At 74.9% G+C, this 57,671-nt stretch carries 19 protein-coding genes (1 of these 19 running past the window's edge); 14 read left to right on the forward strand and 5 right to left on the reverse strand.

The window, feature by feature from the left end; translation table 11 throughout:
- The 3 genes from ABGB06_RS18030 to ABGB06_RS18040 form a co-directional block, all read right to left on the reverse strand.
- A partial coding sequence (locus ABGB06_RS18030; RefSeq protein ID WP_347590510.1) for a hypothetical protein occupies positions 1–795 on the reverse strand: 795 nt, incomplete at its 3' end.
- A 440-nt stretch (positions 796–1,235) separates the two neighbouring features.
- Positions 1,236–1,949, reverse strand: a complete 714-nt coding sequence (locus ABGB06_RS18035) for a C39 family peptidase (protein ID WP_347590512.1) — start codon at positions 1,947–1,949, stop codon at positions 1,236–1,238.
- A 207-nt stretch (positions 1,950–2,156) separates the two neighbouring features.
- Positions 2,157–3,104 (reverse strand): aldo/keto reductase, encoded by a 948-nt coding sequence (locus ABGB06_RS18040; protein ID WP_347590514.1) that lies wholly within the window; start codon positions 3,102–3,104, stop codon positions 2,157–2,159.
- 114 nt (positions 3,105–3,218) lie between these two features.
- Here ABGB06_RS18040 and ABGB06_RS18045 point away from each other — a divergent pair, with 114 nt between their 5' ends.
- From ABGB06_RS18045 to ABGB06_RS18090, 10 genes are all read left to right on the forward strand, one after another.
- Positions 3,219–4,526 carry a four-carbon acid sugar kinase family protein gene (locus ABGB06_RS18045; RefSeq protein WP_347590516.1) on the forward strand — a complete coding sequence of 436 codons (1,308 nt, stop codon included), beginning with the start codon at positions 3,219–3,221 and terminating at the stop codon, positions 4,524–4,526.
- The gene (pdxA, locus tag ABGB06_RS18050; RefSeq protein ID WP_347590518.1) at positions 4,523–5,596 is read left to right on the forward strand and encodes a 4-hydroxythreonine-4-phosphate dehydrogenase PdxA; all 1,074 of its coding nucleotides are present in this window, start codon (positions 4,523–4,525) and stop codon (positions 5,594–5,596) included. The genes ABGB06_RS18045 and pdxA overlap by 4 nt, the downstream gene beginning before the upstream one ends.
- 10 nt (positions 5,597–5,606) lie before the next feature.
- A complete protein-coding gene (locus tag ABGB06_RS18055; RefSeq protein WP_347590519.1) occupies positions 5,607–6,407 on the forward strand; it encodes a DeoR/GlpR family DNA-binding transcription regulator in 801 nt (266 codons plus the stop codon).
- A gap of 353 nt (positions 6,408–6,760) precedes the next feature.
- Positions 6,761–21,733, forward strand: a complete 14,973-nt coding sequence (locus tag ABGB06_RS18060) for an amino acid adenylation domain-containing protein (RefSeq protein ID WP_347590520.1) — start codon at positions 6,761–6,763, stop codon at positions 21,731–21,733.
- A 154-nt stretch (positions 21,734–21,887) separates the two neighbouring features.
- A complete protein-coding gene (locus tag ABGB06_RS18065; RefSeq protein WP_347590522.1) occupies positions 21,888–39,062 on the forward strand; it encodes a non-ribosomal peptide synthase/polyketide synthase in 17,175 nt (5,724 codons plus the stop codon).
- Positions 39,062–44,401: a beta-ketoacyl synthase N-terminal-like domain-containing protein gene (locus tag ABGB06_RS18070; protein WP_347590524.1), complete on the forward strand. Its 5,340-nt coding sequence runs from the start codon at positions 39,062–39,064 to the stop codon at positions 44,399–44,401. The genes ABGB06_RS18065 and ABGB06_RS18070 overlap by 1 nt, the downstream gene beginning before the upstream one ends.
- Positions 44,402–44,474: 73 nt before the next feature.
- A complete protein-coding gene (gene ccrA / locus ABGB06_RS18075) occupies positions 44,475–45,866 on the forward strand; it encodes a crotonyl-CoA carboxylase/reductase (RefSeq protein ID WP_347590526.1) in 1,392 nt (463 codons plus the stop codon).
- A gap of 172 nt (positions 45,867–46,038) precedes the next feature.
- Entirely contained in the window at positions 46,039–47,103 is a 1,065-nt protein-coding gene (locus tag ABGB06_RS18080) for a ketoacyl-ACP synthase III (RefSeq protein WP_347590528.1), read from the forward strand.
- On the forward strand, positions 47,100–47,972 hold the full coding sequence (locus ABGB06_RS18085; RefSeq protein WP_347590530.1) for a 3-hydroxybutyryl-CoA dehydrogenase: 873 nt from the start codon (positions 47,100–47,102) through the stop codon (positions 47,970–47,972). Before ABGB06_RS18080 ends, ABGB06_RS18085 begins: the two co-directional genes overlap by 4 nt.
- A 157-nt stretch (positions 47,973–48,129) precedes the next feature.
- Positions 48,130–48,912: an SDR family oxidoreductase gene (locus ABGB06_RS18090; RefSeq protein WP_347590532.1), complete on the forward strand. Its 783-nt coding sequence runs from the start codon at positions 48,130–48,132 to the stop codon at positions 48,910–48,912.
- 94 nt (positions 48,913–49,006) lie between these two features.
- Here ABGB06_RS18090 and ABGB06_RS18095 read toward each other — a convergent pair whose 3' ends face one another.
- Entirely contained in the window at positions 49,007–52,444 is a 3,438-nt protein-coding gene (locus ABGB06_RS18095; protein WP_347590534.1) for a S8 family serine peptidase, read from the reverse strand.
- A 162-nt stretch (positions 52,445–52,606) separates the two neighbouring features.
- Between ABGB06_RS18095 and ABGB06_RS18100 the strand changes: the two genes are divergently transcribed.
- From ABGB06_RS18100 to ABGB06_RS18115, 4 genes are all read left to right on the forward strand, one after another.
- Entirely contained in the window at positions 52,607–54,412 is a 1,806-nt protein-coding gene (locus ABGB06_RS18100; protein ID WP_347590536.1) for a cholesterol oxidase substrate-binding domain-containing protein, read from the forward strand.
- 260 nt (positions 54,413–54,672) lie between these two features.
- Positions 54,673–55,266: a sigma-70 family RNA polymerase sigma factor gene (locus tag ABGB06_RS18105; protein WP_347590538.1), complete on the forward strand. Its 594-nt coding sequence runs from the start codon at positions 54,673–54,675 to the stop codon at positions 55,264–55,266.
- Positions 55,235–56,083 (forward strand): hypothetical protein, encoded by an 849-nt coding sequence (locus tag ABGB06_RS18110; RefSeq protein WP_347590540.1) that lies wholly within the window; start codon positions 55,235–55,237, stop codon positions 56,081–56,083. Before ABGB06_RS18105 ends, ABGB06_RS18110 begins: the two co-directional genes overlap by 32 nt.
- A gap of 686 nt (positions 56,084–56,769) precedes the next feature.
- Entirely contained in the window at positions 56,770–57,396 is a 627-nt protein-coding gene (locus tag ABGB06_RS18115) for a SigE family RNA polymerase sigma factor (protein ID WP_347590542.1), read from the forward strand.
- A 179-nt stretch (positions 57,397–57,575) separates the two neighbouring features.
- Here the strand turns inward: ABGB06_RS18115 and ABGB06_RS18120 are convergent, their stop codons facing one another.
- Positions 57,576–57,671, reverse strand: partial view of a PAS domain-containing protein gene (locus ABGB06_RS18120; RefSeq protein WP_347590544.1) — the end only. The gene runs 3,495 nt beyond the window's last position; 96 of the gene's 3,591 nt are visible here — the last part of the coding sequence; its start codon lies beyond the right edge, outside the window — the gene reads right to left on this strand; it ends in the stop codon at positions 57,576–57,578.

Here is a 57,671-nt window from a genome sequence, read left to right on the forward strand (position 1 = left end):
GGGGAAGGCGGTGGGGGTGGGCCAGTGGCGGCGGGTGATGGTGAGCCACCAGTCGTCGAAGGAGCCGGCGAGGCGGTCCGTGGCGGTCTCGTCGGCCACGCGGCGGCGGGCGGCGGACTCCCAGACGATCGTGGTGACCCGCAGGTGCCCGTGCAGGAAGAGGAGCAGGTCCTCCAGGTCGGCCGCGGTCAGTCGCTCCCGGGAGTGGCGGGTGACGTTGGCCGGGGGCCGGTCGGTGGGCGGGACGTCGTGGCGGTAGACGAAGGCGGCGGTGCCGCCGGTGGTGGGGGACAGCAGGCAGCCCCAGACGGGCTGCGCCGCCACGGCCTGGTAGCGGCGCCGCAGCTCCCGCTCGTGGCGCTGCGCGCGGCGTAGCGACCGGACCTGTTCGCGGCGCAGTGCCTCCAGGTGGCGGCGCTGTTCCGCCTCCTGGGCGGCGAGCCGGCGGGTGATCTCCTCGTGGATCGGGCGATAGGCGGCGGTGGCCGCGGCGGTGAGCGCGTGATGGCGCAGCCGGGCCTGGTCCAGGCGCGGCCGCCCGCCGGGCAGGCGGCGGTGCCAGCCGGCGGTGACGCGGGCCAGCTCCGCCTCCGCGGCGTGGACGGCGGCCTGGTACCAGCGCGACGCCGCCGTCCACTCCCGGTGTTCGTCCTGGGTGGCCGGCACCGCGTCGTGCCAGTGCCAGAGGCGGGGCGGCGGATCCCCGGCGCCCGCGTAGCCGCGGAAGAGAACGTCCGCCGGTGCCATCGTGGGCGCGCTGAGTTCGCGCAACAGGATGCGTCCCTGCAGGGTCATGAGCGGTCACCTCCCTGCCCGGAATTCTCGGGGCGGGCCGCCGGGACCCCTCTCGGGTGCGAGATTCCTGCCCGGGAACGACGCGGGCTCCATGCCCGGGGCGGGCATGGAGCCGGGAGCGTCAGGTCGACGCCAGGTGCCAGGTGCCAGGCGTCAGGTGCCAGGCGCGAGGCGCGAGGCGCGAGGCGCGAGGCGTCAGGTGCGAGGCGTCAGGTGCGAGGCGCGAGGCGCGAGGCGCGAGGCGCGAGGTGCCAGGCGCGAGGCGCGAGGCGCGAGGCGCGAGGCGTCAGGTGCCAGGCGCGAGGCGCGAGGCGCGAGGCGTCAGGTGCCAGGCACGAGGCGCGAGGTGCCAGGCGCGAGGCGCGAGGCGCGAGGCGTCAGGCGCGAGGCGTCAGGTGCCAGGTGCCAGGCGCCAGCGGTCAGGCACGAGGCGCCAGCCGTCAGGCGGAGTAGCCCTTCGGCGGGATGAGGGTGGCGAGCTGGTCGAAGGACAGCCAGTAGATCTGGTTGCCGCCGAAGGAGGCGGGGTCGGCGATGAGGACGGTGCGGTTCGCGTCGTCGTAGCCGATGACCGTGAAGTAGTGGTAGATCGTCTGGTCCGGCGGGTAGCCGGGCGGCTGGTTGCCGGGCGGGGCGACGATGTTGGCCACCAGCGGGTAGTTGTTGTCGATGTCCAGGACGATGTCGTTCCACAGCAGGTCCCGCTGGGCCTGGGTGGGCGGGTCGTTCGGCATCTCCTTGGTCTCGTACCAGCCCGTGCCGAGGTTCGCGTTGAGCACGCCGGTGACCTGGCTGATGTGGTCGGTGCCGTTCTCGGTGGTGCCGAGCTGCCAGGCCAGGTCGGACTGGCTCGGCGGGGCGATGCGCGCGGAGAGCGCGATCCGGGTGGCGGCCGGGCCGCACCAGTAACCGGTCTCCTGGACCTGGTAGTCGACGTCCAGGGTGTGCGCGCTCGCGGTGCGCTCGCCGGCGACCGTGATCCGGCTGCCCGGCTCGTTGTGCCCGCTGACGACGGCCGTTCCGGCCTGGGAGCCGCGGGCGAGCGCCGACACGGACGGGTTGTGCGATGTGGGGGACGCCTGGGCGACGCCTGACAGGACCAGGGATCCGGCGGCGGCGACGGCGATCGCGGTGGATAGGAGTCTCGTGCGCAATGAAGCCTCCTGGGGCGGGTGGGGGCCGCTGAGGAAGAAACGACTTCGGCTCGCACACGGCCGTGTGCGACCGCGGACCAGCGTGAGCCTTGCCCGCCGTCGGCACAAGGGATGAAACCCCTGGCTTACGAGGCTTACGAGTGACTTATGAGCGGACCTGACGGGCGTCGGGGCCGTGCGGGTGGCCTCGGCCGGGCCTGGCGCGGCTCAGCGGTGGTAGGCCGGCATCGGACCGCGCAGGTCGTGGCCCACCTCGGCGCACCGGAGCACCACGTCGTCGGGCAGCGGGCCGCGCGCCAACGCGTCGAGATTGGCGCGCAGATGGTCCACCCGGGACGCGCCGACGAGCACGGCGTCGGTGATCGGCCGGGACACCAGCCAGCGCAGCGCCAGGTCCGGGAGCGTCAGGCCGGCCTCGGCGGCGACCGCGGAGAGGGCGGCGACGGCGTCGAACAGCCGCGGCTGCCAGTACCGTTCGCGGTACATCGGGGAGAGCCGCGAGGTGCCGAAGCGGCCCTCGCCCGGGTCGGCGTCGAAGTGGTACCGGCCGGACAGCAGGCCCCCGCCGAGCGGGTTGTAGACGATGGTCTCGACGCCGGCCGCCGCGGCGAACGCGGCGTACTCCTCCTCGACGCGGCGGGCCAGCAGGTTGTACATCTGCTGCGCGACGTCGGGACCCGGCAGGCCGGCCTCGGCGAACAGGTGCCGCAGCTCGGCGATCTGCCAGGCGGCGAAGTTGGAGACACCGATCCGGCCGACGAGGCCCTCCCCGACGAGCGCCGCCAGCGCCTCGACCGTCTCGGACAACGGCGTGGCGGGGTCGGGCTGGTGCAGGTAGAACAGGTCGACCCGGTCGAGTCCGAGCCGCCGCAGGCTGCCGGTCAGGCAGGCGCGGAGCGCGGGCGCCGAAAGCGGCGGCGCGTCGCCCGCGTCGGGGTGCGGCATGCCGGCCTTGGTGGCCACGGCGAACGCGTCGCGCCGGGTGCGCAGCAGCTCGCCCAGCATCGTCTCGGTCGCGCCGCCGGCGTAGCCGTTGGCCGTGTCCAGCTCGGTGACGCCCGCCTCCCGGACCAGGTCGAGCATGGTGGCCGCGGTCTCCCGGTCCACCGTGTCGCCGAACGTCATGGTGCCGAGTACGGGTCGGGGTCGGGGCACGGCGGGGACCTCCGTTCGCGGCGTCGTGCCTCACCCTCGCATCTCTGCGCGAAACGCGCAAGAATCGGGGTCGTTCGGAACGAGGCAAGTCAACGGTGGAAAGGAGGCGGCTCGATGGGCTCGACGGCTGATCAGGTGCTGGTCGTCGCGGACGACCTGACCGGCGCGGCGGAGAGCGGCGCGGCGTTCCTGCCGCGTGCTGTGCGCATCGAGACGCTCGCGGGTGTGCGCGATTCGCGCGAGGTTCGCGAACTTCGCGAGGTCGTCGTGGTGGACACCGACTCCCGGTACCTGTCCGTCCGGGAGGCCGCCCGCCGCTGCCGGGCCGCGCTGTCGCGCGGCGCCGACGGCGCGACCGTGGTCAAGAAGATCGACTCCACGCTGCGGGGGCCGCTCGCCGCCGAGGTGGCGGAACTCGCCGCGGGCGGGGCGCCGGTGCTGGTGGCCACGGCGTCGCCCGCCCTCGGCCGCACGGTGCTGGGCGGTGTGGTGCACGTCCACGGGGTGCCGCTGGCGCGTTCCGGGATCTGGGCCGCCGAGTCCCGACCGGCGCCGGAGAGCGTCGCGGCGGCCCTCGCCCCGGTCCGCTGCGCGCCGGTCGAACTGCCCGCCGTGCGCGGCGCTGCCGACGCCCTGACGGAACGGCTGCGCGCGGTCCTGGCCGACGGCGCGGTGCCGGTGTGCGACGCCGAGTCGGCGGACGACCTGGACCGGATCGTCCACGCGGGTCGGGCGACCGGCCGCCCGGTCCGCTGGGTGGGCTCGGCGGGTCTCGCGTACGCGCTGGCCAGGGCGCTTCCTCCGGCCGGCGCCAGCGCCGGCGCCGGCTCCTCGGCCGTCCCGGAGCAGGGCGCGGACGGCCCCGTGCTGTTCGTGGTGGGGTCGGCCGCGGCGGTGGCCAGGGAACAGGTGGCGCGGCTGGGCGACGTCGTCGACGCCGTCGTGGACCTGGACCTGGGCCCGGATCTGGACCTGGGCCTGGACCCGGATCTGGACCCGAGCGCCGAGCCGGGGAAGGCGGCGGCGCGGCTCGCGGGGCGTCCCGGTGTACTGCGGCTGCCGGAGCTCGCGCGTGGCCGGGAAGGCGGCGGCACCCGGTCGCCCGCCGCGGCGGCGGCGTTGGCCAGGACCGCCGCCGCGGTCGCCGCGACGCACGGCGCCCTGGTGCTGACCGGTGGCGAGACGGCGCGCGCCGTGTTGACCGAACTCGGCGTCGCCGAACTCCGCGTGGTCGCCGCCTGGCAGGACGGCGCCGTGGTGAGCCGCACGCCGGACGGCCGGACGGTCGTCACCAAACCGGGCGCGTTCGGCGGCCCGGACGCCCTGCTGCGGATCGCCCGCCGGCTCGGCGTCGACCCGCAGCACCCCCAGCACCCCCAGCAACCTCAACACCCCCAGCAGCAGCCCCAGGAGGAGAGATGAACACACCGCTGGTCGCCGTCACCATGGGCGACGGCGCCGGGGTCGGCCCCGAGGTGGTGGTGCGGGCGCTGGCCGAACCGGAGACGCGCGCGCTCTGCCGGCCGCTCGTGGTGGGCGACCTGGTCCGGCTTCGCGACGCCGCCCGGATCTGCGGCGTCGACGTCGAACTGCGGGCCGTCGCGGGCCCGGAGGACGCGACGTTCGCGCCCGGCACCATCGAGGTGCTCGACCTCGACCTGCTGCCCGAGGGGCTGCCCTACGGCGAACTGTCGGCGGTGGCCGGCGACGCCGCGTACCAGTACGTCAGGGTGGCGTGCGAGCTGGCCGTCGCCGGCCGCGTCCAGGCCATCTGCACCGCTCCCCTCAACAAGCGGGCGCTGCATGCCGGCGGGCACCCGTTCCCGGGGCACACCGAGCTGCTCGCCGAACTGTGCGGCATCGAGGAGGTGTCGATGATGTTGGCCACGCCCACCGTGCGGGTCATCCACGTCACCACCCACATCGGCCTGATCGACGCCATCGAGCGGATCGACGAGGGACTGGTGGAGCGCACCGTGCGGCGCGGGCACGCCACGCTGCGGGACTCCGGCATCGAGGCCCCGCGGATCGGCGTGTGCGGCATCAACCCGCACGCCGGCGAGGACGGGCTGTTCGGCCGCGGCGAGGAGGAGGAGAAGATCGTCCCCGCGGTCCGGCGCTGCCAGGACGACGGAATCGACGCCCGCGGCCCGCTGCCGGCCGACACGGCGTTCTTCCTGGCCGGACGCGGCGACTACGACCTCATCGTGGCCATGTACCACGACCAGGGGCACGCGCCGGTGAAGGTGCTCGGCCTGGAGGCGGGCGTCAACATCACGGTCGGGCTGCCCGTCATCCGGACCTCGGTCGACCACGGCACGGCGTTCGACATCGCCGGGACCGGCACGGCCGACGCCGGCAGCATGATCGAGGCGCTACGTCAGGCCGCGACGCTCGCCCCCAGTCCCGCGCCCGATCGCGCCTCCGATCGCGCCTCCGATCCCGCCTCCAGTCCCGCTCCCGATCCCGGTGCGAGCCCGAGTCGTGGGTGAGCATGCGGGGATGAGCGAACGACTGACGGCGCACGAGCGGCGCGGGGCCATCGTCGCCCTGGCCACCTCCGACGGGCGGGCCGGCGTCGAGGAGTTGGCCGAGCACTTCGGCGTCACCGCGTCCACGATCCGTCGCGACCTGGCCCTGCTGACCGCGCAGGGCCACCTGGCCCGCACCTACGGCGGCGCGATGCCGAGTGCGCCGGCCGTGGAGACCTCGTTCGGTCAACGCTCCCACGAGGCGTTCCGGCAGAAGCGCGCCATCGCCGCCTGGGCGGCCGAACGGGTCGGCCGGGACGAGACGTTGCTGCTCGACGCCGGCACCACCACCGGACACCTGGCCCGGGCGCTGCGGCACCGCGACCGGCTGACCGTGGTCACCATCGGGCTCACCGTCGTCAACGAGCTGGCCGACGCGGACGGCGTCGAAGTCCTGTGCCTGGGCGGCCGGCTGCGGCACATCAGCCAGGGCATGGTCGGCCCGTTCGCCGAGGCCGCACTCGAACGGGTCACCGCCGACCGGGTGTTCCTCGGCGCCGACGGCCTCACCGTCGAACGCGGCATCTGCGAGGCCGATCTGGAGCAGACCCGGCTCAAGGAGCTGATGATGGCCCGCGCCGGCCGGGTGTACGTGCTCGCCGACGCCAGCAAGCTCGGCCGCCGCCCCTTCCACGCCTGGGCGCGGATGCCGGCGTCGTGGACCCTGGTCACCGACGACGGCGCGGAGCCCGCCGAGGTGGCTCGGTTCCGGGCGGCTGGCGTCGAGGTGGTTGTGGTGGACGAGCGGGGCCGGCCCAGCCGTTACGCCTGATGAACGAGGTGGCTCGGTTCCGGGCGGCCGGCGTCGAGGTGGTCGTGGTGGACGAGCGGGGCCGGCCCACCCGTTACGCCTGATGAACGAGGTGTCCAACTGTCAATAATGGGCGGTTGGACACCCGTGTTCCCGCTGGGGGGCGAGAGCTTCACCACTCTTTGGACGCCTGTTGTGGTCTCGGATGTCAGAGGTACGGTGGAGCCGCTGTTGATGTTTGGATGAACATCAATCAGGACCGAACACGTCAGCGTGCGACCGCCTGCCAATTCCCTGTCTGTACCGACCCGTCACGTGTGCTGCCCTGGATCACTTAGCCGTGGTTCCACGCCTGTGGTGAAGAGGAGTTCTACATGGGGGAGAGGCCGTCCGCGCGCGGCCCGATGATGCCGCTTTCCGCTGCTCAACGGGGAATCTGGTACGCACAGCAGGCCGACGAGAGCAGCCTCTCCTACAACATAGCGCTCTACCTCGATATCCCGGGTGCGGTGGACCAGGCCCTTCTGGAACGCGCGCTGCGCACCGTCATCGGCGAATCCGACGGCCTGCGCGCCGTCTTCCTGGAGGTCGAGGGCCGCCCGACGCAGTGCGTCGCCGAGGACGTCGACGTCCGGGTGCCCGTCGTCGACCTGCGCGACGCGCTCGCCCCCCGCGAAGCGGCGCTCGCCCCCCTAGAAGCGAACCTCGCCCCCCGCGAAGCGGCGCTGAGGTGGATGCGCCGGCGCATGACCGTCCGGTACGACCTGGAGCGCGGCCCCGCCTTCGACTTCGCGCTGCTCCGCGTCGCCGACGACCACAGCCTGCTCTACCAGGGGTTCCACCATCTGGTCGTCGACGGCATCGGCATCGCGTCCGTCAACCGGCGGCTGGCCGACGTCTACACGGCGCTCGCCGCCGGCGGGCGGCCCGACCCGGCCCGGTTCGGCTCGTTCGCCGAGCATCTGGCGCGGGAGGAACGGCACCGCGACTCGGCGGAGTTCGAGGAGTCCGCGCGCTGGTGGCGGACGCGGCTCGCCGACCGTCCCGAGCCGACCTACGTCGCCGGGGGCGCGCGGCTGGCCCGCGAGGTCCGGCGGGCCGAGACCGTGCTGGACCCCGAGGAGTTCGCCCGCGTCACCGCCGCCGCCACCGCGGCGGGCACGCCGTGGTTCCGGCTCCTCGCCGCCGCCACCGCCGCGTACGTCGGCCGGGCCCGCGGCGACGAGGACCACGTGATGCTGAGCCTCGCGGTCAGCGGGCGCACCTCCGAGGACCTCCGCGACCTGCCCACGCTGACCGCGAACGTGCTGCCGCTCCGCGTCGCCGTCCGCCGGGACCAGACCTGGGCCGAACTGGCGCGCGCCGTCTCCGCCGAGATGGACGCGGCGCTGCGCCACCAGGACTACCGCGGCGAGGACATCCGCCGCGATCTGGTGCCGCACCCCGGCGGCCCGTACTTCGGGCCCGTCGTCAACAAGCTGCCGATCGGCGAGTCGTTCCGGCTCGGCGAACTCTCGGCCGGCCTGCACAAGCTCTCCCCCAGCCCGGTCGACGACCTGTCGCTGTTCTTCTGCCGGCTGCCCGGGGGCGGCCTGCGGATCGACACGCACGCCGCCGCCGACCACTACGGCCAGGCCGACCTCGACGACCACCACGCGCGGCTGCTGCGGCTCGTCCGCGACATCGCCCAGGCCGGGCCCGACCAGCCCGTGGGGCGCGCCCTCGCGCTCGAACCCGCCGAGCGGGACCGGCTGCTGGACTGGGGCCGCGGTCCCGCGGGCGGCAGCCCCGCGGCCGGGCCGGCGCCCGCCGAGACGGGGCTGGCGCTGTTCCGGGAGCGGGTGGCCCGCACCCCCGACGCGCCGGCGCTCGCCGGCGACGGCCGCACCTGGACCTACGCCGAATGGGACGCCTGGTCCAACCGGATCGCGCACCACCTGCGGTCCCGGGGCGTGACGGCGGAGCGCCGCGTCGCGGTCGCCCTGGGCCGGTCCGCCCTCTCGGCGGCGGCGCTGGTGGGCGTCTGGAAGGCCGGCGGCGTCTACCTGCCGGTGGACCCGGACTACCCGCGGGACCGGGTGGCGTTGATGCTGGCCGACGCCCGGCCGGCCGCGGTGCTCGACGCCGACTGGGCCGAGAGCACCGACCTGACCCGATATCCCGCCGATGACCCGGCCGATGACCCGGTCGAGGAGACACGGGCCCGCGCGTTGCGGCCGGACGCCGCCGCCTACCTGATGTACACGTCGGGCTCGACCGGCCGGCCGAAGGGCGTCGAGGTCACGCACCGCGGCCTGGGCCGCCTGGCGGTCGCGCAGGCCGAGCGGTTCGCGGTGACGCCGCGGAGCCGGGTGCTGCAGTTCGCCTCGACGAGCTTCGACGCCTCCGTGTCCGAGGTGCTGATGAGCGTCGCCGCGGGCGCGGAGCTGGTCGTGGCCCCGCGCGGCCGCGTCGTGGGCGGAGAACTGGCCGAGCTGATCGAGCGGTTAGCGATCACCCACGTCACGCTGCCGCCCTCGGTGCTGGCCACGGTGGACGAGGCCGGCGACCCGGACGCGCTCGGCACCGTGGCGACCCTGGTGGTGGCGGGCGAGGCCTGCTCCCCCGACCTGGTGCGCCGCTGGGCCGCTCCGGGCCGGCGGGTGGTGAACGCCTACGGGCCGACCGAGGCCACCGTCTGCGTCGCGATGAGCGAACCGCTGACCGGCGAGGAGACCACCCCGCCGATCGGCACCGCGCTCCCCGACACCCGGCTGTTCGTGCTCGACGGGGCGCTGCGGCTGGTGCCGCCCGGCGTGGCCGGCGAACTGTACGTCGCCGGCGAGGGCCTCGCCCGGGGCTACGCGGGCCGGCCCGGGCTGACCGCGGAACGCTTCGTGGCCTCCCCCTTCGGGCCACCCGGCGGACGCGTGTACCGGACCGGGGACGTGGTCCGGTGGGACGCCGAGGGCCGGCTGGTGTTCCTCGGCCGCGCCGACGAGCAGGTGAAGCTGCGCGGCTTCCGCATCGAGCCCGGCGAGATCGAGGCGGTGCTCCGCGAACGGGACGACGTCGCCCGGGCGGCCGTCGTGGTCCGCCACGACGCACCCGGCGCCTTCGGGAAGCTCGTCGCCTACGTCGTGCCGGCAGCGGACGTCGCCGAGCGCGGCGGCCCGCCGCGGGGGCTCAGGGAGTGGGCGGCGGCGCGGCTGCCCGACTACATGGTGCCCGCGGCCTTCGTGCCGCTGGACGCCCTGCCGCTGACCCCCGCCGGCAAGCTGGACCGGGCCGCGCTGCCCGCGCCCGCCGCCGCGGCGGGCGAGCGGGCGGCGGGCACCGGCCGGGCGCCGCGTTCGCCGCGCGAGGAGGTGCTCTGCGCGCTCTTCGCCGAGGTGCTGGGCGTGCCGGGCGTGGGCTCGGTGAGCGTCGACGACGGCTTCTTCGAGCTGGGCGGGCATTCGTTGCTGGCGACCCGGCTGGTCAGCCGGATGCGCGTCGTGCTGGGCGTGGAGCTGCCCGTGCGGGCGGTGTTCGAGGCGCCGACCGTCGCCGCGCTCGTCGAGCTGATCGACGGCGGTCGGGGGACCGACCGGGCCCGCCCCGAGCTGACGGCGGCCGAACGACCCGCCCTGGTGCCGCTCTCGTTCGCCCAGCAGCGGCTGTGGTTCCTGCACCGGATGGAGGGGCTCTCGGCGACGTACAACATGCCGCTGGTGCTCCGGCTGTCCGGCGAGGTGGACGCCGGCGCGCTGCGCGCGGCGCTGGGCGACGTGCTCGCCCGGCACGAGTCGCTGCGGACCGTCTTCCAGGAGGTGGACGGCCAGCCGCACCAACGCGTCCTCGACGTCGGGCTGCTGAGCCTGCCGTGGCAGCGGCTAACGGTGCCGGCGGAGCGGCTCGACGAGGAGCTCAGGGCCGCGGCCCGGCACCCCTTCGACCTGGCTACCGACCTCCCGGCCCGCGCCTGGCTGTTCAGCGTCGACGACCGGCGGCACGTCCTCCTCGTGGTGCTGCACCACATCGCGGCCGACGGCTGGTCGCTCGACCCGCTGGCGCGGGACCTGATGACGGCGTACGAGGCGCGCCGCGCGGGTGCCGCGCCCGACTGGGCGCCGCTGCCCGTCCAGTACGCGGACTACACGCTGTGGCAGCGCGAGGTGCTCGGCGAGCGGGCGGACCCGGACAGCCGGTACGCGCGGCAGCTGACGTACTGGACCGAGCAGTTGACGGGACTGCCGGAGGCCATCGAACTGCCCGCCGACCGGCCGCGCCCCGCGGTCGCCTCCTACCGGGGCGACCTGCTGCGCCTGGCCTGGGACGCGGAGCTGCACGGCGCGGTGACCGCGCTGGCCCGGGCCAACGGCGCCACCGTCGCCATGGTGCTGCAGGCCGGCCTGGCCGCGCTGTTGACCCGGCTCGGCGTGGGCACGGACGTGCCGATCGGCTCGCCCATCGCGGGTCGCACCGACGAGGCGTTGGACGAGCTGGTCGGCTTCTTCGTCAACAGCTGGGTGCTGCGGGCGGACACCTCGGGCGATCCGACGTTCGCCGAACTGCTGCGGCGGGTGCGGGAGGTCAGCCTGGCCGCGTACGAGCACCAGGACGTGCCGTTCGAGCATCTGGTGGAGGCCCTCAACCCGGCCCGCTCCACGGCCCACCACCCGCTGTTCCAGGTCTGGCTGGCGCTGCAGAACACCACCCAGCCGAGCTTCGAACTGCCGGGCCTGCACGTCACCCCCGACAAGGTCGCCACCGGCACCGCACGCTTCGACCTGCTGCTGTCGCTGACCGAACAACACGACTCCGAGGGCGCGCCGGCCGGCCTCACCGGCGTCGTCGAGTACGCCACCGACCTCTTCAACCCCGGCACGGTGGAGACGCTGCTGGACCGCTGGCAGCGCCTGCTGCGGCAGCTCGTCGCGGCGCCCGACACCCCCGTCGGCCGGGTCGACGTCCTCACCCCGGGCGAACGGGACGACGTGCTGCGCGCCTGGAACGACACCGCCCACGCCCTCCCCGACACCACCGTCCCCGAGCTCGTCGCGGCGCGGAACGGCACCGACGCCGCCGTGGTCTTCGAGGGGGAGGAGCTCAGCTACGCCGAGCTCAACGCCTGGGCGAACCGGCTCGCACACCGGCTGATCGCGAACGGCACCCGCCCCGGCGACGTCGTCGCGGTGTCCCTGCCGCGCTCCCTGGAGCTGGTGGTCGCGCTGCTCGCCGTGCTCCGGGCCGGCGCCGCCTACCTGCCCGTCGACACCGGCTACCCGCCCGAGCGGATCGCCTACCTGCTCGCCGACGCCAGGCCCGTCGCGAACCTCGACGACCCGGCGGCCGTGCGCGCCGCCCGCGACGACCACCCGGCGGGCCCGCCGGAGGGCCGGGCGGACGACCGGGCGCCCGAGGTGGGACTCCGCGCCGAGCACCCCGCCTACGTGATCTACACCTCCGGATCGACCGGCCGCCCCAAGGGCGTCGCCGTCTCGCACCGGGCCATCCTCAACCGCCTGCTGTGGATGCGGGACGCGTACGGATTCGGGCCCGACGACCGCGTGTTGCAGAAGACGCCGTCCGGTTTCGACGTCTCCGTCTGGGAGTTCTTCGCCCCGCTGCTCGCCGGCGCCACCCTGGTGGTCGCGCGGCCGGAGGGCCATCGTGACCCCCGCTACCTGGCGCGGCTCGTCCAGGAACAGCGGATCAGCACGATCCACTTCGTTCCCTCGATGCTGGACACCTTCCTCAACGAGCCCGCCGCGGCCCGCTGCACGAGCCTGCGCCGGATCTTCTGCAGCGGCGAGGCGCTGTCGCCCGCCCTGGCGGGGCGGCTGCACGACACGCTCCCCGACGCCGAGCTGCACAACCTCTACGGTCCCACCGAGGCCGCGGTCGACGTCACCTACTGGCACAGCACGCCGGGCGCGGACGTGGTGCCCATCGGCGCGCCCGTCTGGAACACCCGGGTCTACGTGCTGGACGGCGGGCTGCGGCCCGTTCCGCCCGGCGTGGTGGGCGAGTTGTACCTGGCCGGCACGCAGCTGGCCACCGGCTATCTCGACCGCCCCGGGCTGACCGCGGAGCGCTTCGTGGCCTGCCCCTTCGGCGGACCGGGCGAGAGGATGTACCGGACCGGGGATCTGGTGCGGTGGGATGCGGCCGGCCGGTTGGTGTTCCTCGGCCGGGTCGACGACCAGGTCAAGCTGCGTGGCTTCCGGGTCGAGTTGGGCGAGATCGAGGCGGTGCTGCGGGAACAGGACAACGTGGCGCAGGCCGCGGTGCTGGTCCGGGAGGACCGGGCGGGCGACCCGCGGCTGGTGGCGTACGTGGTCGCGGACGTGGCGGCGGCGCCCGAGGAGGCCGTCGAGCAGGTCGGCGAATGGCAGCAGATCTACGACGCCATGTACGACGACACCGACCCGGCCGGCCTGGGCGGTGACTTCACGGGCTGGCAGAGCTCGTACACCGGTGAGCCGATCCCGGTGGGGGAGATGGAGGCGTGGCGGGATTCGGCGGTGGGTCGGGTCCTGGAGTGGGGTCCGCGTCGGGTGTTGGAGATCGGCGTCGGGTCCGGCCTGTTGCTGGCGAGGATCGCGCCGGAGTGCGAGGCGTACTGGGGGACCGATCTCTCCCGGGTGGCGATCGAACGACTCCGCGGCCAGGTCGCCGACCTGCCCTGGCACGACCGGGTGGAGCTGCGCTGCCAGGGCGCGGACGACGGTTCCGGGCTGCCGGTGGGGTTCTTCGACACGGTGGTGCTGAACTCGGTGGTGCAGTACTTCCCCGACGCCGACTACCTGGAGCGGGTGCTCGGGATGGCCTGGCGGGTGCTGGCGCCGGGCGGCCGGATCGTCGTGGGCGACGTGCGCAACGCCGCGACGCTGCGGGTGTTCCGGGAGGCGGTGCACCGCGCGCGGCACCCACGGGACGGGCAGCGGGCGGTGCGGGCCGCGGTGGAGCGGGCGGTGCTGCTGGAGAAGGAGCTGGTGGTCGACCCGGGCTTCTTCGCCGTCTGGGCCTCCGGAGTCGGCGCCGGCGGCGTGGACGTCCGGCTCAAGGAGGGCGGGTACCGCAACGAGCTGACCCAGCACCGGTACGAGGTCGTCCTGCACAAGGATCCCGTCCGGCCCGTGGACGTGCGGCGGGTGCCGGCCGTGGTGTGGGCGGGCCCGGAGATCCTGGAGCGGTGGGCCGGCGAGCCGGTGCGGATGGTGGGCATTCCCAACGCCCGGCTGGCCGGGGAGACGTCCGGTGCGGTGGAGCCGGAGCAGCTCCGAGCCTGGGGTCGGGAGCGGGGCGTGACGGTGCTGCCGACGTGGTCGGCCGAGGCGCCGGACCGTTTCGACGCCGTCGTGCTGCCGGGCGAGCAGGCCGGGCGGGCGGTGACCGGCGTCTACGCCCCTCCCGCCGGGGATGACGAGCGGGCGCTGACCAACACGCCGGCGGGTGCGCGGGCGGCGGGTCGGCTGCCGTCGGTGCTCCGGGAGCGGATGGCGGGTCGGCTGCCGGAGTACATGGTGCCGTCCGCCGTGGTGGTGCTGGACGCGCTGCCGTTGACGGCGAACGGCAAGCTGGACCGAGCCGGACTGCCCGCGCCGGACTACGTGGCGGGACAGGGCGGCGGTCGGGCGCCGCGGTCGCCGCGCGAGGAGGTGCTCTGCGGGCTGTTCGCCGAGGTGTTGGGCGTGGGCTCGGTGACCATCGACGACGGCTTCTTCGACCTGGGCGGGCACTCGTTGCTGGCGACCCGGCTGCTGAGCCGGATGCGCGCGGTGCTGGGCGTGGAGCTGCCCGTGCGGGCGGTGTTCGAGGCGCCGACCGTCGCCGAACTCGCCGAGCTCGTCGAGCTGATCGACGGGAACGGTGAGGCGGCCGCGGCGCGCCCGCCGCTGGTGCCGGCGGAGCGCCCCGACCAGCTGCCCGTGTCGTTCGCGCAGCAGCGGCTCTGGTTCCTGCAGCGGCTGGAGGGCCCGTCCGCGACGCACAACATGCCGCTCGTCCTGCGGCTGTCCGGCAGGCTGGACGCCGACGCGCTGCGCGCCGCGCTCGCGGACGTGGTGGCGCGGCACGAGTCGCTGCGCACCGTCTTCCTGGACGTCGACGGCCAGCCGTACCAACGCGTCCTGGCCCCGGGCTCGTTCGACCTGCCGTGGGAGGCACGGCGAGTCGGCAGGGCCGAGCTGCCCGGGGTGGTGGCGGACGCGGCCCGGCACGTCTTCGACCTGGCCGCCGACCTCCCGCTGCGCGGCTGGCTGTTCGAGGTCGCCCCGCAGGACTTCGCACTCGTGGTGGTGCTGCATCACATCGCGGCGGACGGCTGGTCGTTGGGTCCGCTGGCGCGGGATCTGGTGGCGGCGTACGAGGGGCGGTCCGCCGGCGGGACGCCGGCCTGGGAGCCGTTGCCGGTGCAGTACGCGGACTACACGCTGTGGCAGCGCGAGCTGTTGGGCGACCGGGAGGACTCGCAGAGCCCCTACGCGCGGCAGTTGGCGTACTGGCGGGAGCAACTCGCCGGTCTGCCGGAGGTGGTGGAGCTGCCCGCCGACCGGCCGCGGCCGGCGGTCGCCTCCTACCGCGGTGACGTCATCAGGTTCGGCTGGGACGCGGAGCTGCACGGGGCGGTCGCGGAGCTGGCGCGGGCCAGCGGCGCGACGGTGTCGATGGTGTTGCAGGCGAGTCTGGCGGCGTTGCTGTCCCGGTTGGGTGCGGGGACGGACGTGCCGATCGGGTCGCCGATCGCGGGTCGTACGGACGAGGCGTTGGACGAGTTGGTCGGGTTCTTCGTGAACACCTGGGTGCTGCGGGCGGACACCTCGGGCGATCCGACGTTCGCCGAACTGCTGGGCCGGGTGCGGGAGGCCAGCCTGGCGGCCTACGAGCACCAGGACATCCCGTTCGAGCATCTGGTGGAGGCCCTCAACCCCGCCCGCTCGATGGCCCACCACCCGCTGTTCCAGGTGTCGCTGGCGCTGCAGAACAACCCCCTCGCCAGTTTCGAACTGCCCGGACTCACCGTCCGCACCGAGTCGTCCACCACCGGCACGGCGCGGTTCGACCTCGCCTTCTCCCTGCTGGAACAGCAGAGCCCCGAGGGCACCGCCGCGGGCCTCGCCGGCATGGTCGAGTACGCCACCGACCTGTTCGACGCCGCCAGCGTGCACGCGCTGCTGGACCGCTGGCAGCGGCTGCTGCGCCAGTTGGTCGCCCGCCCGGAGACATCCCTGGCCCGGGTCGAGATCCTCACCGAACCGGAGCGGGACGGTCTGCTGCGGTGGGGCAACGGCGCCGCGGCGGCCGGCCGGATGCCGGCCCGCATCACGGACGCGGTCCTGCCGGAGCTTTTCGCCCGGCGGGTGGCGGAGTCGCCGGAGGCGGTGGCGCTGGTGGCGGGCGACCGGTCGTGGTCGTTCGCGGAGTTGGACGCGTGGGCGAACCGGATCGCGCACCACCTGATCGAGCGGGGCGTCGGGCCCGAGCGGCGGGTGGCGTTGCTGCTGGAGCGGTCGCCGGTGTTGGTGGCGGCGATCCTGGGCGTGGTGAAGGCCGGCGGGGTGTACGTGCCGATCGACCCGGGCCATCCGGCGGACCGGATCGCCTACGTGCTCGCGGACGCCGAGCCGGTGCTCGTGCTGGACCAGGCCTGGGCCGCCGCCGAGAAGCCGGGCGACGACCAGCCCGCCGGCGCCCCCGCGGTCGCCGTGGTGCCGGAGAACGCGGCGTACGTGATGTACACCTCGGGTTCGACCGGGCGGCCGAAGGGCGTGGCGGTGGCGCACGGGAACGTCGCCGGTTTCCTGTGCAGCATGGCGGAGTTGGGCTTCGGTGGGCGGAGTCTGCTGGCGACGACGACGATCGCGTTCGACATCGCGGGTCTGGAGCTGTTCCTGCCGCTGGTGACCGGCGGGTGTGTGGTGTTGGCGGACGATCGGGCGGCGAAGGAGCCGCGGGAGATCCTGCGGCTGGTGGAGAAGCACGCGGTGTCGGTGGTGCAGGCGACGCCGAGCCTGTGGGGCGAGATCGTCGCGGAGGCCGGCGAGGGCCTGGCGGCCGTGGACGTGCTGGTGGGCGGAGAGGCGTTGCCCGGGGACCTGGCGCGTGAGCTGGTGCGGCGCGGCAGATCGGTGACCAACGTCTACGGGCCGACCGAGGCGACCATCTGGTCCAGCTTCGCCCGCATCGACGATGAGGCCGCCCCGACCATCGGCTCGCCGTTGTCGAACACCCGGGTGTTCGTGCTGGACGCGGGGCTGGGTCTGGTGCCGCCGGGTGTTCCGGGGGAGTTGTACATCGCGGGCGAGGGCGTGGCGCGTGGCTACGCGGGCCGGGCCGGGCTGACGGCGGGCCGGTTCGTGGCGTGTCCGTTCGGCGGGGCCGGGGTCGGGGAGCGCATGTACCGGACCGGGGATCTGGTGCGGTGGGATGCGGCCGGCCGGCTGGTGTTCCTCGGCCGGGCGGACGATCAGGTCAAGCTGCGTGGCTTCCGGATCGAGCTGGGCGAGATCGAGGCGGTGCTGCGCGAGCAGGACGACGTGGCGCAGGCGGCGGTGCTGGTGCGCGAGGACCGGCCCGGCGACCGCCGGCTCGTCGCCTACCTCGTGCCCGAGGCGGGCGGCGACGACGCCCGACTTCCCGCCGCCGTGCGGGAACGGGCCCGGGCCCGGCTGCCCGAGTACATGGTGCCCTCGGCGTTCGTCGTGCTGGCCGGGCTGCCGTTGACCGCGAACGGCAAGCTCGACCGCAACGCGCTGCCCGCCCCCGACTACGCCACCGCGCAGGACGGCGGCCGGTCGCCGCGCACGCCCCGCGAGGAGCTGATGTGCGGGCTGTTCGCCGAGGTGCTGGGCGCGCGCACCCCCGTGACCATCGACGACGGCTTCTTCGACCTCGGCGGCCACTCGCTGCTCGCCACCCGCCTGGTCAGCCGCGTCCGCACAGTCCTCGGCGCCGAACTCCCCGTCCGCGCCGTGTTCGAGGCGCCGACGGTCGCCGCGCTCGTCGAGCGGCTCGACTCCCCCACCGGCCATGGGGGTACCTCCCAGGCCCTCAAGGGCCTGGGGGACCGTCCGGAGCTGGCCACGGTCGCGGAGCGGCCCGAGACCCTTCCGGTGTCGTTCGCCCAGCAGCGGCTGTGGTTCCTGCAGAAGCTGGAGGGCCCGTCCGCCACCCACAACATGCCGCTGGTGCTGCGGCTCTCCGGCGAACTGGACCCCGCGGCCCTCCGGGCGGCGCTGGGCGACGTGCTGGTCCGGCACGAGTCGCTCCGGACCGTCTTCCGGGAGGTGGACGGCCAGCCGTACCAACGCGTGCTGGCACCCGACGACTTCGAGCTCCCCTGGCAGCTGCGGGCCGTCCCGGAGGAAGGGATCGCCGGCGCGGTGGCCGAGGCGGTCCGCCACGCGTTCGACCTGGCCGCCGAGATCCCCGTCCGCGGCTGGCTGTTCCGGGCCGAGGGCGGCCGGAAGCACGTGCTGGTGGTGCTGCTGCATCACATCGCGGCGGACGGTTGGTCGTTGGGTCCGCTGGCGCGGGATCTGGTGGCGGCGTACGAGGCGCGGTGCGCGGGGCGCGCGCCCGGCTGGGAGCCGCTGCCCGTCCAGTACGTGGACTACACGCTGTGGCAGCGCGAGCTGTTGGGCGACCGGGAGGACCCGGACAGCCGGTACGCGCGGCAGTTGGCGTACTGGCGTGAGCAGTTGGCCGCCCTGCCCGAGGCGATCGACGTGCCCACCGACCGGCCGCGGCCCGCCGTCGCCTCGTACGCCGGCGACCTGCTGCGCTTCGGGTGGGACGCGGAGCTGCACGGCGCGGTGACCGCGCTGGCCCGGGCCAACGGCGCCACGGTCTCCATGGTGTTGCAGGCGAGCCTGGCGGCGTTGCTCACCCGGCTGGGCGCCGGCACCGACGTGCCGATCGGTTCGCCCATCGCCGCCCGGACCGACGAGGCGCTCAACGACCTCGTCGGGTTCTTCGTCAACACCTGGGTGCTGCGCGCCGACACCTCCGGCGACCCGACGTTCGCCGAGCTCCTCGGCCGGGTCCGGGAGGCCAGCCTGGCGGCCTACGACCACCAGGACATCCCGTTCGAGCACCTCGTCGAGGCCCTGAACCCGGCCCGGTCGATGGCCCACCACCCGCTGTTCCAGGTGTCGCTGGCGCTGCAGAACAACACCCGGCCGAGCTTCGAACTCCCCGGGCTCCAGGTGAGCCCGGAACTGGTGCCCACCGGCACCTCGCGCCTCGACCTCTTCCTCTCCTTCACCGAGCGGACCGACGACGACGGGCTGCCGGCCGGGCTCGTCGGCATGGCCGAGTACGCCACCGACCTGTTCGACGCCGCCAGCGTGCACGCGCTGCTGGACCGCTGGCAGCGCCTGCTGCGCCAGCTGGCCGCCCAGCCCGGGGCGCGGATCGGTGCCGCGGAGCTGCTGGCGTCCGCCGAGCGGACCCGCGTGCTGGAGTGGGGCAGCGAGACGTGGGAACACGCCGCCAAGCGGCCCTGCGAGACGCTGCCCGAGCTGTTCGCCCGGCAGGTGGGGCGGTCGCCGGACGCCATCGCGCTGCTGCACGGCGACCGTTCCTGGTCGTTCGCGGAACTGGACGCGTGGGCGAACCGGGTCGCGCACCACCTCGTCGAGCGCGGCGTCGGCCCGGAGCGGCGGGTGGCGCTGCGGCTGCCGCGCACCCCGCTGCTGGTGGCCGCGATCCTGGGGGTGACCAGGGCCGGCGGGGTCTACGTGCCGATCGACCCGGGTCATCCGGCGGAGCGGGTGGCGTACGTGCTGGCCGACGCGGAACCCGTGGTGGTGCTCGACGAGGAGTGGGCGCGCGGCACCGTGGACGCCTACCCCAGCACCCCGCCCGACGTCGTGGTCGATCCGCGGAACGCGGCGTACGTGATGTACACCTCGGGCTCGACCGGCCGGCCGAAGGGCGTCGAGGTCGTCCAGGGGAACGTCGCGGGCTTCCTGCTGAGCCTGGTGGAGTTGGGCTTCGGCGGCGGCCGGCGGTTCCTGGCGACGACGACGATCGCGTTCGACATCGCGGGTCTGGAGCTGTTCCTGCCGCTGGTGACCGGCGGCTGCGTGGTGCTGGCGGACGACCGGGCGGCCAGGGAGCCGCGGGAGATCATGCGGCTGATCGACCGGCACGCCGTCTCGGTGGTGCAGGCGACGCCGAGCCTGTGGGGCGAGGTGGTGGCCGCGGCCGAGGGCGGGCTGAGGTCCGTGGACGTGCTGGTGGGCGGCGAGGCGCTGCCGGGCGACCTGGCCGGGCGGCTGGTCGACGCCGGCAGGTCCGTGACGAACCTCTACGGGCCGACCGAGGCGACCATCTGGTCCAGCTACCTGCGGGTCGGCGACGAGGAGACGGACGCGGTGGTGTCGATCGGCTCGCCGCTGTCGAACACCCGGGTGTTCGTGCTGGACGCGGGGCTGGGTCTGGTGCCGCCGGGTGTTCCTGGGGAGTTGTACATCGCGGGCGAGGGCGTGGCGCGTGGCTACGCGGGCCGGGCCGGGCTGACGGCGGGCCGGTTCGTGGCGTGTCCGTTCGGCGGGGCCGGGGTCGGGGAGCGCATGTACCGGACCGGGGATCTGGTGCGGTGGGATGCGGCCGGCCGGCTGGAGTTCCTCGGCCGGGCGGACGATCAGGTCAAGCTGCGTGGCTTCCGGATCGAGCTGGGCGAGATCGAGGCCGTGCTGCGCGAGCAGGACGACGTGGCGCAGGCGGCGGTGCTGGTGCGCGAGGACCGGCCCGGCGACCGCCGGCTCGTCGGCTACGTCGTGCCCGACGTCGAGCCGGCGCCCGAGGAGGCCGTCGAGCAGGTCGGCGAGTGGCAGCAGATCTACGACGCCATGTACGACGCCGCCGCCCCGGTCAAGCTGGGCGAGGACTTCGGCATCTGGAGCTCCGCCTACGACGGCTCCGCGATCCCGCTGGAGCAGATGCGGCTGTGGCGCGACGCGGCGGTGGCGCGGGTCCTGGAGTGGCGGCCCGCCCGGGTGCTGGAGATCGGCGTCGGCTCGGGCCTGCTGCTCGCCGGCATCGCGCCGGAGTGCGAGGCGTACTGGGGCACGGACTTCTCCCGGGTGGTGGTGGACCGGCTGCGCGAGCAGGTGGCGGACGCCCCGTTCGCGGAGCGCGTGACGCTGCGGTGCCAGGCGGCGGACGACGACGCCGGGCTGCCTGTCGGGTTCTTCGACACGGTGGTGCTGAACTCGGTGGTGCAGTACTTCCCCGACGCCGGCTATCTGCAGCGGGTGCTGGACACCGCGTGGCGGCTGCTGGCGCCGGGCGGCCGGATCGTCGTGGGCGACGTGCGCAATGCCCGCACCCTGCGGGCGTTCCGGGAGGCGGTGCACCGGGCCCGGCATCCGCGCGACGGGCGGCAGACGGTCCGCGCGGCGGCCGAGCGCGCGGTGGTGCTGGAGAAGGAACTGGTCGTCGACCCGGGCTTCTTCGCCACGTGGGCGGCGGGCGCGGGCGCCGGCGGGGTGGACGTGCGGCTGAAGGAGGGCGCGTACCACAACGAGCTGACCCGGCACCGGTACGAGGCGGTGCTGCACAAGGGACCCGTCGAGGCGGTGGACGCCGGCCGGGTGCCGACCGTGGTGTGGGCGGGCCAGGAGACCCTGGAGCGGTGGGCCGGCGGGCCGGTGCGGGTGGTGGGCATTCCCAACGCCCGGCTCGCGACCGAGGCCGGCGCGTCCGGGACCGTGGCAGGCGCGTTGGACCCCGAGGACGTCAGGAGCTGGGGTCGGGAGCGGGGCGTCACGGTGGTCCCGACGTGGTCGGCCGAGGCGCCGGACCGTTTCGACGCCGTCGTGCTGCCGGGCGTCACGCCGGGCCGGCCGGTGACCGGGCTCTACGAGCACCCCGCCGGGGATGACGAGCGGGCGCTGACGAACACGCCGGCGGGGGCGCGGGCGGCGGGTCGGCTGCCGTTGGTGCTCCGGGAGCGGGTGGGCGCCCGGCTGCCCGAGTACATGGTGCCGTCCGCCGTGGTGGTGTTGGACGCGCTGCCGTTGACGGCGAACGGCAAGCTGAACCGCGCCCTGCTGCCGGCGCCCGACTACGCCCCGGCCGCGGCCGGCGGCCGGGCCCCGCGCACCCCGCGCGAGGAGGCGTTGTGCGGGCTGTTCGCCGAGGTGTTGGGCGTGGGCTCGGTGACCATCGACGACGGCTTCTTCGACCTGGGCGGGCACTCGCTGCTGGCCACCCGGCTGATCAGCCGGATCCGTTCGGTGCTCGGCGCCGAACTGCCGGTCCGGGCCGTGTTCGAGGCGCCCACCGTGGCCGAACTCGTCCACCGGCTGGGCGAGAAGAGCACGCGCCCGAAGCTGCGCCCGATGCGTCGGCAGCGGGAGGTCGGCACATGAGATGTCGGCCCTGAACTCGGCTGCGGACAGCACCCCGACCGGGACGCCCCGGCCCTTCCCCCATCCGGTCCCCCAACCGTTCCCCCAACCGTTCCCCAGGCCCGCGTGACCTGGACCGCACCCCCAAGTCGCTAACGAGGAAAGGTTCCGCACCATGATCCCGGCCTCCTTCGCTCAGCAGCGCCTGTGGTTCCTGCACAAGCTGGAGGGACTGTCCGCGACCTACAACATGCCGCTGGTGCTGCGGCTGTCCGGCGAGCTGGACGCCGAGGCGCTGCGGGCGGCGCTGGGCGACGTGGTCGGGCGGCACGAGTCGCTGCGGACGGTGTTCCAGGAGGTGGACGGCCAGCCGTACCAGCAGATCCGCACGGTCGAGCGACTCGACCTGCCGTGGGAGCGGCGGGAGGTGGCCGAAGACGGGGTGGCAGGCGCGGTGGCGGAGGCGGTCAGGTACGCCTTCGACCTGGCCGTGGACATTCCGATCCGGGCCTCGCTGATCCGGGCCGGGGCGCGGGAGCACGTGCTGGTGCTGGTGCTGCATCACATCGCGGCAGACGGTTGGTCGTTGGGTCCGCTGGCGCGGGATCTGGTGGCGGCGTACGAGGCGCGGTGCGCGGGGCGCGCGCCCGGCTGGGAGCCGTTGCCGGTGCAGTACGCGGACTACACGCTGTGGCAGCGCGAGCTGTTGGGCGACCGTGAGGACCCGGACAGCCTGTACGCACGGCAGTTGGCGTACTGGCGGGAGCAACTCGCCGGTCTGCCGGAGGTGGTCGAGCTGCCCGCCGACCGGCCGCGGCCGGCGGTCGCCTCGTACGCCGGCGACGTGGTCCGGCTGGGCTGGGACGCGGAGCTGCACGCGGCGGTCGCGGAGCTGGCGCGGGCCAACGGCGCGACGGTGTCGATGGTGTTGCAGGCGAGCCTGGCGGCGCTGTTCACCCGGTTGGGTGCGGGGACGGATGTGCCGATCGGGTCGCCGATCGCGGGTCGCACGGACGAGGCGTTGGACGAGCTGATCGGCTTCTTCGTCAACACCTGGGTGCTGCGGGCGGACACCTCGGGCGATCCGAGCTTCGCCGAACTGCTGCGCCGGGTGCGGGAGGCCAGCCTGGCGGCCTACGAGCACCAGGACATCCCGTTCGAGAACCTCGTCGAGGTGCTCAACCCCGCGCGGTCGATGGCCCACCACCCGCTGTTCCAGGTGTCGCTGGCGCTGCAGAACAACGCGGAGCCGAGCTTCGAACTCCCCGGCCTCCGGGTGCGTCCCGAGTCGGTCTTCATGGGCACGTCGCGCTTCGACCTCTCGCTCTTCCTGCGGGAGAAGCTGTCCGACGACGGGAGGCCCGCCGGCATCGCGGGCTCCGTCGAGTACGCCACCGACCTGTTCGACGCCGCCAGCGTGCACGCGCTGCTGGACCGCTGGCAGCGGCTGCTGCGCCAGCTGGTCGCCCGGCCGGCGGCGTCGATCGGCCGGGCGGAGCTCCTGACCGCGACCGAGCGGAAGCAACTCGCCGAATGGGCGGGCGCCGGGACCGGCCCCGACGCCGAGTTCGCGGGCTCGCTTCCCGAGCTTTTCGCGCGGCGGGTGGCGGAGTCGCCGGAGGCGGTGGCGCTGGTGGCGGGCGACCGGGCGTGGTCGTTCGCGGAGTTGGACGCGTGGGCGAACCGGATCGCGCACCATCTCGTCGGGCGGGGCGTCGGGCCTGAGCGGCGGGTGGCGTTGCTGCTGGAGCGGTCGCCGGTGTTGGTGGCGGCGATCCTGGGCGTGGTGAAGGCCGGCGGGGTGTATGTGCCGATCGACCCGGGCCATCCGGAGGAGCGGGTCGCGTACGTGCTCGCGGACGCCGAGCCCGTCGTGGTGCTGGATCAGGCGTGGGCGCGCGACGCCGACCTGTCGGGACTGCCGGCCACGGGTCCGGAGATCGCGGTGCGTGCGGAGAACTCGGCGTACGTGATGTACACCTCGGGTTCGACCGGGCGGCCGAAGGGCGTGGCGGTGGCGCACGGGAACGTCGCCGGTTTCCTGTGCAGCATGGCGGAGTTGGGCTTCGATGGGCGGAGTCTGCTGGCGACGACGACGATCGCGTTCGACATCGCGGGTCTGGAGCTGTTCCTGCCGCTGGTGACCGGCGGGTGTGTGGTGTTGGCGGACGATCGGGCGGCGAAGGAGCCGCGGGAGATCCTGCGGCTGGTGGAGAAGCACGCGGTGTCGGTGGTGCAGGCGACGCCGAGCCTGTGGGGCGAGGTGGTGGCCGCGGCCGACGACGAGCTGTCCGCAGTCGATGTCCTGGTGGGCGGCGAGGCGCTGCCCGGGGACCTGGCGCGTGAGCTGGTGCGGCGCGGCAGATCGGTGACCAACGTCTACGGGCCGACCGAGGCGACCATCTGGTCCAGCTTCGCCCCTCTCAACGACGACGCTGCCGCTCCGACCATCGGCGCTCCGTTGTCGAACACCCGGGTTTTCGTGCTGGACGCGGGGCTGGGCCTGGTGCCGCCCGGGGTGCCGGGGGAGTTGTACATCGCGGGCGAGGGCGTGGCGCGCGGCTACGCCGGCCGGGCCGGGCTGACAGCGGGCAGGTTCGTGGCGTGCCCCTTCGGAGGACCGGGCGAGAGGATGTACCGGACCGGGGATCTGGTGCGGTGGGATGCGGCCGGCCGGCTGGTGTTCCTCGGCCGGGCGGACGACCAGGTCAAGCTGCGTGGCTTCCGGATCGAGCTCGGCGAGATCGAGGCCGTGCTCCGCGAGCGGGACGATGTGGCCCAGGCCGCCGTGGTGCTGCGCGAGGACCGGCCCGGCGACCGTCGGCTCGTCGCCTACCTCGTGCCGGCGACCGGCGTTGACGAGGCGCGACTCGTCGCCGAGGCGCGGGACGGCGTGCGGGCCCGCCTGCCGGAGTACATGGTGCCCTCGGCGTTCGTCGTGCTGGCAGGGCTGCCGTTGACCGCGAACGGCAAGCTCGACCGCAACGCGCTGCCCGCCCCCGACTACACGGCCGGCCAGGGGCAGGGCCGCGCCCCGCGCACGCCCCGCGAGGAACTGATGTGCGGGCTGTTCGCCGAGGTGCTCGGCCTGCCGGACGCGAGCGCGGTGACCATCGACGACGGCTTCTTCGACCTCGGCGGGCACTCGCTGCTCGCCACCCGGCTGGTCAGTCGCGTCCGCACGGTGCTCGGCGCCGAACTCCCCGTCCGCGCCGTGTTCGAGACGCCCACCGTCGCGGAACTGGCCGACCGCCTCGCCGACCGGGACGCCGGCCAGGCGCGCCCCGAGTGCGCGACCGCGGCCGTACGGCCCGAGCCGCTGCCGGTGTCGTTCGCCCAGCAGCGGCTGTGGTTCCTGCACCGGCTGGAGGGGCCGTCGGCGACGTACAACATCCCGCTCGCGCTGCGGCTGTCCGGTGAGCTGGATGCCGAGGCGCTGCGCGCGGCGCTCGCCGACGTCGTCGGGCGGCACGAGTCGCTGCGCACCGTCTTCCAGGACGTCGACGGCCAGCCGTACCAACGCGTCCTCGGTCCCGACGCATTCCAGCTGCCCTGGCAGTCGCGGTCCGTCACCGAGGACCAGGTGGCGGGCGCGGTGGCCGAGGCCGCGCACCAGGCGTTCGACCTGGCGGTCGACCCGCCGGTCCGCGGCACGCTGCTCCGTACCGGCGGCGCGGAACACGTGCTGGTCGTCGTGCTGCACCACATCGCGGCGGACGGCTGGTCCGTCGGCCCGCTGGCGCGCGACCTGATGGCGGCCTACGCGGCACGCCGCGCCGGCCGGGCCCCGGACTGGGCGCCGCTGCCCGTCCAGTACGCCGACTACACGCTGTGGCAGCGGGAACTGCTGGGCGACCGGGAGGACCCGGACAGCCGGTACGCGCGGCAGCTCGCCTACTGGGCCGAACAGTTGGCCGCCCTGCCCGAGGCGATCGAGCTGCCCACCGACCGGCCGCGCCCCGCCACACCCTCCAACTCCGGCGCGTCCTTCCGCTTCCGGTGGGACGCCGAGTTGCACGGCGCGGTGACCGCGCTGGCCCGGGCCAACGGCGCCACCGTGTCGATGGTGTTGCAGGCGAGCCTGGCCGCGTTGCTGACCCGGCTGGGTGCGGGCACGGACGTGCCGATCGGGTCGCCGATCGCGGGTCGCACGGACGAGGCGTTGGACGAGCTGGTCGGCTTCTTCGTCAACACCTGGGTGCTGCGCGCCGACACCTCCGGCGACCCCACGTTCGCGGAGCTGCTCGGCCGGGTCCGCGAGGCCAGCATCGCCGCCTACGAGCACCAGGACATCCCGTTCGAGCACCTCGTCGAGGTGCTGAACCCGGCCCGGTCGATGGCCCACCACCCGCTGTTCCAGGTGTCGCTGGCCCTGCAGAACGAGGCCCTGCCGACCCTGGAGGCGCCGGGACTGACCGTCGCGCCCGAGCCGGTGACCATGCGCACCTCGCGGTTCGACCTGGCCTTCTCGCTCCGCGAGGGCCGCGACGGGGACGGCGGGCCCGCCGGGTTCGCCGGCGTCGTGGAGTACGCCACCGACCTCTTCGACGCGGACACCGTCACGGCTCTGCTGGACCGCTGGCGGCGGCTGCTGCGCCAACTGGTCACGGAGCCCACCCGTCCCGTCGGCCGGCTGGACACGCTGACCGCCGACGAGCCGTCGCGCCTGCTGCGCTGGGGCGCCGGCGTCACCGCCGACGCCGTGCCGGCCTTCGCGCCGCACGAGACCCTGGCCGAACTGTTCGCCCGCCAGGTGGCGCGGGCGCCGCGGGCCGAGGCGCTGGTGGCGGGCGACCGGTCCTGGAGCTACGCGGAACTGGACGCGTGGGCGAACCGGATCGCGCGCCACCTCGTCGAACGCGGGGTGGGCCCCGACCGGCGCGCTGCGCTGCTGCTGGAGCGTTCCCCCCTGCTCGTCGCGGTGCTGCTCGGCGTGGTCAGGGCGGGCGGCGCGTTCGTGCCGATCGACCCGGAGTATCCGCGCGAGCGGGTGGAGTTCATCCTCGCCGACGCCGCGCCCGTCGTGGTGCTGGACGAGGCGTGGGCCGAGGACTGGCGGCGGCCGGAGGGACCCGAGCCGTCCCGCTACCCGGCTACCGACCCGGGCGTCGCCGTGCGCCCGGAGAACGCCGCCTACGTGATGTACACCTCGGGCTCCACCGGCCGGCCCAAGGGCGTCGAGGTCACCCACGGCAACGTCGTGGACTTCGCCCTGGACGGCGGCTTCGCCGAGGCGCACGACCGGGTGCTGTTCCACTCGCCGCACACCTTCGACGCGTCGACGTACGAGCTGTGGGCGCCGCTGCTGGCCGGCGGCACCGTCGTGGTGGCCGAGCCGGGCCGGATCGACCCGGCCGCGCTGGCCCGGATCATCCGCCGCGAGCACGTGACCGCCGCCGGCATCACCGCGGGACTGTTCGCCGTGCTGGCCGAGGAGCAGCCGGACTGCCTCTCCGGCGTCTCCCGGGTGTTCACCGGCGGCGACGTGGTCTCCCCCGACGCGGTGCGGCGCGCCATGGAGGTCTGCCCCGACCTCGTCATGGTGCACTCGTACGGGCCCACCGAGACCACCACCTTCGCCATGTGCCACGTCATGCACACACCGGCCGAGGTCACGCACCCGCTGCCGCTCGGTGCCCCGCTCGACGGCTGCGACGTCTTCGTGCTCGACGCCGGACTGCGGCTGGTGCCGCCGGGTGTGCCGGGCGAGCTGTACATCGCGGGGCGCGCCCTGGCGCGCGGATACGTGGGGCGCGCGGGCCTGACCGCGGAGCGGTTCGTGGCCTGCCCGTTCGGCACGCCCGGGCGGCGGATGTACCGGACCGGGGACGTGGTCCGCTGGGACGCCGCCGGCCGGATGGCGTTCCTCGGACGCGTCGACGACCAGGTGAAGGTGCGCGGGTTCCGCATCGAGCCCGCCGAGATCGACGCCGTGCTGAGCGAGCAGCCCGAGGTGGCGCGGGCCGCCGTGCTGCTGCGCGAGGACCGCCCCGGCGACCGGCGCCTGGTGGCGTACGTGATCCCCGAGGCCGGCGCCCGGGGCCCGGCGCTGCCCGCGCTGCTGCGGGAGCGGGTGGGCGCGCGGCTGCCGGACTACATGGTGCCGTCGGCCGTCGTGCTGGTGGACGCGCTGCCGTTGACGGCGAACGGCAAGCTGGACCGGGCCGCGCTGCCCGCCCCCGACTACGGGTCGGGCGAGGGCGGCGGCCGGGCGCCGCGGTCGCCGCGCGAGGAGGTGCTCTGCGGGCTCTTCGCCGAGGTGCTGGGCGTCGGCTCGGTGACCATCGACGACGGCTTCTTCGAGCTCGGCGGGCACTCCCTGCTGGCGACTCGGCTGGTCAGCCGGATCCGGGCCGCGCTGGACGTCGAACTCCCGCTGCTGACGATCTTCGAGGCGCCGACGGTCGCCGGGCTCGTCGAGCGGCTCGACGGCGCGGGCGACGGGTCCGCCGACGGCCGGCCGCGGCTCGCCCCGGCGGCGGCGCGCCCCGACCTGCTGCCGGTGTCGTTCGCCCAGCAGCGCCTGTGGTTCCTGCACAAGCTGGAGGGCCTGTCCGCGACCTACAACATCCCGCTGGTGCTGCGGCTGTCCGGCGCGTTGGACGCCGACGCGCTGCGCGCCGCGCTGGGCGACGTGCTGACCCGCCACGAGGCGCTGCGGACCGTCTACCCCGAGCGGGACGGGCAGCCGTACCAGCGGATCCTCGCCGCCGACACCCTCGATCTGCCGTGGCAGCGGCGCCCGGTGGCCGAGGCCGACCTGGCCGGCGCGGTGGCCGGGGCGATCCACCACTCCTTCGACCTCGCCACCGAGATCCCGCTGCGCGCCACGGTGTTCGAACTGGGCCCGGACGACCGCGTGCTGGTGCTGGTGCTGCACCACATCGCGGGCGACGGCTGGTCGATGGAGCCGCTGGCGCGCGACCTGATGGCGGCCTACGCGGCGCGCGCCGCCGGCCGGGCGCCGGACTGGGCGCCGCTGCCGGTGCAGTACGCGGACTACACGCTGTGGCAGCGCGAGGTGCTCGGCGACCGCGAGGACCCGGACAGCCGCTACGCCCGGGAGCTCGCGTACTGGCGGGAGCAACTCGCCGACCTGCCCGAGGCGATCACGCTGCCCACCGACCGGCCGCGGCCCGCGGTCGCCTCCTACCGGGGCGACACCGTGCGGTTCGCCTGGGACGCGGAGCTGCACGGCGCGGTGACGGCGCTGGCGCGGTCGAGCGGCGCAACGGTGTCGATGGTGCTCCAGACCAGCCTGGCGGCGCTGTTCACCCGGCTGGGCGCCGGCACGGACGTGCCGATCGGGTCGCCGATCGCGGGCCGCACCGACGAGGCGTTGGACGAGTTGGTCGGCTTCTTCGTCAACACCTGGGTGCTGCGCGCCGACACCTCCGGCGACCCCACGTTCGCCGAACTGCTGCGGCGCGTCCGGCGGACCAGCCTCGCCGCGTACGAGCACCAGGACGTGCCGTTCGAGCATCTCGTCGAGGTGCTCAACCCGACCCGGTCGATGGCCCACCACCCGCTGTTCCAGGTGATCCTGGCGCTGCAGAACAACGCGCACCCGAGCTTCGAACTGCCCGGGCTGCGGGTCCGCCCGGAGCCGGCGTGGACGGACACCTCGCGGTTCGACGTCTTCGTCTCGCTCCTGGAACGGACCAGCGAGGACGGCGGCCCGGCCGGCCTGGTCGGCGTCGTCGAGTACGCCACCGACCTCTTCGACGCCGCCAGCGTCGAGACCCTGCTGGACCGCTGGCAGCGGCTGCTGCACCAGCTGGTCGCCGCGCCCGGGACGCGAGTCGGCCGGGCCGAGATCCTGGCGCCGGCGGAACGGGACCTGGTGACCGACTGGGGCGCCGGCGCGGGAGTGACCGGGGCGGGCGCCGCGTTGCCGGAGCTCTTCGCCCGGCGGGTGGCGGCCTCGCCGGAGGCGGTGGCGCTGGTGGCGGGCGACCGGTCCTGGAGCTACGCCGAACTGGACGCGTGGGCGAACCGGATCGCGCACCAGCTGATCGAGCGGGGCGTCGGGCCCGAGCGGCGAACGGCGCTGCTGCTGGAGCGTTCGCCGGCGTTGGTGGCGGCGATCCTCGGCGTGCTGAAGGCCGGCGGCGCCTACGTGCCCGTGGACCCGAGCTGGCCGGCGGAGCGGGTGGCCCTGCTGCTGGCCGACGCCGAGCCAGTGCTCGTGCTGGACGAGGTGTGGGCCGCCGAGGAGTTGGGCGACGCCCACCCCGCCGGCGCCCCCGCGGTCGTCGTGCGTCCGGAGAACGCGGCGTACGTGATGTACACGTCGGGCTCCACCGGCCGGCCCAAGGGCGTGGAGGTCACCCACGGCAACGTGGCGGATCTGGCCCTGGACGGCAGCTTCGGCGAGGCGCACCGGCGGGTGCTGTTCCACTCGCCGCACACCTTCGACGCCTCCACGTACGAGCTGTGGGCGCCGCTGCTGGGCGGCGGCACCGTCGTGCTCGCCGAATCTGGCCGGCTGGACCCGGCCGTGCTGGCCCGCACCGTCGCCGAGGGACGGGTGACGGCGCTGTGGCTGACGGCCGGCCTGTTCTCGTTGATGGTGGAGGAACGCCCCGACTGCTTCGCCGGCGTCGCCGAGGTGTGGGCCGGCGGCGACGTGGTCCCGCCCGAGTCGGTCCGCCGGGTGACGGCCGCGCATCCGGGCCTGACCGTGGTGAACGGCTACGGCCCGACCGAGACCACCACGTTCGCCACGCGCCACTTCGTCGCCGCGACGGACCTCGACTCCCCGTCGCTGCCGATCGGTTCGCCGATGGCCGGCAGCCGGGTGTTCGTGCTGGACGCGGCGCTGCGGCCGGTGCCGCCCGGCGTGCCCGGGGAGCTGTACGTCGCGGGCGGCGGACTGGCGCGCGGCTACGTGGGGCGCGCCGCGCTGACCGCGGAGCGTTTCGTGGCGTGTCCCTTCGGAGGACCGGGCGAGAGGATGTACCGGACCGGGGATCTGGTGCGGTGGGATGCGGCCGGCCGGTTGGTGTTCCTCGGCCGGGTCGACGACCAGGTCAAGCTCCGCGGGTTCCGCATCGAGCCCGCCGAGGTCGAGGCCGTGCTGCGGGAACGGGACGACGTGGCCCGGGCCGCGGTGGTGCTCCGCGAGGACGCCCCGGGCGACCGCCGCCTCGTCGCCTACGTCGTACCGGAGTTGGCGGTGGCCGCCGACGAGGTCGAGGAGCAGGTGGAGGAGTGGCAAGAGGTCTACGACGTCATGTACGGCGAGGCCGGCGGCGCGCTCGGCGGTGACTTCACGGGGTGGGAGAGCTCGTACACCGGTGAGCCGATCCCGGTGGGGGAGATGGAGGCGTGGCGGGATTCGGCGGTGGGTCGGATCCAGGAGTGGCGGCCCCGCCGGGTGTTGGAGATCGGCGTCGGGTCCGGCCTGTTGCTGGCGAGGATCGCGCCCGAGTGCGAGGCGTACTGGGGCACGGACTTCTCCCGGGTGATGGTGGAGCGGTTGCGCGCCCAGGTGGCGAGGGCCGACTTCGGCGACCGGGTGGAGCTGCGCTGCCAGGGCGCGGACGACGCGTCCGGGCTGCCCGAGGGCTTCTTCGACACCGTCGTGCTGAACTCGGTGGTGCAGTACTTCCCCGACGCCGAGTACCTGGAGCGGGTGCTGGACACCGCGTGGCGGCTGCTGGCGCCGGGCGGTCGGATCGTCGTGGGCGATGTGCGCAACGCCCGGACCGTCCGCCTCTTCTGGGAGGCGGTGCACCGCGCCCGGTATCCGCGGGACGGTCAGCGGGCGGTGCGGGCCGCGGTGGAGCGGGCGGTGCTGCTGGAGAAGGAGCTGGTGGTCGACCCCGGCTTCTTCGCGGTGTGGGCCGCCCGGGTCGATGCGGGTGGTGTGGACGTCCGGTTGAAGGAGGGCGGGTACCGCAACGAGCTGACCCAGCACCGGTACGAGGTCGTCCTGCACAAGGGCCCGGTGGAGCCGGTGGATGCCGGCCGCGCGTCGGCCGTGGTGTGGGCGGGCCCGGAGACCCTGGAGCGGTGGGCCGGCGAGCCGATGCGGATGGCGGGCATCCCCAACGCCCGGCTGGCCGGGGAGACGTCCGGTGCGGCGGACCCCGAGGACCTCAGGCGCTGGGGTCGGGAGCGGGGGGTGACGGTGCTGCCGACGTGGTCGGCCGAGGCGCCGGACCGTTTCGACGCCGTCGTGCTGCCGGGCCTGGTGCCCGGGCGGGTGGTGACGGGCGTGTACGAGCACCCCGCCGACACCCGGATGCTGACCAACACGCCGGCGGGTGCGCGTGCGGCGGGTCGGCTGCCGTCGGTGCTGCGGGAGCGGGTCGCGGAACGGCTGCCCGAGTACATGGTGCCGGCGGCGGTCGTCGTGCTGGACGCGCTGCCGTTGACGGCGAACGGCAAGCTGGACCGGGCCGCGCTGCCGGCGCCGGACTACGTGGCCGGGCAGGCGGGCGGCCGGGCGCCGCGGTCGCCGCGCGAGGAGGTGCTCTGCGGCCTGTTCGCCGAGGTGTTGGGCGTCGGTTCGGTGACCATCGACGACGGCTTCTTCGAGCTCGGCGGGCACTCCCTGCTGGCGACCCGACTGATCAGCCGGATGCGCGCGGTGCTGGGCACGGAACTCCCGGTCCGCGCCGTGTTCGAGGCACCCACCGTCGCCCAACTCGTCGAGCTCATCGACGGAGACGAGGCGACGGCCGACGCGGACGACGTGCGCCCGAAGCTGGTGCCGATGCGGCGGCCCGCCCTCCTGCCCGTGTCGTTCGCCCAGCAGCGCCTGTGGTTCCTGCACAAGCTGGAGGGCCCGTCGGCGACCTACAACATGCCGCTGGCCCTGCGGCTGTCCGGCGACCTCGACGCCGACGCGCTGCTGGCCGCCGTCCGCGACGTGCTGGGCCGCCACGAGGCGCTGCGGACCGTCGTGGAGGAACGCGACGGCGAGCCCCACCAGCGGATCCTCCCCGTCGACGACGTGGTGCTCCCGTGGGAGCGGCGCCGGGTGGCCGAGGACGAGCTGGCCGGGGCGCTGGACGAGGCGGCGCACGAGACCTTCGACCTGGCCGCCGACATCCCGCTGCGCTGCCGGCTGTTCGACGTCGGCGCGCGGGAGCACGTGCTGCTGCTGGCGCTGCACCACATCGCCTCCGACGGCTGGTCCATGGAGCCGCTGGCGCGGGACCTGATGACCGCGTACGAGGCGCGGTCCGCCGGCCGGGCGCCCGCCTGGGAGCCGCTGCCGGTGCAGTACGCGGACTACACGCTGTGGCAGCGCGAGCTGTTGGGCGACCGCGAGGACCCGGACAGCCGGTACGCGCGGCAGTTGGCGTACTGGCGCGAACAACTCGTCGACCTGCCCGAGGCGATCGAGCTGCCCACCGACCGGCCCCGCCCCGTGGTCGTCTCCTACGAGGGCGAGACCCTCCGCCTGGACTGGGACGCGGAACTGCACGCCGCCGTCGCGGAGCTGGCCCGCGCCCACGGGGCCACGGTGTCGATGGTGCTGCAGGCCGGCCTGGCCGCGTTGTTCACCCGGCTGGGCGCCGGCACGGACATCCCGCTCGGCGCCCCCATCGCCGGCCGCATGGACCAGGCGCTCAACGACCTGGTCGGCTTCTTCGTCAACACCTGGGTGCTGCGCGCCGACACCTCGGGCGACCCCACGTTCGCCGAACTGGTGGGGCGGGTCCGGGAGGCGAGCCTGGCGGCCTACGAGCACCAGGACCTCCCGTTCGAGCATCTGGTGGAGGCCCTCAACCCGGCGCGTTCGACCGCCCACCACGCCCTCTTCCAGGTGTCGCTGGCCCTGCAGAACACCAACCGGCCCAACTTCGAGCTGCCCGGGCTCCAGGTGAGCCCGGAGCCGCTGACCCAGGACGCGTCGCCGTTCGACCTGTTCCTCTCCCTCGCCGAACGCACCGCCCCCGACGGCACGCCGGCGGGCATCGGCGGGATGGTGACGTACGCGACCAGCCTCTTCGACGCCGGCACGGTGGAGACCCTGCTGGACCGCTGGCAGCGGCTGCTGCGCGAACTGGTCGCCGCGCCCGGGACGCCGATCGGCCGAGCCGGGATCCTCGCCCCGGCGGAGCTGGTCCGGCTGGACCGCTGGGGCACCGGGGAGGGCGTGCCGGGCGCGTCGGACACGACGGTGCTCGAACTCTTCGCCCGCTGGGTGGCCGAGACGCCCGACGCGGTGGCGCTGGTCGCGGGCGACCGGTCCTGGAGCTACGCCGAACTGGACGCCTGGGCGAACCGGATCGCGCACCATCTCGTCGAACGCGGGGTGGGCCCCGACCGGCGGGTGGCGCTGCTGCTGGAGCGCTCCGCGCCGCTGGTGGCCACGCTGCTGGGCGTGGCCAAGGCGGGCGGGGTCTACGTGACCGTGGACCCCAGCTGGCCGGAGGAACGAGTGGCGCTGCTGCTCGCGGACGCCAACGCCGTCGTGGTGCTGGACGCGGCGTGGATGGAGGAGTTCCCGCACGACGCGGACCCCTCCGGACTCCCGGCCACCGACCCGGCCACCGACCCGAGCGCCGATCCGGGCGTGGCCGTGCGCCCGGACAACGCGCTGTACGTGATGTACACCTCGGGCTCCACCGGGCGCCCCAAGGGCGTGGAGATCACCCACGGCAACACGGCGACCATGGCCCTGGACCGCTGCTTCGCCGGCATGGCGCCGCGACGGATGATGTTCCACTCGCCGCACACCTTCGACGCCCTGACCGTCGAGATGTGGGTGCCGCTGCTGGGCGGCGGCGCGATGGTGGTGGCCGAGACCGGCCGCGTGGACCCCACCGCGCTGGCCCGGACCATCGTCGAGCACGAGGTCTCGGCGCTGTGGCTGACCTCGGGGCTGTTCTCGTTGATGGTGGAGGAGCAGGTCGAGTGCTTCGCCGGCGTCGCCGAGGTGTGGACCGGCGGCGACGTGGTCTCCCCCGAGTCGGTCCGCCGGCTGCGGGCCGCCTACCCGGCGCTGACCGTGGTGAACGGCTACGGCCCGACCGAGAACACCGTCTTCGCCACCCGCCAGTTCATCGGGGACGCGGAGCTGGCGGCGCCGTCGCTGCCGGTCGGCTCGCCGTTGGCGGGCAGCCGGGTGTTCGTGCTGGACGAGGCGCTGCGGCTGGTGCCGGCGGGCGTCGCGGGCGAGCTGTACGTCACGGGTGACGCCATGGCGCGCGGCTACGTGGGCGCGGGCCTGACCGCGGAGCGGTTCGTGGCCTGCCCCTTCGGCCCGCCCGGGACCCGGATGTACCGCACCGGCGACGTGGTCCGCTGGGACGCCGCCGGCCGGCTGGTGTTCGCCGGCCGCGCCGACGACCAGGTCAAGCTCCGCGGCTTCCGCATCGAACCCGGCGAGATCGAGGCGGTGATCCAGGACCACGCGGGTGTGAACCGGGCCGCCGTGGTGCCGCGCGAGGACCGTCCCGGCGACCGGCGGCTCGTGGCCTACGTCGTGCCGGAGCCGGGCGTGGCCGGCGAGGAGCTGCCGGCGGCGCTGCGCGAGTGGGTGGCGGAGCGGATGCCGGAGTACATGGTGCCGGCGGCCGTGGTGGTGCTGGACGCGCTGCCGCTGACCGCCAGGGACAAGCTGGACCGGGCCGCGCTGCCCGCCCCCGACTACGGGACCGGCGAGGGCGGCGGCCGGGCGCCGCGCACCCCGCGCGAGGAGGCGATGTGCGGGCTGTTCGCCGAGGTGCTGGGCCTGCCGGACGCGAGCGCGGTGACCATCGACGACGACTTCTTCGAACTCGGCGGCCACTCCCTGCTGGCGACCCGGATGGTCAGCCGGATCCGCGCCGCGCTGTCCGTGGAACTGCCCGTCCGGGCGCTGTTCGAGTCGCCGACCGTCGCCGAACTCGCCGCCCGACTCGGCGATGAGCCCGACGCGCCCGACGCGCCCCAGGCGGCTCCTGCAGCTTCGGCGGCGCCGCTGCGGCCCGCGCTGACGCCGATGGCACGACCCGACGATCTGCCGGTGTCGTTCGCCCAGCAGCGGCTGTGGTTCCTGCACCGGATGGAGGGCCCGTCCGCGACCTACAACATCCCGCTCGCGCTGCGACTGTCCGGCCGGCTCGACGCCGACGCGCTGCGCGCCGCGCTCGGCGACGTGCTCGCCCGGCACGAGGCGCTCCGGACCGTGTTCCGGGACGTCGCGGGACAGCCGTACCAACGCGCCCTGCTCCCGGAGTCGTTCGACCTGCCGTGGGAGCGGCGCCGGGTGCCGGAGGCCGAGCTGCCGGCGGAGGTCGAACGGGCCGCCCGGCACGCCTTCGACCTCGCCGCCGACATCCCGGTGCGCTGCTGGCTCTTCGAGGTGGACGCCGAGGACCACGCCCTCGTGCTGGTGCTGCACCACATCGCCGCCGACGGCTGGTCGATGGGCCCGCTGGCCCGGGACCTGGTGGCGGCGTACCGGGCACGGTCCGCCGGCCGGGCGCCGGACTGGGCGCCGCTGCCGGTGCAGTACGCGGACTACACGCTGTGGCAACGGGAGCTGCTCGGCCGGCGGGAGGACCCGGACAGCCTGTACGCGCGGCAGTTGGCGTACTGGCGGGAGCAACTCGCCGACCTGCCCGAGGCGATCGAGCTGCCCACCGACCGGCCCCGGCCGGCCCGGGCGTCGCACGCCGGCGACGTCGTGCCGTTCGGCTGGGACGCGGAACTGCACGCGGCGGTCGCCGCCCGGGCCCGCGCCCACGGCGCCACCGTGTCGATGGCGCTCCAGGCCAGCCTGGCCGCGCTGTTGACCCGGCTGGGCGCCGGCACCGACGTGCCGATCGGCTCGCCCATCGCCGGCCGCACCGACGAGGCGCTCAACGAGCTGGTCGGCTTCTTCGTCAACACCTGGGTGCTGCGCGCCGACACCTCCGGCGACCCGAGTTTCGCCGAACTGCTGCGGCGGGTCCGGGAGGCGAGCCTGGCGGCCTACGAGCACCAGGACGTGCCGTTCGAGCATCTCGTCGAGGTGCTGAACCCGGCCCGGTCGATGGCCCGCCACCCGCTGTTCCAGGTCTCGCTGGCCGTGCAGAACGACGCGGATCCCGGCTTCGAACTGCCCGGGCTGCGGGCCCGCCCCGCCCTGGTCAGCACCGGGACGGCGCGGCTCGACCTGCACCTGGCGCTCAGCGAGCGGTTGGCCGACGACGGCACCCCCGCCGGTTTCGCCGGGCTGGTCGAGTACGCCACCGACCTCTTCGACCGGGACACGGTGACGACGCTGGTCGCCCGCTGGGAGCAGCTGCTGCGCGCCCTGGTCGCCGCGCCCGACGCGCCGCTCGGCGAGGCCGAGATCCTCACCCCGGACGAACGCGCCGCGCTCGCGGCGTGGAGCACCGGCGGCGACGCCCTGCCGGACCGGGCCGCCTCCCTGCCCGAACTGTTCGCCCGCCGGGTGGCGCGGTCGCCGGAGGCCGTCGCCCTGGCCTCCGGCACCGACTCGTGGACGTACGCCGAACTCGACGCCTGGGCGAACCGGATCGCGCACCAACTGATCCAACGCGGCGTCGGCCCCGAGCTGGGGGCACCTCCCGGGCCCTCAAGGGCCCGGGGGAGGGTGGCGCTGCGGCTGGAACGCTCCCCGGTGTTCGTCGCCGCCGTCCTCGGGGTGGCCAGGGCGGGCGGCGCGTTCGTGCCCGTGGACCCGGCCTACCCCGAGGAGCGGGCGGCGTTCATGCTCGGCGACGCCGCGCCCGTCGTGGTGCTCGACGAGGCGTGGGCGCGCGACGCTGACCTGTCCGACCAGCCGACCACGGACCCCGGGGTCGCCGTCCGCGCCGACCAGGCCGCGTACGTCATCTACACCTCGGGCTCGACCGGCCGACCCAAGGGCGTCGAGGTCACCCACGGCGCCGTCGGGGCGCTCGCCGCGGCCCAGGTCGCGGGCTTCGGCGTGGGGCCGGGAGACCGGATCCTGCAGTGGGCCTCGCCCAGCTTCGACGCCGCCGTCTCGGAGCTGGTGGTGAGCGTGGCGGCCGGCGCCACCCTGGTGTCCCGACCGGGCGGCCGGCTGGTGGGCCGGGAGCTGGCGGAGGTGCTGCGGGACGAGCGGATCAGCCACGTCACGCTGCCGCCCTCGGTGCTGCGGACCCTGGACCCGACGGGCCTTCCCGACCTCACGGGCCTGGTGGTCGCCGGCGAGGCGGCCTCGGCCGAGGTGCTGGCGGCCTGGCTGCCCGGACGCCGGGTGCTCAACGCCTACGGGCCGACCGAGACCACCGTCTGCGCGGCGATGAGCGAGCCGCTGACCGGCCGGGACCCGGTGCCGCCCATCGGCGTCCCGCTGCCGGACACCCGGGTTCTCGTACTGGACGCGGCGCTGCGCCCGGTGCCGCCCGGCGTCGCCGGCGAGCTGTACGTGGCCGGGGCGCAGCTCGCCCGCGGCTACGCGGGCCGGCCCGGGCTGACCGCCGAGCGTTTCGTGGCCTGTCCCTTCGGTCCGCCGGGCGAACGCGTGTACCGGACCGGGGACGTGGTCCGGTGGGACGCCGAGGGCCGGCTGGTGTTCCTCGGCCGGGCCGACGACCAGGTGAAGGTGCGCGGCTTCCGCGTCGAACCGGGCGAGATCGAGTCCGCGCTGCGCCGGGTCGCCGGCGTCCGGCAGGCCGCCGTCACCGTCTGGGAGCCGCGGGAGGGCGACCGGAGGCTGGTGGCCCACCTGGTGCCGGACGAGCGGGCGGACCTGGACGAGTGGGCGGTCCGCCGCGCGGTCGCCGCCGAACTGCCGGACCACATGGTGCCGTCGCACGTCCGGCTGCTGCCGGCGCTGCCGTTGACCCCCAGCGGCAAGGTGGACCGGCGCGCGCTGCCCGCGCCGGAGCCGGGCGGCCGGGCCGCCGGCGGCCGGGGCGCGGCGGCCGAGTCCGCACTGGAACGCCGGGTCGCCTCCGTCTGGACGGAGGTGCTGTCGGTCGACGAGGTCGGGGCCGAGGACAACTTCTTCGACGTCGGCGGCAACTCGCTGCTCCTCGCCGCGCTGCAGTCCCGCCTCGAGGCGGCGCTGGGCCGGCGGCTGCCGATCTTCCGGCTGTTCGAGTTCCCCACCGTCCGCGGCCTGGCCCGCTGGCTCGACGGCGAGTCCACCCCGGCCGCGGGCCCCGCGGGCCGCACCGGGACCACCCCGCTGTCCACCGGCGGCCCGGCGGGGACCGCGGGGCCCGGGGACGCGGGCGACGACGCCGATCCGATCGCCGCCCGGGTGCGGCGCGCGAAGGCGGCGCGCGGCGGGGGACGTTCACGCGGTGCTGAGTCACGCGGTGCTGAGTCACGCGGTGCTGAGTCACGCGGTGCTGAGTCACGCGGTGCTGAGTCACGCGGTGCTGAGTCACGCGGTAGTTCTTCACGAGAGGGCGACGAGTGATGGAAGACGCCATCGCCATCATCGGCGCGGGCTGCCGGATGCCGAGCTCCCCCAGCCTGGCCGCGTTCTGGCGGAACCTCAGGACGGGCACCGACATGCTCAGCCGCTTCGGCCCGGGGGAGCTGCGCGCCGTGGGCGTCCCCGACGGGCTGCTGCGGCACCCGGAGTTCGTGCCCGTCCGGGGCGTGGTGCCGGGCGGCGAGGCGTTCGACTGGGACCACTTCGGCTACAGCCCCGGCGAGGCCCGCACCATCGACCCGCAGCAGCGGGTGTTCCTGGAGGTCTGCCTCGCCGCCCTCCAGGACGCCGGGGTGCGGCCGGCGAACCACCCCGGCTGGATCGGGGTCTTCGCCGGCTGCGACTCGCCGCTCAGCGCGTTCGACGCCGCCGAGGACACCAGCCTGCTGAACCGGGTGCTCGGCACCGACAAGGACTTCCTCGCCACCCGGGTCGCGTACAAGCTCGGGCTGCGCGGCCCGGCGATCACCGTGCAGACCGCCTGCTCCACCTCGCTGGTGGCCACCCACCAGGCGTGCCAGAGCCTGCGGAACTACGAGTGCGACGTGGCGCTGGCCGGCGGCAGCACGCTGGTGCTGCCGCAGCCCGGCGGCTACGTCTTCGCCGAGGGGCACGTCATGTCCCGGGACGGGCGCTGCCGTTCCTACGACGCCGACTCCACCGGCACCGTGCCCAGCCACGGCTCCGGCGCCGTGGTGCTGCGCCGGCTCGCCGACGCGCTCGCCGACGGCGACCGGATCATGGCCGTGCTGCGCGGCTCCGCCGTCAACAACGACGGCAAGGACAAGATCGGCTACACCGCGCCCTCACTGACCGGGCAGCGCGACGTGATCCGGCTCGCCCTGGGCCAGGCCGAGGTGGACCCTGCCGACCTGACCTACGTCGAGGGGCACGGCACCGCGACGCAGCTCGGGGACCCCGTCGAGGTCGCGGCACTCACCGCGGCGTTCCGCTCCGCTACCGACCGGGTCGGCTACTGCTGGCTGGGCTCGGTGAAGAGCAACATCGGGCACACCAGCGCCGCGGCCGGCGTCGCCGGCCTGATCAAGACCGCGCTGATGCTGGAGCACCGCGAACTGGTGCCGACGCTGCACTTCTCCCGGCCCAATCCGAAGCTGGAGCTGGAGACCTCGCCGTTCCGGGTGATCACCGAGACCCGGCCGCTGCCCGACGACCGGCCCGCGCTCGCCGGCGTCAGCTCGTTCGGCATCGGCGGCACCAACGCGCACGCCGTGCTGGAGAGCCCGCCGCGCCCGGTGTCCGGCAGCGGCCCCCGGGTGTTCTGCCTCTCCGCCCCGTCCGGCGGCGCGCTGCGCCGGGCGCGCGCCGAACTCGCCGACCGCATCGACCCCGCGGGCGAGGGCGCCGCCGCGCCCGACCCGGTCGCCGCCGCCTGGACCCTGGTGCACGGCAGGACCGCGCAGCCGCACCGGGTGAGCGTCGTCGCCGAGGACCTCGACGCCGCCGCCGCGGAGTTGCGCGACGAGGCGGGCCGACCGGGCACCCACGTCAGAGCCGACGTGCGGGCCGCCTTCGTCTTCCCGGGCCACGGCGCCCTCTACCCCGGCGCCGCGGCCGCCGCCTACGCAGAACTCCCGGTGTTCCGCGAGCTCTTCGACGAGGCCATGGGCCGGGCCAGGAGCGCCTGGGACGTCGACCTCAGCGTCGCGCTGCGCCCGGACGCGGACGAGGCCGCCGCCCGGGACAGCATGGTCCAGCAGATCGCGCTGTTCGCCCTCTCCTACGGCCTCGGCCAGCAGCTGCTCGCCTGGGGGGTGCGGCCCACCGCGCTGCTCGGGCAGAGCCTCGGCGAGTACGCGGCCGCCGCGCTGGCCGGCGTCTGGGACCTCCGTGCCGGCTTGGAGCTGGTGGCCGCGCGGGCCCGCGCCATCGAGCGGATCCCGCCGGGCCGGATGCTCGCCGTCTACGCCGAACACGCCGACGTGGCGGACCTGTTGGCCGGCAGCGACATCGCGGTCGCCACCGAGGGTCCCGGCCAGCTGGTGCTCTCCGGATCCGCCGACGCCATCGAACGGCTCACCGGCGACCTGACCCGCCGGTCGCTCGACAGCACCCTGCTGCGCGCCCCCGCCGCCGGCCACACCGAGCAGATGCGGCCGGTCGGCGACGCGCTGCGCACCGCACTCGCCCGGGTGCCGTCCGGCGTGGCCGAGCTTCCCGTGGTGTCCAACCTCACCGGAGACCTCGTCGATCCCGAGCGGCTGCGCGACCCCGACTACTGGTCGGACCAGATGTGCCACACCGTGCGGCTGGCCTCGGGCATGGGCGCGTTGCTGGCCACCGGATGCGACGTGGTGGTCGAGGTGGGGCCCGGACAGCTGCTGACCGGCGGGCTGCGCCGGCATCCGGACTGGACGGACGCCCATGTCGGCATCCCGCTGCTGGGCCGCTCCGCCGAACCGCGGCGCGGCACCCTGTTCGACGGGCTGGGCCGGCTGTGGGCGGCGGGCCTCCCCGTCGACTGGGAGCCGCTGTTCACCGAGCGCCCCACCACGTGCTCGCTGCCGCCCGTGCCGTTGGACTCCCGGCCGCTGCCCACGCGGCCGGCGAGGCCCGCCCCGCGGGACGTTCCCGCCGGGATGGTCGTCTACGGCGAGACGGCGGCCCGGGCCGCCGAACTGGCCGAGGAACTCATCGCCGCCGGCACCAGGGTGACGGCCGCGCTCAGCGCCCACGCCCCCGACCCCGAACCGGCCGCCCCCGCGGTCGCCAACGCCCTGACCTGGCCCGCCGACGACCGGCCCAGGATCGCCGACCGGCCCGACCTGACCGACGCGCTCGACGCGTACGCCGCCGGCCTGGCCGGCCGGTTCGTCCGCGACGCGACCGGCCTCGGCGCGAACGGCGACCACGCCACCAGCAGGAGCGACCTCGCCGCCGCGCTCGACCCGGAACGGCGGCTGCCGGCCCTGGCCGGATACCTGGTGACGCTGCTGGTCGAACAGGGTTGGCTCACCGGCCCGGACGAGCGCCTCACAGCGGTCGACGACCTCGACGAACGGGTACGGGCGGCGCTGGGCCGCGCGGCGGAACTGGGCGAGCTGGCCGGCGTCCGCCGGCTGCTGGAGCACTGCGTCGCCGGCTACCCCGACGTCTTCGCGGGCCGCGTCCCGCCCGCGGACCTGCTCCGTGGCGGCGACACCCCGCCGCGCGCCCACCTCGCCGACAACGAGGTCGCGTTCGGCGACACCGCGACCTGCCTGGCCGCGCTGCCCGGCGCGCTGACGGCCTGGCGGGCGAGCCGGGCGGGCCGGGCCGACCGGACCGGCCAGCCCGACGGGCCGTTCCGGGTGTTGGAGGTCGGGGCCGGTCACGGCGAGTTGACCTGGCGGCTGGCCCCGGCGCTGGCCGGCACGGGACCGCTGACCTACGACGCGACGGACGCCGACCCGGCGCGGGTGACCGCGCTCCGGGAGGAGGCCGAACGGCGCGGCGAGACGTCCGTCCGCATCCGCGCGTTCGACCTGACCGCGGACCCGGCCAGCGTCGGCCTCGTGCCGGGCAGCTACGACCTCGTCGTCGCCTGCGACACGGTGCACCTCGCGCCCTCGGCGCCCGCCGTGCTGCGGAACCTGGGCCGGCTGGTCCGCAGGGACGGCGTGCTCTGCCTGGTCGAACCCGTCGCCACCGACCGATGGGCGCCGCTGGTCTGGGGTCTCGCCGGCCCCGGTGGGGAGCCCGCGGACCCGGACGGGGACCCGGACGAGGGCGCGCGCCGGCCCGGACCGCCGGACGCGGCCGGCTGGACCAAGGCGTTCGCCGAGGCCGGCTTCGCCTGCGTCGCCGCCAGTCCCGCCGAACGAGCCGCCGCCGCCGTGCTGGTCGCCGGCCTGGCCGACCCCGACCGGTTCCGCGACCCGCAGCACGAGCTCGCCCGCCAGACGGTCACCATCCAGTTCCAGCCGGCGACCCCGCCGACCGGGACGCCGACCGGGGTGACCGCCCCGAGCCCGGCCGCCGAGCCGAGGCCGCCCACCACGTTGGCGCGGCAGGGCGCGGCCGGCCAGCTGGCCGAGCTGTGGCGGCGCACGCTCGGCGTCTCCGCGGCCCACCCCGACGACGACTTCTTCCGGCTCGGCGGCGAGTCCCTCGCCCTCGTCCAACTCCTCGGCAAGGTCCGTGAACTCACCGGCGTCCGGGTGGCCCTGGCCGACCTCGTGGCCTCCCCCACCCTCGCCACCCTCACCCACCTCGCCCTGCCCACCGGAGCAGAGCCGGAGAACGACTCACGCACCGGCCCGGACGCCGGAGGCGACCCGTCCCCCGGGCCCGCGGGGGAGACATCGGCTCGCGGCGACGTCACCGCGCCCGATACCGGCCCGCACGGACCCGCCGGGCCGGTGCCGGGCACCGGAGTGGGGCCCGGCGGAAACGCCGGAGCCGCTCCCGGCGCGGAACCAGCGCCGCGCACCGGCCCGACCGCGGGCCTGGCCCGCAGGGCCGAGCCCGGAACGGAGGGCCGATCCGCCACCCGCCCGGCGCGCGGCCTCCTGCCGCTGCACCTGCCGGCGCAAGCCGGTGCGCGGCTGCCAGCGCAAGCGAACCCGCGGCCGCCGCTGTTCCTCGCCGCGCCCGGCACCGGCACCTCGCTCTGCTACCGGAACCTCGCGCCGCTGCTCGGCGCGGACCAGCCGGTCTACGGGCTGGAGGCGGCGGGGCTGCACGACGACGCGGAGCCGTTCGACCGGTTCGAGGCGGCGGCCCGCCACAACCTTGCGCTGCTGCGCTCCGTGCAGCCGCACGGCCCGTACCGGCTCGGCGGCTGGTCGCTCGGCGCCATGGTCGCCCACGAGATGGCGCGCCAACTCCTCGCCCGGGGCGAGCGCGTCGAGCCGCTGCTCTTCGTGGACGGCTTCCTGCCGTACACCTGGGGCCTGCCGCTGGGCGTCCGGCCCGCGCTGCTGGCCGGCACCCTGATGTCCCGCGCGCAGACCGCGCTGCCGTTCCTGCGGCCCCGGCACGTGGCCGCCGGCCTGGAACTGGCCGGCGTGCGGCCGGAGAACGCGGACCCCGCGGGCGGGCCGCTGGCGCATCTCGGCGAGGAGTACGTCCGGGTCTACCACGCCAACGTGCGCGCCCTGCTGCGTTATGTGCCGCGCCCGGTGGACTGCGGCGCGGTCGTCTTCAAGGCCGGACTCACCCCGCGCTCCCGGCGCCGGCTGCTGCGCTCCGCCGCCCCGCTCTACCGGGACGGCGTGCGGGCCGTCGCCGTGCCGGGGGACCACTGGTCGGTGCTCGACCCCCGGTTCGTCGGGGCGCTCGCCGACCGGATGCGCGCCGCGCTGGAGTCGCGGCCATGACCGCGCGGACGCGAGCGGGACGTCCGCCCACCCGAAACGAGGAACGCCCGCAGACGGAGAAGAGAGTGATGGCATGACCCCGTTGACCCAGATGAGCCCCCCGTTGAGCCCGCTGTCAGAAGCAGTGCTGGCCGGCGCGCCCAGCGAGGAGATCGCGCGCCTGCCCGTCCCCGACAGGTACACCGCGGCGCACCTGCGGATCGAGGACGTGGACCTGTTCCGCGGCGTCGACGACAAGGACGTGCGGAAGTCCCTGCGGGTCGGCCAGGTGCCGATGCCGGAGCTGGCGCCCGACGAGGTGCTGGTGACCGTCATGGCCAGCGCCGTCAACTACAACACCGTCTGGTCGGCCATGTTCGAGCCGCTCCCGACGTTCCAGCTCCTCAAGCGGTTCGCCAGGACCGGCGGTTGGGCCGAGCGCCACGACCTGCCCCACCAGGTGGTGGGGTCGGACGGCGCCGGGGTGATCGCCCGGGTGGGCTCCGGGGTGCGGCGCTGGAAGGTGGGCGACCACGTGGTGGTCAGCCCCGCCTACATCGACGACCAGGAGCCCGCCACCCACGCCGAGGGCATGTTGGGGGAGGAGCAGCGCGCCTGGGGCTTCGAGACGAACTTCGGCGGCCTCGCCGAGTTCACGGTGGTGCGGGCCAGCCAGCTGGTGCCCAAGCCCGGGCATCTGACGTGGGAGGAGGCCGCCTGCACCACGCTGTGCGCCGGCACCGCCTACCGGATGCTGGTCGGCGAGCACGGCGCCCGGATGAAGCAGGGCGACGTGGTGCTGATCTGGGGCGCCGGCGGCGGCCTTGGCGGCTACGCCGTGCAGTTCGTGCGGAACGGCGGCGGCATCCCGGTCGGCGTCGTCGGCTCGGCGGACAAGGCCGAGGTGGTGCGCCGGCTGGGCTGCGAGATCGTCATCGACCGCGAGGAGATCGGGCTGACCGGCGATCCGGCGGACGATCCGGACCAGGTGCTCAAGATCGGCAGGCGGCTGGGCGCCCTGGTGCGCGAACGGGCCGGGCGCGACCCGGACATCGTCTTCGAGCACGTGGGCCGGGCCACCTTCGGCATCTCCGTCTTCGTCGCCCGGCGCGGCGGCACCGTGGTCACCTGCGGCTCCAGCACCGGCTACCAGCACGTCTTCGACAACCGCTACCTGTGGATGCGGCTGAAGCGGATCGTCGGCAGCCACATCGCCAACCTCCAGGAGGCGTGGGAGTGCAACCGGCTCATCGAGTCGGGGCGCATCGTGCCCACCATGTCCGCCGTGTACCCGCTGGCCGACGTCGCCGAGGCCTGCCGGCTCGTGCAGACCAACCGCCACCTCGGCAAGATCGCGGTGCTCTGCGTCGCCCCCCGCACCGGCCTGGGCGTGACCGACCAGGAGACGCGCGACCGCATCGGCGAGGACGGGCTGAACCCGCTGCGCGGGCTCTCCGCCGGACCCGCCGAGACCCCGGCGAGATGAGGACCGGCGAGATGAGGACTGGCCAGATGAGGACCGGCGAGATGAGGACTGGCCAGATGAGGACCGGCGAGACGAGGACTGGCGAGACGACGAGGAGCACCATGCACCCACCGGCCAACGCACCCTCCGTCGGGGCCCTCGGGACTGGTTCCTCATGAGGACCGGCGACACGATGACCGGCGAGAGGATGACCGGCGAGACGACGAGGAGCACCATGCACCCACCGGCCAACGGACCCTCCGTCGGGATCCTCGGGACTGGTTCCTACGTGCCCGCGCGCGAGGTGTCCAACGAGGAGGTGGCCGCCCGGGTGCCGGAGATCACGGCCGAGTGGATCAGCCGCAAGACCGCGATCCGCGCCCGCCGGTGGGCCGCGGACGACGAGGCCACCTCCGATCTGGCGGCGCGCGCCGCCACCCGGGCGCTGGCCGCGGCCGGCGTGCCTGCCGACGGCGTCGACCGGTTACTGGTCTCCACCTCCACCGGCGACCACCCGCAGCCTCCCACGGCCGCGCTGGTGCAGCAGCTGATCGGCGCGCACGCGGCCGGCTGCCTCGACATCAACGCCGTCTGCGCCGGCTTCGGTTACGGACTCGAACTGGCCCGTTCGCTGGTGGTCGCCAACCCCGGCAGCCGGGTGCTGGTGGTCGCGGCCGACGTGTACTCGCGGATCCTGGACTTCGACGACCGCCGCACCTCGGTGCTGCTCGGCGATGGCGCAGGGGCCGCCGTCGTCGGCGAGGTTGCCGAGGGGACCGGCATCCTCGCCACCGACCTGACCACCCGCGGCGACCAGGAGCACCTGATCAAGGTGCGCGCCGGCGGCAGCCGGGTGCCGACCTCCGCGGCGACGGTCGCCGAGGGCGGGCACTACTTCACGATGCAGGGCCGCGGCGTCCGCGACTTCGTCATGGAGCAGGTGCCGCCGGCCCTGGAACGGCTGCTGGCCCGCCTCGACCTGGACGCCAGCGACGTGGACTGCTTCGTCCCGCACCAGGCCAACGGCGTGCTGCTGGACGAGCTGGTGGCCCGCTGCGGGCTGCAGAAGGCACATGTCGCCCGGGTCCTGGAGCGCTACGGCAACATCGGCAGCGCCGGCGTGCCGGTCGCCCTGGACGACGCGGTCCGCGGCGGCGCGGTGCGGCCCGGCGACCTGGTGCTGCTGTCCGGGTTCGGCGGCGGCATGTCGATGGCCAACTGCCTGCTGCGCTGGTCGCCGACCGGGGAGGCGCGATGACCGGGACGGCCGGCGGGGTGACACAGGTCGGCGTCGTGGGCGGTGGCGTGATGGGAACCGGCTTCGCGGAGGTCTGCGCGCGGGCCGGGCTGGACGTGGTGGTGGTCGCGGCGGACCAGGACGGGGCCGAGCGGGGCCGGCGGCGGCTGCGCGAGGCGCTGGACCGGCCGGTGCGCAAGGGCAGGATCACGGAGGCGGAACGGGACGCGGCGCTGGCCCGGGTGGCCTTCTCGACCGACGTGAAGGCCCTGCGGAACCGGCAGTTCGTCCTGGAGGCCGTGCGCGAGCGGCTGGCGGACAAGCAGGAGGTCTTCGCCGAACTGGACCGGGTCGTCGAGGATCCGGACGCGATCCTCGCGTCCAACACCTCCTCCATCCCCATCAGCAAGCTCGGCCGGGCGACCCACGATCCGGGGCGGGTGGTCGGCGTGCACTTCTTCAACCCGGTCGCGGCCATGCCGCTCGTCGAGCTGGTCGGCTCGCTGCGGACCCGCCCCGACGTCCTGGAACGGACCCGGGCGTTCGTCACCGACCAGCTCGGCAAGCAGACCGTGCACGGCCGCGACCAGCCGGGGTTCATGGTCAACACGCTGCTGGTGCCGTTCCTGCTGTCCGCCATCCGGCTGCTGGAGTCGGGCGGCGGCACCGCCGAGGAGATCGACAAGGGCATGGTGCTGGGCTGCGGCCATCCGATGGGGCCGCTGGCCCTGGTCGACCTCATCGGCCTGGACATCATCGCCTCCGTCGGCGAGGCCATGTACGAGGAGCTCAAGGAGCCGCTGTACGCGCCGCCCCCGCTGCTGCTGCGGATGATCGAGGCCGGCCACCTCGGCCGGAAGACCGGCCAGGGCTTCTACCCCTACGCCTGAGCACCCAACCACCTGACCACCCAACCACCTGAGCACCCAACCACCCCACCACCTGAGCACCCAACCACCTGAGCACCCAACCACCTGAGCACCCAACCACCTGAGCCACCCCACCACCTGAGCACCCAACCACCTGACCAACCGGAAGGAACGCGGCATGGATCTCGACCTTCGCGACAAGGCGGCGCTCGTCACCGGCGCGAGCAGAGGCATCGGGCTGGCGACCGTGAAGGCGCTGACCGCGGAGGGCGCCAGGGTCGTGGCCGTGGCCCGCACCACCACCAAGGAACTGGCCGCGACCGGCGTCACCGTGGTGCACGCGGACCTGTCCACCGCGGAGGGCGCGCACACCGCGGTGGACGGCGCCCAGGACGCCGTGGGCGACCTGGACGTCCTGGTCAACAACGTGGGCGGCGCGGTGGGCGACATGGCGGGCGGCTTCGCCGACTTCGACGACGAGAAGTGGCACGCCGTCTGGCAGCTCAACTTCCTCGCCGCGGTGCGGGTGATCCGCCGCGCGCTGCCCGGACTGCACCGCACCCGCGGGGCGGTCGTCAACGTCTCCTCGATCGGCGCCCGGATGCCGGGGCAGGGACCCATGCCCTACACCACGGCGAAGGCCGCGCTCACCGCGTTCGGCACGGCGCTGGCCCAGGAGCAGGGCCGGCACGGGGTGCGGGTGAACACGGTCTCGCCGGGGCCGACCCGGACCGGGCTGTGGATCGGCGAGAGCGAGGCGGGCGCCCGGCTGGCCGCCGCCCGGGGCGTGGACCAGGAGACGCTCGCCCGGCAGGTGCTGGCCGAACTGGGCTTCACCACCGGCCGGGTCATCGAGCCGGAGGAGGTCGCCGCCGCCATCGTCTTCCTGGCGTCGCCGCGGGCCGGCAGCACCAACGGTGCCGACTACCACGTGGACGGCGGCATCAACAGGGCGCCGTAGCCGGGCCGGAGAGAGGGCCGGAGAGACCGAGGGGGTGCCGCCCAGCTGGGCGGCACCCCCTCGGCACGGGCACGGCGCGGCAAGCGCTGCCGCGTCAACGGGTCCGGTAGGCGTCCATGATGGTCTGCACCGTCGTGTTGCCCGCCAGGTCCGCGACCTCGGCCCGGAGCGACACCGAGCTGCCGGCCGCCGGGTTCGTCACCCGGATCGCGCCCTTCCGCACCGGCGCGTCCCGCCACGTCTCGCCGCCGTCCAGCGACACCTCGACCGACAGCGCGCCCCGCTGGTCGCCGGCCGCCGAGCCCTGCACGGTGACCGGGATCCGGATCCGCTCCCCGGCCGGCGCGGTGTTCGCCAGGTCGAGCTCCGGCGCGAACCGCACCACGGAGGCGGGCAGCGGGGTCTCGACGTCCTCCGCGACGTGCCCCGACGCGAAGGTGACGGCCGTGGTGACCTCGGTGCTGATGTCGGTGTACCCGCCCCGGCTGATGGTGGTGACCAGCTCGTAGTCCGCCTCCTCGGGCGGCAGTTCGAACCGGACGCAGTCGGGCACGTTCAGCTCGATCGGCGGCAGGTCGAAGCCCGCACAGTGGCGCGCGTCGGCCTCGGTGAGGAACTCCTCGCCGTTCCGGTAGAGCGTGAGGGACAGCGCGTTGCCCGGGCCGTTGATCAGGGAGTTCCCCTGGCCGTCGGTGAACGGCCCGAGGTCGGCGAAGAGCAGGTCGCCGCTCCGGGTCAGGCCGCGGCCCTGGCTCAGGTCGGGGCCGATGACGCCGACGTTCACCGTCAGGTCGTACGTCTCGCCGGCGGCGTACGTGCGCGACGGGGTCTGGTAGTCCGACTCCAGGGTGCTGAGGTCCGGGCTGTACTGCAGGCCCGCGACCACCCACTCGCCGCTTTCGGCCCTGACGTACTCGGTGGTCTCCCGGGGCAGCGGCTCCTCGAACGACAGGAAGTCCCGCAGCCCGGTGGCCGGGGAGTCCTCCGGGTAGACCACGACGCTGCCGGACCTGTCCACCCCGGTGCTGCCCTGGTGGACGGCCAGCTCGGCGACCTCGTCCGCCGCCAGGCTCTCCGTCAGCCCGGTGACGTAGCTGCCGTCGCGCGGATAGGAGGCGTGGTACCGGGCACCCTCGGCCTGCCAGCCGGTGGCGACGAACGAGGAGAACTCCTCGGCCGCCAGCTCCGGTCCGAGGTGCCGGGTGCGGAAGTCGGCCTCCAGTTCGGGCGGCAGCACGAGGTACTCGTTGACCGCGCCGGCGCGGTCGTGGCCCAGGATGATGTCCGTCTGCTCGGCGGTCTCGTCGAAGACGCTCAGGTCGAGGCCCTCGCCCTGGCGCGCGTCGAAGGTGATCACCGTGTCCCCGGTGATCTCCACCAGCGGCTGAACGAACCGCTCGCCCGCGGTCGGGAACCCGTCCGCGTCGAAGGTCAGGGCGTCCAGCACCGCGAAGTACTCGCCGGGCGGCACCCGCAGCGTCACCGACCCGTCCTCGGCCGATCGCGCCTCCGAGGTGCGGGCCTCCGAGGCGGCAACGAGGGTGCCGTCGGTGCCCTCCAGGGAGTACCCCCACTCACCGTCCGGGCGGGGCGCGCCGTCGCGGCCGATCGCCTCGATGGTGAGGTCGTACACCTCCTCCTCGCGCTCCACCGCACCGGCGGTGCGGACCCGTTGCCCGTCCCCCTCGGCGGTCACGGCGACGCTGAACGCGCCGGTGACGTCGCCGCCCAGCGTCGTGTCCGCGGTGACGGTGACGGCGGCCGTGCCGCCGGCCGGCACCGTGACCTGGTCGGCACTGGCCGAGAACATCCCCTCGGGAGCGGGGTTTCCAGCCGGGTCCACGCCCTCCAGCGTCACGTCCAGGGTGAGGTCGGCGTCGCCCAGGTTCCGGTAGGTCAGCTCCCGGCTCACCGGCTCGTCGTCCTCGTGCGGCCAGGCCGCGGTGCCGAAGCTCAACGACGTCGGCTCGGCCACGACACCCTGCCCGAGCGCCGCCGCCACGTCCACCCGACCCGAACCCTGGGCGAAAGCCGGCACGGGGGCGGCGAGCTCCGCGGCGGAGCCGACCAGGGCGGCCTTCAACCGCTCCCCCGTCCAGTCCGGATGCGCCTGCGCCAGCAGCGCCGCCGCGCCCGTCGCGTGCGGGGACGCCATGGAGGTGCCGGAGATCGCGGCGTACCCCTCGGCCACCGGCTCGCCCTCCTGGGACACCCGGCTGCCCTCCACCACGGCCGCCCCGATCCCCACGCCCGGCGCCGTCAGATCGGGCTTGAGCGCGCCGTCCCCGGCGCGCGGGCCGCGCGAGGAGAAGTCGGCGAGCACGTCCGCGTCGTCCACCGCGCCGACCGCCAGCGCGGCGTCGGCGCTGGCCGGGCTGCCCAGCGTCCCGGCGCCTGGCCCGTCGTTCCCGGCCGCCGCCACGAACAGGGTGTCGCTCTCCGCGGACAGCTGGTTGACCGCCTCCTCCAGCGGATCGACGCCGGCCGAGTCGGGTATGCCGAAGCTCATGTTGACGACGTCGGCGCCCTGCGCGACGGCCCATTCCGCGCCCTCGATCGCCGCCGAGGTCGTGCCCTGGCCCTCGTCGCCGAGCACCTTCGCGTTGATCAGTTCGGCCCCCGGGGCGACCCCGGTGTAGCGCCCGTCGGACATCGCCCCGGTGCCGGCGGCGGTGGAGGCGACGTGCGTGCCGTGGCCGTCCACGTCCCCGGTGTGCCCGGAGCCGCTGAAGTCCCGCTCGGCGATCACCTTTCCGCCCGCGAGATCCGGGTGGCTGGTGTCGATTCCGGTGTCCAGCACGGCGATGTCGATGCCCGCGCCGTCGAACCCGGCGTCCCAGGCCGCGGGCGCGCCGATCTGCGGCACGCTCACGTCCAGGCTGGCCTCGACGACCGCGTCCAGCGCGATCGCCGAGACGCCGGCCGCCAGCGCGCTGCCGGCCGCGCCGTCCCGCTGGGTCCCGTCGGCCCCGTCGGTCAGCGCCTGCCAGACCCGCGCGGCGTCCTCCGCCGAGAGCGTGAAGGCCTCGCCGTCGATGCTCTCCAGCCGGGTGGTGTCCTCGGCGCCCGTCGTCCGACGCAGTTCGGCCGCGGCCGCGCCCCCGGAGTCGCCGCCCGCGCCGCCCGCGCCGTCCGCGTAGCGCACGATGACCGGCACGTCCCCGCCGGCGAGACGGTCGTACGCCGGCCGGCTCAGCTCGGTCACGTCGAACAGCCGCTGGTCCAGCACGCCCTGACGGACCAGTGGCGCCGCGTCCAGCGGCATCACCAGCAGCCCGCCGTCGCTCTCCCGCACCGAGAACGGCACCTGCTCCCGACCCTCGGCCCGCCGCACCCCGACGAACCCGTCCCCGGCGTCCAGCAGCACCTGGTCGCCGGTGACCAGCGTCACCGTGCCCGCGACGTCCGGTGCGGCGCCGCCGGCCGGGTCCACCGCGCCGGCGACGGGCGGCAGCAGCGCCACCCCCGCCGCCACGGCGCCCGCCACGACCAACGAGGCCGCGACGGGCGCCCGTTTCTTCCTGTTGTGCATCGAATCTCCCTGGGATTGGGGCTCGTCGGCCCCGCACCCGACAGACCCCTGGTTCCGGCCGTTCCGTTGGTCGATTTTCGGCCAACTCGGCACTCCAGGAACGCCCGTGGCGCGCGCTCGTGCCCCCTGGCGGCGTCCGAGCCCCGCCCTATAGTGGCCGGTATGGCACGGACGCCGGACTTACCTTCCCCCGGCCTGGGAGGCCGGGGGCGCCCCCATCGGCGCGGTGTCCTGCGTGGCGCTGCCGCGGCCGCCGCCGCCGGGACGCTCGGCCTGACCGGAGCGCGCGGCGCGGCCGAGGCCGCCACCGGCTCGCCGACCCCCGCGGCCTCCGCGCCGCCCGAACTGCCGGGCGGGCTGGTGCCGTACCGCTCGCCCTACCGGAACTGGGCGGGCGAGATCGTCCACGAGGGCCTGTGGGCCTGCGCGCCCCGCACCGGCCAGGACGTGGCCGACCTCGCCACCTGGGCGCACGCCGCGGGCTGGCGGCTGCGGGCCCGGGGCATGGCACACACCTGGAGCCCGCTCACCATCACGCCGGACACCGCCCCCGACGCCCGCGTGTTGCTGCTGGACACCACCGCGCACCTCGCCCGGGTGGAGCCGGCGGAACCGCCGGCCGGCGCCCCCGGCGCGGTGCGGGCGCAGGCCGGCGTGCTGCTGGTGGACCTCATGGCCTGGCTGGCCGACCGCGGCCTCGGAGTGACCAGCACGCCGGCCACCGGCGAGCTCACCCTGGGCGGCGCGCTGGCCATCGACGCGCACGGCACCGCCGTTCCCGTCGTGGGCGAGCCCGCCCGCCCCGGCCACGGCTACGGCTCGCTCAGCAATCTGGTGCTGTCCCTCACCGCCGTCGTCTGGGACCCCGCCCGCGGCGCGTACGTCCTCACCACCCTCGACCGCGGCGCCGGGAGCGACGCGTGCGCCGCGCTCGCCACCCATCTCGGGCGCGGGCTGATCGTCGAGGCGGTGCTGCAGGTCGGCGAGGAGGCCCCGCTGCGCTGCGTCAGCCGGGTCGACCTCACCGCCGACGAGCTGTTCGCCGCGCCGGGCAGCCGGGCCGCGGCGGCTGGGCGCACCTTCGGCGACCTGGTGAACGAGTGGGGGCGGGCGGAGGCGATCTGGTTCGCCTTCACCGACCGCCCCTGGCTGAAGCTGTGGGGACTCAGCCCCGACCGCCCGGCCACCTCGCGGGAGGTCACGGGCCCGTACAACTACCCGTTCAGCGACACGCTGCCGACGCCCGTCGCCGAACTCGTCGGCCGGATCACGGCCGAGGGCGCCTGGTACCTCGCGCCCGAACTCGGCGCGGTCCAGTACACGGCCGCCGCGACCGGGCTGACGCTGACCGCCTCCGCGGACCTCTGGGGTCCGTCCCACTGCCTGACCTTCTACCTGCGGCCCACCACGCTGCGCGAGACCGCCAACGGCTACGCGGTGCTCACCCGGCGGGCCGACGTCCAACGGGTCGTCTCCGCCTTCACCGGGCACTACCGGGAGCGCCTCGACGCCTGGGCCGCGGCCGGTCGTTTCCCCATGAACGGCCAGGTGGAGATCCGGGTCAGTGGCCTCGACCGTCCCGCCGAGGTGGTCGCCCCCGACGCCCGGCCGCCGCTGCTCTCCGCCCTCCGCCCGCACCCCGACCATCCCGAATGGGACTGCGCGGTGTGGCTGAACGTCCTCACGCTGCCCGGCACGCCCGGCGCGCCGGAGTTCTACCGCGAGCTGGAGCACTTCTGCCTGCGCACCTTCGACGGCGGGTACGCGCTCACCCGGGTGGAGTGGTCCAAGGGTTGGGGATACACGGACACGGCGGCGTGGACCGACCCCGACGTGCTCGGCACGGACATCCCCGCCTCGTTCGGCGGCGGCGAGTGGGAGCACGCGATCGCCGTTCTGGACCGCCTCGACCCGCACCGGGTGTTCGGCAACCCCTTCCTGGACGGGCTGCTTCCGCGCCCGGAGTGATCTTTTTGTGTAACTGACAAGCTTCGCTCCGTAAGTTTTCTTGTCTTAGGGATGCACGATCGGTGCCCGCTGAGCGCTGTTACGAGCAGAAGGCGCATCGCCGTGTCTTCCGGGGGGCCGCTGGCCGGCTCCTCGACCACGACAGGAGAGGACCCGAAGGTCCGTGAACCCACCACTCGTTGGAGACCCGGACGGGGCCGCGCTCGGCTCGGCCGCGGCCGGTCCCGCCCGCCGCGGTGCCGCGTGCCGGGAGGGCGCCGATGACTGAGGCATCGTCCGCACGACGAACGGGTGTCGCCCCCCTGTCCCCGCTCCCCGCGGACTTCCGGGCCTTCCACCAGCTGTACCGGCCCGCCTACGTCCGCTGGGCCGAGCTCTACCTCGGGGCCCGGGCCGACGCCGAGGAGGCGGTGGACCGCGCCTTCGAGCAACTGGCCGCCGACTGGCGCCAGGTGCTGCGGCTGGACAGCCCCGCCGGATACGCCTGGACCATACTCAAGCACCGCACCATCGACGCCGCCCGGGCCCGCGGGCGGCGGCCCGTGGTGACGGACACCGCGGTCTTCGAGACGCACGCCCTGCACACCGCCGTCGACCCCATCGGCGAGCTGGAGGAGAGCCTGTGTATCTACCAGGCCATCCGCGAGCTTCCCGAACGGCAGCACGACGTCATCGTGCTGCGCTACTGCATCGGCTACAGCACCGTCGAGACCGCGGACATCCTGGGCATCAGCGTGCCCGGCGTGCGGTCCACGGCCCGGTACGCCCGGCACCGGCTGAAGGAAGCGCTCGGGCTGGAGAGCCTGGAGAGAGGAGGACGCGGTGACGGGGGAACCGGAGGAGCGGACCGTTGACCGCGCGCTGTCGCGCGCGGTGCTGCAGTCCCGGCCGTACTCCGAGCAGGAACTCGAGGCCGCCGAGAGCCGGATCGCGGCCCGCGTCAGCAACCGCATGCTGTACCGCGCGCTGTGCCTGGACGACGAGATCCGCGACGGGATCGGCGACGAGATGCGCCGCGCGGCGCGGCGGGCGGCGCGGTCGGCCGGGGAGCCCGAGCGGTTCACCGAGGCGGCGTACCTGGCGATGCTCTGCCGGACCGTGGTCGAGCGGGACGGCGCGCTCCAGCACATGGCGGCCTTCCTCGGGCGGCGGATCCCGCAGCCGGACGGCGCCCGGGTGCTGGGCTGTGTGCTGCAGCTGGCGGGCCGGGAGGACAGCGCCCGCTTCTGGTGGCAGTTCGCCGCCGGCGCCGGTGACACGGCGGCGGCCTACTGCCTGTACCTGCACCATCTGACGCTCGGCGAGGCGTGGGAGGCCGAGCTGTGGCGCCGGCAGGTCGATCCGGGACCGCCGCCGGCCGCGGTCGGGAGGGCCACGGGGAGCACGGGGAACGCGGGGGACACAGGGCTCACGGGGCTCGGGGGACCGGACGAGCCCTGGCGGTGCGGAGCGCACGGGGCGCAGGGGGCGACGGAGGACGGCAGCAACCCGGCGCTGGTGCTCCGGGTGCTGACCGGGCTGCGCGGGGACGGCGGGGAGTACCTCACGGCGACCGCCACCGCGGTCCTGCACTACGTGCCAGGCGCCGTGCACTTCGTCGACGAGATCGAGTTGCCGCTGCCGGTGGCGGACTTCGCGCAGCGCATCGAGGAGCTGACCGCCACCGTCTGAGCCCTTCCGGAGCGGAACGCGTTTGTCGGCGCCGCTTCATTCGTGCGAGCTAATCGGCGCCCCCAGCCGCTTGTGGGGGATTCGGAGGGGCAGTTCTCCGGCGCGACGTCACGCACCACCGGGCGGTCGGCCGACCGGCCCGGCCGCCCCGCCCACCGATCACCGCTGCGTACGGAGGAACCGTCATGGCCAGCACCCGTACCGCCCGAGTCCTCTCCGCCGTGGCCGCCCTGCCCCTGGCGCTCGGCCAACGGAGCCCGGAGGCAGTAACGAGAACGGCCTCCAGACGTGAACGACTCGGGCCACACCGCCCCCAGCCATCTCGGCACCGACGTCGCCCTGTTCTTCAGCAGCTTCTCGTCACCGCACCGTCCGTCGGTCCGCCAGCCCCCGAGGCACCCTCGGGGGGACCCGGCCGGGGGCGATGACGTCCGGGGTGGGTCATCGCCCCGACGCGGACCGGCCGGCAGCGCGCGGTCGCGCCTTCGGGTGCGGCCGCGCGGTCGCGTCCGCCCCCGGCGCGTTGTCGATCATCAGGTGAATCCCTGAGGGCCCCTGACGTTGGGAGTAGCGGGCCTCCACCCCTGGGAGGTGGCGCCAGCACCACCTCTACACCCTGGGGCGGAGATGCCATCGCGACCTCTGGGCGATCCGCGCGGGGGGTGATGCCTCCTAGTTTGATAGGCATGACCACGCCCACTACAGCCCAGACGGCCGAGGCCGCGAAGGCGGTGCGGCCACGGAGGTCGGCGAAGGCCACGGAGACGGCCCCGCCCGCCCAGCCGCCGACCTTCACGACGTACGTCCGCGAGCGTGGCCCGGTGCTCCTGCGCACGGCCCGCTCGCTGACCGCCAACCCCAGCGACGCCGAGGACCTGCTGCAGACCGCGCTCGCCAAGACCTACCTGGCCTGGGAGCGGATAGAGGACCACCGCGCCCTGGACGGCTACGTCCGGCGCGCGCTGCTCAACACCCGCACCTCGCTCTGGCGCAAGCGCCGCGTGGACGAGTACGCCGTGGACGAGCTGCCCGAGCCCGAGCCGGTGCCCGAACCGGACGCCGCGGAGCAGCAGGCCGTGCGGGACGCGATGTGGCGCGCGGTGCTGAAGCTGCCGGCGCGGCAGCGGGCGATGGTCGTCCTCCGGTACTACGAGGACCTGAGCGAGGCGTCCACGGCCGAGGTGCTCGGCGTCTCGGTGGGCACGGTCAAGAGCGCGGTCTCCCGCGCGCTGGCCAAGCTGCGGGAGGACATCGAACTGGTCGACCTGGCGCGGCCCCGGCTGGCCCAGGCCGAACAGGCGATGGCCGCCTGATCCGGCACCTCCCGACGGCACCCTGAGTCACGGGACCCTGAGTCACGGCACCCCGAGACGCCCCCAGGCCCGTGCCCGTGAGTCCGCGCCCGTGAGCCCGTGAGCCCGTGCCCGTGAGTCCGTGCCCGTGAGTCCGTGCCCGTGAGTCCGCGCCTCCGGCGCCGCGCCGGTCGGCGGCCTCAGTGGGCGCCGATCTTGGTCAGCAGATCCACGATGCGCGCCTGCACCTCGGGGTTGGTGGACCGCTCCGCCAGGAACAGCACCGTCTCCCCCGA

The organism is Streptomyces sp. B6B3 (genome assembly GCF_039871525.1).
In the GTDB taxonomy this organism is placed as follows: domain Bacteria; phylum Actinomycetota; class Actinomycetes; order Streptomycetales; family Streptomycetaceae; genus Streptomyces.

Coding starts and splice junctions, on each gene's coding strand:
- ABGB06_RS18115 (WP_347590542.1), top strand. CDS start 56,770: ATGACCACGCCCACTACAGCCCAGACGGCCGAGGCCGCGAAGGCGGTG.
- pdxA (WP_347590518.1), top strand. CDS start 4,523: ATGAACACACCGCTGGTCGCCGTCACCATGGGCGACGGCGCCGGGGTC.
- ABGB06_RS18090 (WP_347590532.1), top strand. CDS start 48,130: ATGGATCTCGACCTTCGCGACAAGGCGGCGCTCGTCACCGGCGCGAGC.
- ABGB06_RS18060 (WP_347590520.1), top strand. CDS start 6,761: ATGGGGGAGAGGCCGTCCGCGCGCGGCCCGATGATGCCGCTTTCCGCT.
- ABGB06_RS18055 (WP_347590519.1), top strand. CDS start 5,607: ATGAGCGAACGACTGACGGCGCACGAGCGGCGCGGGGCCATCGTCGCC.
- ABGB06_RS18065 (WP_347590522.1), top strand. CDS start 21,888: ATGATCCCGGCCTCCTTCGCTCAGCAGCGCCTGTGGTTCCTGCACAAG.
- ABGB06_RS18080 (WP_347590528.1), top strand. CDS start 46,039: ATGACCGGCGAGAGGATGACCGGCGAGACGACGAGGAGCACCATGCAC.
- ABGB06_RS18100 (WP_347590536.1), top strand. CDS start 52,607: ATGGCACGGACGCCGGACTTACCTTCCCCCGGCCTGGGAGGCCGGGGG.
- ccrA (WP_347590526.1), top strand. CDS start 44,475: ATGACCCCGTTGACCCAGATGAGCCCCCCGTTGAGCCCGCTGTCAGAA.
- ABGB06_RS18095 (WP_347590534.1), bottom strand. CDS start 52,444: ATGCACAACAGGAAGAAACGGGCGCCCGTCGCGGCCTCGTTGGTCGTG.
- ABGB06_RS18070 (WP_347590524.1), top strand. CDS start 39,062: ATGGAAGACGCCATCGCCATCATCGGCGCGGGCTGCCGGATGCCGAGC.
- ABGB06_RS18085 (WP_347590530.1), top strand. CDS start 47,100: ATGACCGGGACGGCCGGCGGGGTGACACAGGTCGGCGTCGTGGGCGGT.
- ABGB06_RS18045 (WP_347590516.1), top strand. CDS start 3,219: ATGGGCTCGACGGCTGATCAGGTGCTGGTCGTCGCGGACGACCTGACC.
- ABGB06_RS18105 (WP_347590538.1), top strand. CDS start 54,673: ATGACTGAGGCATCGTCCGCACGACGAACGGGTGTCGCCCCCCTGTCC.